This window comes from Streptomyces sp. Tue6028 (assembly GCF_002300165.1).
GTDB classification, from domain to species: Bacteria; Actinomycetota; Actinomycetes; order Streptomycetales; family Streptomycetaceae; genus Streptomyces; species Streptomyces siamensis.
On the sequence record NZ_MLCE01000022.1, the window covers coordinates 113,534 to 170,617 of the forward strand.

Consider the following 57,084-nt stretch of genomic DNA (forward strand, 5'->3'; position numbering starts at 1 on the left):
CTCGCGAACGGAGGCGTCCTCGGCGTCACGCGCGAGATCTCTGAGTACGGCTTCGGGTGCCAGCTCGCCTGTCGGTGCCGCCAGCGGCTCCGAGGCGACGAACGAAGCCGGAATGATGATTCCGTGCATGCGCTCGACGGGGAGATACAGCGTCAGTCCGTGCGACTGCCGTGCCTGCCGGACGGTCTGCTTCAACTCCCTGGCCAGCCGCAGACGCGCCGTGGGAATGTCGTCCTTCGGGAATCCGGTGGGGAGTTGGGCCACGGATTTCCCTACGATCCGCTGTATGGCCTCGCTCGTGCCGTTCCGCAGTGGAACGGTGTCCCATCCGGGCGGCGGGACGATGTTGAACCCGCTCGGGGCACAGGTGGATTCCACGGGGGGCTCAGGATGTGACACTGCGGTTCCGAATCTTCTCGGCGATCCAGGTGACGCCGACCAGCACGGTGAACAAAGGGGAGGCGACGATCCCCGGCCAGAAGGAGCTGATCAGGCTGGGAAGCAGTAGGGACCATCCCATGGCGAGATCCCGCGTCAGCAGCGGCGGCCTCTTGCTGGGCGTGGGATTCTTGATCAGGATCCACAGAAGATGGAGCAGGCAGCTCGTCAACAGGGCCCAGTAGACCGGGAACAGGACGTCGCGACCGGCATCGGGGATCAGGAGCGAGACCACGATCAGCGGGGCGATGGAGACCAGCGCGCCGATGATGGTCACCCGTACCCGGAAATTCGGGCCGGTGCCCAACTGCTCGCGGAGGGACTCAGCCATTCCTCCTCCTTTCTCTGTCGCGTCCGGCGTCGTTCCATGTGCGCACGCGAGTGTTCACCAGTGCGTGTCCGCGGCGGGCATCCAGCCGCTCTCCTTCCAGGTGTTGTAGCCGTCGTTGTACGGCTTGTCGCCGGGGAGGAGACCGTGCTCGTCCAGCCAGCCGACGGAGTCGCTCTTGCTCAACGACTTGTCCATGACGTCGACGCCCATGCCCGCGTACGCGGCGCCCATGGACGCCCCGTACCCCAGATGCCCGAGCGCGGAGCCACCGCCCGACACGGAACCGGGGAAGACACCCTTGTTCGCCCGGAACTGTCCGAACAGTCCTGCCGCCTCGTCGTCCCCCAGGTGCAGCCACTTGGAGACCGTGGACACGGGGGTCGGGCCCTTGGCCACCAGCCCTGTGTCCCGGGAGATCTTCTTGAGGGTGAAGGTGCGCAGGTCCGAGAAGAACTTGCGGGAGACGTCGTCCTGCGCGCCGGCCATGGCCCTGCTCAGATCGTTCAGCAGCCCTTTGTGGGACCGCAGTCCGGCTTTGAGCCCGGCGGTCCGGCTGGTCTGGGCGGCGGCGGTGGTCACCTTGTTCGCACCCTTGAGCAGGTTGATGCCGCCACGACCGATGCCCATCAGGAGCAGGCCCCCGACGTCGAAGGCCAGATCGGTCCAGGACGCGTCACCGGAGGCGACCAGCATCGATCTGGCCAGGACGGTCAGCAGGGCGATCCCGAGAACCAGCACGTTCAGGCCGGGAATCCAGATGGCGATGATGCCGGCGATGGTCGCGATCCAGCCGAGAGCGTCGAGGACCGTCTTGATCCAGTCCGCGTTGTCGTGGAACCACCCCTTGATGTTGTCCCACACCGAGTCCTCGATGACGTCATCGATCTCGTCCCTGATCTTGCGCGCGTGGTGGTCGGCACGGGTGTCGCGTTCGCCGGTGATGGTGTCCAGCTGGTTCCGGTACGTCTGAAGGGGGTCTTCGCCGGGTTCACCCGCGGACGGCTTCGGGTCGTCCTTGTCGCCGGAGCCTGAGCCGGAATCCCTGGCCCTGTCCGCCTCGATCTCGTCCTGCTTCTCCTTGGCCCGGCGCAGCACGCGGTCGGCGTCGGACTGGAAGTCCTCCAGCTCGTTCGCCCACGTGGTCAGATGGCCGTGGACACGCTCGTAGCGGCCGGCCACCTCCCGCATGTGTTTCTCCAACGTGGAGGAGTCCTCGCGCAGGCGCTCGACGTACTTTCCCCTGAGCTTGTCCTCCTTGCTGATGGCTTGGAGGTTCTTGGCCTGCTCCCGGAGCTTCTTGGCGACCGACACCATGTGCCGGACCTCGGCACGGATCTCTTCCGGGTCGCCGGGTACCGGGTCCGCGTCACGCAGCGGCTGCCAGTCGGCCGGGCGTCGTGCGGAGGTCGCTGTCGTCACTTCTTCGGCTTCTTCTCGTCGCGCTTGCTCAGTTCGTCGTCGAGATCCTCGAAGGCCTTCTTGGTGCCGGCCACGAGCTTGCCGACCGACTCGATGCTCTCGATGAGCTTGGTGCGGTAGTCGTCCCAGTTGTCGACGAAGTCGACCATGACGTCGGCCACCGCGTCCGAGCCCCAGTGCCCGTGCATGTCGTCACGACGGTTCTCGATGTCCTTGAACATCCTGTGGAGCCGGCCGAGTTTCCGCTCGGACTCCGCGAGGAAGTCGTAGTCGACCGTCAGGTCCGGCTCTGCCACCGAGGCCCCTTCCCTCGCAGGCCGTCGGCTTCGTCGCCGCCCGAAGCGGCCGGCTGTCGGGTCGTGGTCGCAACGAGCGCGGCAGCAACGTGCAAAGGGCGGTGCTCCACGACAGGCCCCTCGGATGACAAAGGAATGGTCAAGAGCCACGACGATATAGGTGTGCCCGATGGTTTCGCCAGGCCGAGCTCTCTCCGAAAAGTCCTTCAGGAGGCGCTGAATGCACGCGAATCAGGCAACCGTCCGGTTCCGATGTGTGTCCGTCGCCGACATGCCGGGCACGGCCGTGCCGCTGACGTCGAGAGCTCGGCAGCGGGACCGACTCTTCGCGGCCGCTATCGATGCGTCCCACGTTCGTCGCGGACCGCCCGCACAGAGGGCCGGCGAAGCGGGCCTTGCGCGCGACAGCAGGCTCCTCAGGGCGACGCGGACTCCTGGGTATCCCCTTCCCCCGCCGCGGACCGACTCCCCGCGTCCGGCCGCTTCTTGTCCGAGTACGGCCGGGGGCGGCGGTGACCGCTGACCGTGCCCCAGACGACGGCGACGAGCGCGGCGACGGTACCGAGGGCCAGGAGCGAGACTTCGTAGGTCGTCCAGTGGGAGTGCGCGAGGTACGGGGGGTGCAGTGAGACGCGGCCGTCGTGCAGGAGGTGGGCACCGGCCTGGGAACCCACGAGGCTCCCGATCATTCCGACGGCCAGGAAACCGTTGCGTGCCCGAAGCCACGCCCCGATCAGACCGCCCACGGCCAGGGCGACCGGCCCGGTGGGGAGCGTCACGGCACGGTCGTCGTACGGGACGAGCAAGGAGCCGAGCCATGCACCGGCGGCCATGGCGACGAGCGTGAACGCGAGGACGGCGACGCCCCGCCAGGTAGTGCCGAGGGGCGTCCGGGGCGGCCAGGCAGCGTGCGGACCGGACCGATCGACGGTGTTCTCGTCCATGGCGGCCTCAGTCCTCCGGCTCGACGAAGGAGACGGTCTGCAGGATCGCCGCGACCATGTCGCAGAACTCGCCCCAGTACTCCGTCGACGCCGTGCAGAGCGTGAAGACCGCCGTGTACGGGCCTGTCGGGAAGGGCACGTGGACCTGGATCTGCCCCGTGAGGAGCTTGGCCTCCTCGCCACTCGCGGTCACCGACGGATCCAGGGTGAGCTCACGCAGGGTGATGCAGGAAACCGCGGGGCCGCAGGGCAGATCGAGCCGACGCGCGTCGTTGAGCGGGTCCTTGGTGAGAACCGCCAGCGTGCCCTGCGCGGCGACCTCCGGGTCCGTCTGGTCGGTCTCCACCGCCGCCACGGTGAAAGCGCACTGGGCGACACCGCCTTCCTCGGTCGAGAAGAGACCCATGGCCGAGTACGAGACACCCTCGCCGGCCATGTACTCGGCGATCGCCGCGTAGTAGGGGGCTGCGGGGGCCCAGATCGACTCGTCGCCCCGCGCATAGAGCTCGCGGACGAACTCGTGTGCGAGAGCGGTGCGTTGCTCGACGGTGAGGGCTATCGGGAGGGTGAAGAGGCCCTCGGGGACGGAGAACCAGACAGGAGGGATGTCGGACCCGTCGGAGGTCAGGGATGGTATGGAGCTGGTCGAGGTGGTCATGCGGGCCGTTCCGGTCAGAGGTCGCCTGGCTTGGACTTCACGGGCTCGCCGTCGGACCCCACGATCTTCAGGTGGGGGTCCGCACCCGTGCTCGGGTCGGGAATCGGCTTCGAGACCGCTTCGATCGTGAGATGGCCGCTGGGGCGCCGTGTCACCACGGTGCGGAGCGCGGCGTGCTCCGCCGCGAAGGCGGTCACGGCCTCCCGCTGGCCGGGCGTCAGCGCCTCGAGCGGGACGACTTCGGACGCGTGGGCGAGATGACGTACGACCTCCCAGTGGCTGTCGGCCTCCGGTGGGGCGAGCCTGCACCAGGACTCGTCGGCGAAGACGATCTGCGCCTCCACCCCCATTCGCGTGAACGTCCTGCGTTCGACCCGCGCGATAGCGTCCCGGTCGGTCTCCCAGAGCACCTCGTCCCGCGCGGTGTCGTCGTCGGGAAAGCCGACAACGAGTACGCGGCGGTCGGTGACGAGGACGTGGGTGCGGTAGTCCTCCGGGCAGCGGCCCGGATCGAGCTGCCAGGGAAGCGTCCGTGCCAGCGTGCCGGGCGCCGCCCACAGGACGGGGAAGTCCTCGACCTCGTTCGCACGGTCCTGCGCGGAACCGGTCCCCCTGGGGCTGCTGCCGACGCTCCCCGCGGAAGCCAGCGCTTCCACCGCACCCATGACCGCCAGAGCGAGGGCACGGCCCGCGAAACCGCCGGCTGCCCGGGTCCGCCGCTCGGTCTTCGACCGGATGGTGAAGTCCGGGCCTTCGGGCCACCCCGTCAGCTCGTGCTGGATGTCGTTGCGCTCCGTGTCCCGGAACCACCGCATACCCGCGACGGCGACGGCCGTGCCGGTGGCGAAGCAGCCGGGGGTACGCGCCAGGAGGGTCTCACCGGGGGCGGGTTGCCAAGTAGCCATCCGAATGGTGCCTTCAGTGTGAGGTGGCTGCGTCGTGGAAGCGGTCGCCGGGATTGACGGCTTCCCCGATGTGCTGCGTGATGGTGGTGATCTTCGGGCCGATCTTGCCCGCGGCGTCGAGGGCGATACCCACGGGGGTCTCCGGGTTCAGGGCCAGCCTGTTGCCGCTGATGAGCTTCAGCCCCTTGGTCCCGATCCACTGGCCCTGGTGGTAGCCCGCTTCGGCGAGCCCCGCCAGACGGTTCATGGTTCCGGAGCCCGAGCTGATGAAACCGATCTCCTTGAACGAGCCGCCCAGCACGATCCGCTTGCCCAGCAGGGGGAGTCCGCCCTCCACCTTCTGCGCCAGTTCTCCGGTGGCGAAGAGGTTGCGGGCGCCGGCCGCCAGTTCCGTGCCCTGCATCCCCTTGCCGAACATCAGGGCCCGCTCCGCCGCAGTCGCCTTGGTGGCCACCTTGACCCCCTTCCCGAACAGGCCGATGCCCGGCAGCAGCCCGAGTGCGTCCGTACCTATCTCCATCCAGCTGACGTCCGCCCCGGCGGCCTTCGCTATGGAGTGGCTCAACAGGGCGAGACCGCTGGTGAGGAGAGCCGCGGCACCGAAGATGGCGCCGAGGGGCTCGAAGGGGATGGTGATGATGGCCAGCAGTCCCAGGATCGCGGTCAGGTCGCTGAGCAGGTCGCCGATGAAGGCGATCAGATCGGCGTGGTCCTTGATCCACTCACCGGTGGCGTCCCACGCGTCCGCGATCCCGTGCCCCAGCTTGTCCCAGAACCCGGGCTCGTCCGGTGCGATGTCGGCGGCCTTGTCGAGGTCCTTGCTGATGAGGGCCGCGGCCTTCTTGTAGCGGTCCTCGAGGTCGTGGACGTCGCTGATGACCTTGTCCACCGCGCCGGACGCCTTGCCGAGCTCGTCGCTGCCCTTGCCCTCGGCCTTCTTCTCGGCCTTGTCCTCGGCGTCGAGCTTCTCGCCGGCGGTCTTCTCCAGCCGGTCGGCCTCGTCCTGGAAGTCGGAGAGCTGCCCGGCCCAGCGGTGCAGGGCGCGCGACGCCTTGTCGAAGGAGTCGTGGCTCTTCTCGATCAGCGGCGTGACGTCTGTGGAGATGTGCTCGCTGAACGCGAGCGCGGTCTTGCCCCTCCAGGCGCCGCACTCGATCTGCTGCAACTCCCGCAGAGCCGTGCCGAGTTCGCCCGCGAGTCCGCCGAGCTTCTTGGCGAGCTCACGCGTCTGCTCGACGTCGCCCGGCGTCGGGTCCCAGCCTATGTGGGGGAAGGGAGGGCGTCCCATGCGTGCCTCAGTGCCCCTTCTTCTTCGGGGACTTGAGCGATTCGGCGAGGTCCAGGTCGAGCTTCTCGAAGGACTCGCCGATCTTGTCGATCATCTTGATGGCGCCCTGGGTGTGCTTGCCGAGTTGCTTGATGCCGTAGCCCCAGTCGTCGGCGAAGTCGTGCACGTCGTCCACGAGACCCGCGTCCCCGACGACCGAACCGTCGGTGCCGCGCAGCGTGCGGCGGGCGGTGTCCATGCGGTCCGTGACGGTGGAGAACGTCTTCCTCAGGTCCTCGAAGATCGTGCCCTCGAGCCGTAGATCACTCACGATGTCCGTCCCCGTTGCCTCTGTGAACAGATCGCCCCGACGGGAGTGCGAGCGGACGCCCCTCCGGTCATGGCGATCGTCCGGCCAATCCTAAGGACGGTTTCGGCCGGCGCGCCCAGGAGGGCGGCTCTCCGGGTGTTGTTTGGGATGCCTATGGGCCTGCGTTTGCCTGGCCTTGGCACGGCCGGGAAGTTTTCGCTCTTGCGTATCGCGAAGGGTGGATCGGGGGGATTGGGGTGGCTGGGAAGGGTTTGCGCGGACGGTCGCGTCCTCGCTGAAAGGGCATCGCCTCGCACGCATTCCGACGGCGCCACGCGACGGGCATCCACCCGTACGGACCGTCTGGAAGTGATGGAGTGGTCGGAGGGCTCTCACGAAGGCGGCCGGACGACGGGCACCTGCGCCCAGGGCTCGTGGCGGAGTGGAAGCCGGATGCCGGTGCGCCCAAGGAGATCCCGCTCGATGAGCTGCTCTCTTTCGCGGAACGGTCCTTGTCCGTCTGAGCGGAGTGCCGGGCTGCTGATTCCGTGACGGGGTCGAGGTGCCCGAATGACGCCGCGCGTCACCTCGTAGGCTGACCCGGCCGAACTGAAGGACGAGCAACGGGGGACGCGCCATGGCCCGCTACATGGAGACGCTCACCATCGAGCGCGGTGGCTTTCGCATCAAGGTGCCCGAGTCGTGGTGGGAGTTCGACGTGCGGCCCGAGTCCCGCGACGACTCCATACGGCGCATGGTCGGCGAACGGATCGAGCAGCACCCGGAGCTGGCCGCGTACCGCGACACGTACACCGCCTTCCTGCGGAAGTCCGCGGCCGACGCGTGGAAGTCGGGCGCGCTGTACTGCGGCTGCATGGCGGAGAGCTTCGGCGGCGACACTCCGATCACCGCGTCCGTGACGGTCTCGATCGTCGGCGGCCGGACCCAGTCCGGTGACCCCCTCTCGACGGACCCCGCGACGATCGCGGGCCAGCTCGCCGTGCGCGAGGCGAAGAAGGAGGGCGACGCCTGGCGGAAGGTGACCACCGTCGACATCCCCGGCGTGGGACCGGCGGCCCGCACCTACGGCATCGAGGACATCCCCGTACCGGACGACGCCCTCAACCGCACCGTCCGCGCCGTGCTCATGCAAACGTTCATCCCCGTGCCGGGCCAGGAGGGCAAGGTCGCCCTCGTCGCCGGGAGCAGTCAGGTACTCGACCTCGCGGACTCCTTCTTCGACATCTTCGACGCCGTCACCTCGACATTCCGCTTCGCGAACTAGACCGGGCGAACGCCCTTCCCGCCATCCGCGCATCCCTAGTAACTTCGATCGTTCGTACGGTTGTTGTGGTGTGGGCGTGACGGGGGTTGCGGTATGGCGGGGAATCGGCCGGGGGACTGGCATGTCCTGGATCTGGACAAGGACCCCACTCCCGGTGATCCGGACCGTGTGCGTCACCTGGCGAAGAGTTTGCTGGACTTCGCGGACGATGTCTCGGAGGCGTTGCGGTCGGTCAAGGGGATGGCGGACGAGGACGCTGTTCTGAAGTGGGCGGGGAAGTCGGCGAAGGCGTTCGGGGACGAGTTCTCGGGTGTGCCGAAGCAGCTGAAGAAGCTGAAGAAGTCCTACGAGATGGCCGGGGATGCGCTGGCGGCGTACTGGCCGGAGCTGGAGCGCGCGCAGGCGCTGGCGGACAAGGCGTTGGCGAAGGGCCGTGAGGCGCAGTCCGACCTGTCCTCGGCCAAGTCCCGGCTCTCCTCCGCCGATTCGTGGGTGTCGCGGGCGAACAAGGAAGCGGACAAGTACAAGGACGATCCGACGGGGAGTAAGGACAAGGAGAAGCCGGACGAGGCGAAGGTGCGTGCGGCGACGCGGGATGCGCAGCATGCGAAGTCGGCGCGGACGTCGGCGCAGTCGGATGTGACGAGTGCGAACGGTGCGTTGGACGCGGCGAAGAAGATGGCCGAGGACGCGCGGAAGATGCGCGAGGAGGCGGCCCGTACGGCGAAGACGAAGATCGGTGAGGCGTCGGACGCGGGGATCCACAACCGTAAGTGGTGGGAGGAGGTCGGGGACTGGTTCTCCGACAACTGGGACACCATCGTCGCGGTGTGCAAGGTGGTCGTGGCGGTGGTGGGGATCATCGCGATGATCATCGGTGGGCCGATCCTCGGCGCGATCGTGCTGATCGCCGCTCTCGTCGTCCTCGCCGACACCCTCAACAAATATCGCAAGGGCCAAGCGTCCTTGTGGGACGTGGCGTTCGCGGCGCTGGACTGCATACCCGGCGGCAAGGGGATCACCAGCCTGGGCAAGCTCGCCAAGGGTATGAAGGGCCTCGGCAAGATGGGCCTCAAGGGCATGGCCATGGGCGTCAAGGGGATGGGCAAGAACGCGCGGCTCATGGGCCGGCAGATGAAGAAGCTCTTCACCTGCGGTGACCCCATCGACATGGCCACCGGCCAGATGGTCACCTCGGCAACAGACGTCCAACTCGACGGCGTCCTCCCCCTTCTCATCGAGCGCCACCACCGCACCGGCACCCGCAGCGGCCGTCTCTTCGGCCGGAGCTGGACCTCCACACTCGATCAGCGGCTGCTGCTCGACGCCACCGGGGTGAGGTTCGCCACCGCCGACGGCATGATCCTCCACTATCCCGTCCCAGAGCCGGGCCTCGAACTGCTGCCCGTAGAGGGCCCGCACTGGCCCCTGAGCTGGGACGGCGCCACGGGAGGCGAGCTCACGGTGCACCAGCCCCACGCCGGTGTGACCCTTCGGTTCCGGCCGCTCCCCGGCAGGCCCGCGGGCGAACTTCCGCTGGTTGCCGTCAGCGACCGCAACGACAACACGATGACGATCGCCTACGACGCGACCGGCCTGCCCACCGAAGTCGCCCATCACGGCGGCTACCGCATAGGTGTGACCACGGAGAACCGTCAGGTTACGGCGCTGACCCTGCTCAGCGCTCCCGACCGGCCCACCCTCCTGCGCTACGGCTACGACCAGGACGGCAACCTCTCCGAGATCCACGACTCCTCCGGACGACCGCAGCGGCTCTTCTACGACGACAGGCGGCGCGTCACCGGCTGGGAGGACCGTACGGGCGCCTGGTACCGCTACACGTACGACGGTGAAGACCGTTGTGTCGCGGCCCACGGCATCGACGGCGTCCTCGACTACACCTTCGCGTACGACGACGAGGCGCACGTGACGACCGCCGTCAACTCGCTGGGGCACGCCACCACATACGGGTTCAACGACTTCTACCAATTGGTCGCCGAGACCGACCCGCTGGGGCACACCGTCCTGCAGGAATGGGACCGGCGAGACCAACTGCTGTCACGCACCGATGAGCTGGGCCGCACGATCCGCCTCGACTGGGGACCGACGGGTCACCTCGTCGGCGTGCGCCTGCCCGACGGCTCGACCTCGACCGTTCGTCACGACGACCTCGGCCGGCCGGTCGAGATGGTGACGTACGACGGAGCCGTCACACGTCAGGAATGGGACGATCGCGGAAACTGCTCCGCTCTGACGTCGGCGGACGGGGCCACCACACGGTTCACCCGCGATCGAACCGGTGCCGTGGCCTCGGTGACGGACGCGGTGGGCGCGGTGACGCGGTTCGTCAACAACGCCGCCGGCCAGCCGACGTCCGTGACGAACCCGCTCGGCGCCGTGACCCACGCGGCCTACGACGCCTTCGGGCGACGCAGCAGCGTCACGGACTCGCTGGGCGCCACGACGCGCTTCGTCTGGACCGTGGAGGGCCGTCCGGCGGACCGGACCGGACCGGACGGCGCGACCGAGTCCTGGACCTACGACGGCGAGGGCAACCTGCTCACCCACACGGATCCCATGGGACGGGTCACCCGGAACACCTACGGTCCGCTCGGGGTCCTCGCCTCACGCACCACGCCCGACGGAGCCCGCCACACGTTCACGCACGACACGGAACTCCGGCTCCTTCAGGTCACAGGACCGCGCGGACTCACCTGGGACTACACGAGCGACGCCGCCGGCCGCCTCGTCACCGAGTCCGACTTCGACGGCCGCACGGTCTCCTACGTCTACGACGCCGCAGGGCAACTCCTCAGCCGGACAAACCCGCTGGGCCAGTCGACGGCGTTCGCCTACGACGAGGTGGGCAACCAGTGCGAGAAGACCGTGGACGGCCGGTCGACGGTCTACACGCACGACTCCGCCGGCCGCGTCCTGAGCGCCGAGGGCCCCGACGTGACCCTGACGTACGCGTACGACACGGCGGGCCGGGTGATCGGTGAGGCCACCGACGGCCTGGCCCTCACGACGGAGTACGACGTCCTGGGCAGGCCCACGCGAAGGACCACACCGACCGGCGCCACCACCACGTACACCTACGACGCCGCCGGCAATCGCACCGCCCTCGTGGCCTCCGGGCATGCCCTCCGCTCCGCGTACGACGAGCTCGGCCGCGAGACCGCCCGGGGGCTGGGCGGTGGCGAGGTCGTCCTGACGCGCGGCTGGGACGCGTACCACCGCCCCACGTCCATGAGGGTGACGGCGTCCGGCAGCGCACGACCCCTGGCCGACCGCACGTACACCTACCAGGCCGACGGCACTCCGAGCTCCCTGTTCGACCAGGCCACCGGTCTCCGTGCGTTCGAGCAGGACGCGGCGGCCCGCGTCACGGCGATACGTGCCGCCGACTGGTCCGAGACGTACGCCTACGACGCCGCGGGCAACCAGACGCGGGCGGACTGGCCGGACGGCCGGCCCGCCCCCGAGGCCCGCGGCGTGCGCGAACATGCGGGCAACCGCGTCACCCGGGCCGGCTCCGTCCACTACGAGTACGACGCCGCCGGACGGGTGGTCCTGCGCCGCAGGACGCGCCTGTCCCGCAAGCCGGACATCTGGCGCTACACGTGGAACGGCGAGGACCGGCTCACGAGCGTCACCACCCCGGACGGAACGGTATGGCGCTACGTGTACGACTCCCTGGGACGGCGGGTCGCCAAACAGCGACTCGCACCCGGCGCCGACACACACCCGCAGGCCCCGGTCGTCGAGGAGATCCGCTTCACCTGGGACGGGCCGCACCTCGTGGAGCAGACGGCGCCCGTGCCGGGACGCCTGGAGGAAGTGGTCCTCACCTGGGACCGCGAGGGCTTGACCCCCGTCGCCCAGACAGAGCGCACGCTCCTGGCCGATGCCTCGCAGGAGGTCGTCGACGAGCGCTTCTACGCCATCGTGACCGACCTGGTGGGCACCCCGACCGAACTGGTCGACGAGACGGGCGGTGTCGGCTGGCGCTCCAGTGCCACGCTCTGGGGGCTGACCACAGGGGAGCCGGACGCCGCCACCAGCACGCCCCTGCGCTTCCCGGGGCAGTACTTCGACCCGGAATCAGGGCTCCACTACAACAACCTGCGACATTACGACCCGACCACCGCCGCCTACATCAGTCCGGATCCGCTCGGCCTGGACGCCGGGCCCAACCCGCGGGCGTATGTGCCGAACCCGCTCCGGTGGATCGACTACCTGGGACTGATCTGCCACTCCCGCGTCCTCGGCAAGAACCTGGCCGCGGACGGGCGCCCGGTCCTGGCCGGTCAGGCGGCGGCACACATCGTCCCCTCCACCCTGAACCGGGTGGTCGGCCGCACCGCGGACAGCCGCGCCATTCTGGCCCGGTACGGCGTGGACATCGACGAGGCGGCCAACGGCATACCCTTGGGGCACCCGCGGCCCCACAACTTCACCCACCGCAATCCGTTCCTGCTGAGGCTCAATGAGCACCTGAGGGACACGGAAGCAGCAGGACTGGCCGCGGGCCTCAGCAATGCCCAGATCGGTAACTCGATACGCGCGGAACTGCGCACCATCGGGCGTGAGGTCGAACACGAGCTGTCGCCCGGCCAGATGGTGAACAACCTGCCGGCACCGACAGCGCGTTGGACAAGGCTCACATTCTGATGGAAGGCGCCATGACGACCGAAGACCGCCGAACTCCTCTGTCCCTGTATCGCCTGTTGCCGAGCATGCGAGAGTTCCAGATGCTCCAGTTCGATGACGTCCGGGTGGAGCTGATGCGCTGGCAGTTGGGCGGTTCGACCGGGATGTATCCCACGGAGCTCACTGCGGAGTGGGTAGGCGACCCGCGCTGGAAGAAGAACGAGTTTCCGACCGGAACTCCCGGTTCCCCCGTCCTGAGCCGCCGTATCGCGGATCTGCTGCGGGACGACCTGGAGAAGGCGGGCCGGCTGTTGCCGGTGCGGATCGAGAAGGCGGCGGACGAGTACCTGCTGTACCTGGTGGAGCGGGTGGCGGACTGCCTGGACATGGAGAGGTCGTCGCCGCCGGATCAGCTGGGCCGGGTGCAGCGGTCGGTGTTCCGGCCGGAGGCGGTGCCGGTGGACGTGCCGGCGTTCCGCACGACGGGGTTTCCGACGGCTGTCTGCTGGAACGGCTGGGCGGTCGAGCGTCTGACCGCGCTGCTGGGTGACCAGTTGGAGGTGCGGCTGGTGTGGTCGGAGGATCCGGGGCTGGTTCCGCATCACAACCCGTGGGGGTTCTGACATGAGCGACGAAGCCGGGGCGGCGGCCCTCCGACAGCATGTCCTGAAGGAGGCCGTGCGCATCGTGGACGGCTTCCCCGAGGCGCTCAAGCCCGAGATCTACGTCGTCTCGTTCCGCATCTGGCGCGTGGGCCAGGACCCCCGCTGTCCGTATGTGGCCATCGGCTACAACACCGAGAGCGAGGTCCGCCGGGTCCTGGAGCAGGAGTGCTCGTACGAGGGGACGGCCCGGTGGGAGTACGCGTACTGGCTCCTGGAGGGTTTCGAGACGGTCGGCCACGTGCCCGAGGACCCGGTCGGCAGCGCCCTGCACCTGGCAGAAGCCAAGGCGGAGGGGCTCTGGTACGAGGACGACGGCACACTCTCCGAGGACGAGCGGGACGCCCGTGACGACGAACTCGTCGCGCACTTCGACGCAGTCTGCATCGACACGGCGCGACGCCTGCGGGCCGACGGGCACCTCGAACGGGCCCTCGGACGGCCGGTGCCGGTCGTGCTGTTCGACATGGACCGGCCCGGCTGGGAGACGGAAGCCACCGAGGCGGCCAATCCTCCTGAGGTGATCGCCGAGTTCGCGGAGCATCACGCGGCGCTGTGACGGCGCGGCGGGACGCAGAAAAGCCGAGCATCGGAGCGACGGCGCACCCGGCACCCCAGAAGGATGGACGGCCGTGATGGTCGGCGTGCGCCGCGGTATCGACAGGATATCGGACCGAATTATTCCTCACGGGTGCGTAAGAGGAGGGCTGTATGGATCCGGCCGTTGTCGTGTCGAGTTTTCCGGGTGTTGAGGAGTTTTCGGGAATCTCGGACGCCTGGCACTGGTCGCCCATTCCCGGGCTCGACTTCGCTGCGGTGCTCAGCGGGGATCGTCGGCATCTCTTCCAGGTGAACGCCCGTGACTCCTACGACGAGGGGCTGGTCCGCGCGCTCCTCGTGACGGCACGCGAGAACAGCTCCCGGCTCCAGTCCGGCGACACACTGTTGACCACGATTCCCGGCTTCCGGTATCCGGGGCGCGATTTTGACGTCCTCGCCGCTGCGCGTCCGGGGGTGCACCGTTATCACGAAGTGCAGCAACCGGAACTGCAGAAGGTAACCTGGGCAGTATTCCCCGGATACGCGTGTGAATTCGCTCGGCCCGACCGTTATTCGGTGGAGGATGCCCGGGAGAGATTCATCAGGTTCCTCACTCCGGCCGACCTCGATCGGACACCGGTTCCCTTCCTCAGGGTGCGGTACGACAACACGGTGACCAAGGGAAGGGCGGGCGGTCCGGACGGCGTTCTGGTCAAGCCGGAGACTTTGTACCGTGAACTCGAACTGCTCGACGCCGCCCCGGGAAGCTTTGTCGAGTTCGAGAATTTCCGCGGACAGGTATTCCGGGTGGATTGGGACGTGGACTGGATTCTCTCCGGAGGAGCAGAAGGAGACGGGGCGCGCCGCCTGTGTCTCGATGACCTGTTGGCGTTCGCGGCGAAGTCCCTGCATGTCTGAGGCGTGGCTGCGGGTCACGGATGAAGTCGGTGGGAGCCTCAGGGCGACGGCGAGGCCCCCCGCGACGCCCCGGAAGGTGGGGCTCAGAGCGACAGTTGCGCCCTACCCCGACGGCACCCCGGAGGTGGGACGAGCGCACCCCACCCCCCCCACCCCGTCCCCCATGCGACTGAAAGATCACTGCCACGCGACCCGGCCGTGAGCACCTCGTGCAGGCCTCGTGCGCAGTCCGTGACGAATCGTCGGCGCCGGGGCCTTCGTCGATTCGCGCCCGCACACCGGAGCACCAGGTCCGATTCCCTTCCCCAACAGGGAACCAGACGCCCTCCGTTGCGCGTGAACAACGACGAGTCCGCCGATGTCAGCGGTCCCTGACGCGCCTTGAGGGGCTTATGTGCGGCTGATACGGTGCCATGGCTTGACACTCGCTCCAGCGCTGGCTATCCGGCCAGGTCGGGCGGTACGTCCACCTCGGGCGGACCGGGGGCGAAGTGTCCCAATTGGCATGTGAATTGGCAGAAATCTTCTTGGGTGTACGGGGAGCGGTTGCGTGAAGATCCAAGAGCGTACGGGGGCGGGAAACAACCGTTCCGCCACGTCGGCGCAGCCGGCGATGGGTGAGCGTCTGCCCTCGGCGCCTCGCGAGCGCAAACCCGCGCTCGCCGCTCTCGCGGTCCTCCTCATCCTCGTCGGCGCCCTCGGCGCCACCATGCTGGTGCTGCGGGCCGGCGACCGTGTCGAGGTCGTCCGGGTGACGGCCGACATCCAGGCCGGCGAGTCCGTGGGCGACCACATCACCTCGGTGATGGTCGCGGACGACCCCTCCATCAACTACGTCCGCTGGAACCAGCGGACCGGCCTCAAGGCGCTCAAGGCGAAGTCCACCATCTACAACGGGACCGTCGTCATCGGCGACATGTTCGCGAGCAAGAGCAGCCTCCCCGCCGGCAAGGCCGTCGTCGGTCTCTCCCTCAAGGAGGGCCAGTACCCGGCCGACCTGAAGTCCGGCGACATCGTCGCCGCCTACTTCGTCGGTGACAGCTCCTCTTCCTCCTCGTCGTCCTCCTCCTCCTCGGAGAGGTCCGGCTCGTCGTCGAGCGGCGGAAGCAGCACGCCGATCGTCTCCGCGGCCCGCGTCACCAGCGTGCCGGACGACAGCGACAGCACCATCAGCAGCACCAACAAGCAGGTCACGGTGACCGTCGACGAGAGTGACGCGGCGGCACTGACCCGCGCCGCCGCCGCCAACGCGGTCTCCCTCGTCCTGGTCTCCGGCAACTGAGGGCGAGTGGAGTAGAAGCCATGGCGCTCATCGCCCTCGCCGCCGACAAGGGATCCCCCGGCGTCACGACCGCCGCCGTCGCCCTCGCCGCGGTCTGGCCCCGCCGGGTCCTGCTCGCCGAGACGGACCCCGCAGGCGGCGACCTCGTCTACCGCAGCGCGGCGGCCCACGGCGGTCCGCTGAACCCCAACACCGGCATGCTGTCCATCGCGGCGACCGCACGGCGCGGTCTCGTGCCCGACCAACTCTGGGACCACGTCCAGCCGTTGAGTGGCGGCCTGGAGGTACTGGTCGGGCTCGGCATCGCCGAACAGGCCGCCGGTCTCGCCGGACTGTGGCCCACCCTCGGCCGGGCGTTCGCGCAGCTCGCCGATTCCCCGCACGCGCCCGCCGACGTCATCGCCGACTGCGGCCGGATCAGCGGCGAGACCCCCGTCGTCGAGATGTTCTCGCAGGCCGCCCTGGTCCTGCTGGTCTCCCGTACGGAGCCGGAGTCCATCGCCCGCGTACGCGACCGGGCCGCCGCCCTCGCCGCCAAGCTGCACGGCGGCCCCCGCGGCGCCGCGACCCTCGCCACGCCGCTCATCGGCGTCGTCCTCGTCACCGACCCCGGCGACTCCGCGAAGCTCGTCCACCAGGTCAACGACATGCTGGTGGCGGCGCAGACCGGTGCGCGCGTCGTGGGCACCCTCGCCGACGACCCCGCGGGCGCCGACCAGTTGGCGGGACGCAAGCGCGGACGGCTCGACAAGTCGCTGCTCATCCGCTCGGCCCGCAAGGTCACCGCGGACCTGTACCAGCAGTACGGCGCCGCCTGGTCCGTACCGGCCACCGGGGCGCAGGGGCCGCACGGGCAGCCCGCCGCCGGAGCAGGGCGATGACCGCCGTCGACCACCAGCTGGTCAAGCGGTTCCGGCAGGACGCCGGTGACCGCATCGCCGAACAGCGCCGCGAGGACCAGGTCCGCGGCGTCACGCCGATGTCCAGCGAGGACGAACGGCACTACGCGCGGGCGGTCATAGCCCAGATACTCGAGGACTACGCCCGTACCGAGATCAACCTCGGACGCACCCCCCTCGACGCCGAGACCGAGGAGCAGTACGCGGCCGCCGTGCACGCCGCGCTGTTCGGCGTGGGCCGCCTCCAGCCGCTCCTCGACAACCCGGAAGTCGAGAACATCGACATCAACGGGTACGACCAGGTCTTCATCGGCTACGCGGACGGCCGCGAGGTCAAGGGCGATCCCGTCGCCGAGAACGACGAGGAACTGATCGAGCTCATCCAGGTGCTGGGCGCCTACTCCGGTCTCTCCTCCCGGCCCTTCGACTCCGCCAACCCGCAGCTCGACCTGCGGCTGCCGGACGGGTCGCGGCTCTCCGCCGTCATGGACGTGACGCGCCGGCCCGCACTGTCCATCCGCCGTGCGCGGATGGGCAAGGTCTTCGTCTCCGACCTGGTCGGGAACGGCACCATCACGCCCGAGGTCGCCCACTTCCTCGCCTGCGCCGTTCGCGCCCGCAAGAACATCATGATCGCCGGCGCCACCAACGCAGGAAAGACCACCCTGCTGCGCGCCCTCGCCAACGAGATCCCGCCGCACGAGCGCCTCATCACCGTCGAACGGGCCCTGGAACTCGGCCTCGACACCTTCACCGACCTGCACCCGAACGTGGTGGCCTTCGAGGAACGGCTGCCCAACTCCGAGGGGCAGGGGTCGATCACCATGGCCGAGCTGGTGCGCCGATCGCTCCGTATGAACCCCTCCCGGGTCATCGTCGGCGAGGTCCTCGGCGACGAGATCGTGACCATGCTGAACGCCATGTCGCAGGGCAACGACGGCTCGCTGTCCACGATCCACGCGAACAGCTCCAGCGAGGTCTTCAACCGCATCTCCACCTACGCGCTCCAGGCGACCGAGCGGCTGCCCATCGAGGCCAGCCAGATGCTCGTCGCGGGCGCGGTGAACTTCGTCGTCTTCATCCAGCGGCGCAACAACTACCAGACGGGCGGCCGGCTCCAGCGCATGGTCACCTCCGTGCGCGAGGTCAACGGCGTCGACGGCCGGGTGCTGTCGAGCGAGGTGTTCGCCGAGGCCCCCGACGGACGGGTCGTGCCGCACGCGCCCATCGCCTGCCTCGACGACCTGGTCCAGCACGGCTACCGGCTGCCCGGCGGCGGGAATTGGGGCTGATCATCGCATGACGGACATGACTTCCCTCGCCGCGCTCGGCTCGCTCGGCTCCATGGGCGGGCTGTTCTCCACCACCGTCCTGTTCGCGCTCGCCTCCGGTGTCGCCGTGGGCGGCGGCATCGCGCTGTTCGCCGTCGCGGTCCGCGGACTGCCGGCCAAGCCCGAGCACGAGAAGCAGAAGGCGAGCGAACGGGCCGGTGAACTCGTCCGGTTCGCCGGCCGACGCGGATCCACCGCCGCCATCGTGGGACTCGTCGTCCTGCTGCTGACCCGGTGGGCCGTCGCCGGAATCGCCGCCGGAATCCTCGTCTTCTTCTGGGACAAGCTCTTCGGCGGCGCCTCCGAGGAGCGCGCCGCGATGCGCCGGGTGGAGGCCCTGGCGTCCTGGACCGAGTCGCTGCGCGACACCATCGCCGGAGCGGTCGGCCTGGAACAGGCCATCCCCGCCTCGGCACGCGCCTCGGCCCCCGTCCTGCGGCCCCACCTGGACTCCTTGGTGGACCGGCTGCGTTCCCGTACGCCGCTGCCCGAGGCACTGCAGCAACTGGCCGACGAGATCGACGACGCGTCCGCGGACATCATCGTGGCCGCACTCATCCTCAACGCCCGGCTGCGCGGGCCAGGTCTGCGCCAAGTGCTCGGCGCGCTCGCCAAGTCGGCTCGCGAGGAGGTCGACATGCGCCAGCGCGTGATGGCCCAGCGCGCCTCGACCCGCCGCTCGGTGCAGATCGTCGTCGCGGTGTCGATCGCCTTCGTCCTCGGCCTGTCGATCTTCAACCGCGACTTCGTCAAGCCGTACGGCACGGCGGTCGGACAGCTCGTCCTCGCCTGTGTCTGCGGCCTGTTCGCGCTCGGCTTCTGGTGGCTGCGCAAGCTCTCCACCATCGAGACGCCCGAGCGGTTCCTGGTGCGCGACGAGTCGTCGGTGCAGTTCGTGCGCCCCCGTACGCCGGCTTCCACCGACGAGGCGGTACGTCGATGAACCTGACCATGCCGATCCTGATCGGCGCCGTCCTGGGCCTGGGCGCCTACGCACTCGTACGCGCCCTCATGCCGTCGAAGCGCAGCGCGGTCGCGCAGGTCGCGCGCATCGACGCGATGCGGGCGCGGGGCGCCGCCTACGAATCCGCGCACCGCGGCGGACAGGACGCCGGGAAACTCGGCAGTCTGCGGGCCCAAGTCGGAACCCGGGTCGCCGAGTTCTACCTCCAGCAGGGCTGGGAGCAACGCTCGCTGCGCGCCGACCTCGCCGTCCTGGACCGGAGTTGGGAGAAGTTCCTCGCGACGAAGGTGCTGCTCGCCGCGGCCGGCGTGTTCTTCGGACCGTTCCTCTTCGCCGTCGTCTGGACGCTCGGCTTCGGCAGCAGCCCGATCATCCCGGTCTGGCTGGCCCTGCTGTTCGCCCTCGTCTTCTTCTTCCTCCCCGACGTGGAGGTGCGGCGGGACGCGGCGGACAAGCGGCGCGACCTGCGGCGCGTGATCGGCGCGTACCTGGACCTCGTGTCGATGAGCCTGGCCGGCGGCCGGGGCCTGCCCGAGGCGCTGATGGCCGCCGCCGAGGTCTCCGACGGGTGGGCCACCCAGCGCATCCGCAACGCGCTCGCCGACGCCCGCATCACCGGCATCAGCCAGTGGCAGGCCCTCGGCTCGCTGGGCGAGGAACTCGGTGTCGAGGAACTGAAGGACCTGTCGGCCTCCCTGGCACTGGTCGCGGACGACGGCGCGAAGGTCCGCGAGTCGCTCGCCTCCCGCGCCGAGACCATGCGGCACCGCGAGCTCTCCGAGATCGAGGGCAGCGCGGGCGAGAAGTCGCAGTCGATGCTCGTCGCCCAGCTGCTGCTGTGCGCCGGCTTCCTGGTCTTCCTGATCTTTCCCGCCGCCATGCGCGTCTTCCAGGTCTGACGCCGACCGACAACTTCATCCACGTCATTTCGAGAGGACAACTCATCATGAACGGACGGAACTTCAGCACCGGGATCCCGGGGGTGGACTTCCTGATCACCTTCCTCCAGGGCCGGGTGCAGCGCGCCCGCTCCGGCGAACTCGACCGGGGTGCGTCCGCGGTGGAGTGGGTCATCATCTCCGCCGTCGTCGTCGCGATCGTCGGCGTGGTCGCCGCCATCATCAACGCCGCCCTCAGCGACGGCGCCAACAAGGTGGGCGACTGCATCAAGGGCGCGGACGCCGGCAAGACCTGCTGAGCCGTTCCGTTACTTCTCACACGGGGACACGGGTGCGCGCACGTCCAGGGGTACGTCGCTGGGTACGCCGCCGGGTGGAGGCCGCCTCCGCCCGCGGCGATTCCGGCATGACCGCGATCGAGTTCGTGCTGCTCACGCCGGTGCTCTTCTTCATGATCTTCGCGACGGTGCAGTTCGCGCTGTACTTCTTCGCCGACCACGTGGCCCAGGCGGCGGCCCAGGCGGGTGCCCGCAAGGCCCGCGCCACGGCCGACGAACAGCCCGGAGCGTGGCGGGGCGAGGCACGTGACGTCGTGGACAGCTACATCCGCCAGCTCGGCCCGCAGCTGGTCCTGTCCCCGGACGTGAAGCTTCTCCAGCCCGAGCAGAACAAGGTCGGGGTGGAGATCACCGCCAAGGTGCCCACCGTGTTCCCGGGCCTGGACCTCACGGTGCATGCCCAGTCGGTGGGCCCGGTGGAGAGATTCGTGAAGGAGGGCGAGAACTGATGGCGGGGCTCGTCTCCTTCGTACGGGACCGGGTGACGGAGTGCCGCGAGGGCGACCGGGGCCGGGGACCCCGGGGGGCCTGGGGTCACCAGGGGGACCGGGGACTGTCCACCGTGGAGGTGGTCATCCTCGCTCCCGTGATGATCCTCTTCATCCTCGTCCTGGTGGCCTTCGGGCAGCTCGTGGACGGCCGGGGCGCGCTCGACGGGGCCGCGCGGGACGCGGCACGCGCCGGATCCCTCCAGCGGGAGGAGACGACCGCCATGTCCGAGGCGCAGAAGGCGGCCGACGCCGACCTCGCGGACGTGTGCTCCGGCCCGGTGACCGTCACCAAGACCAGCACCGGATTCGCGGACGCCGAGCTCTTCACGGTCGAGGTCAGCTGCCAGGTGCGGGGCCTTGCCATGCTCGGCCTGGACGTCCCGACGACCCTGACCAGCTCGTTCACCTCGCCGCTCGACCCCTTCAAGAGGAAGGCGTGATGGGGCACATGAGGCTGCGCGCAGACGTGGGACAGGCTGGTCCTGGTGCCCGGGCGGGGCGGAGCGAACCGGGCGACCGGGAGGTGCCCTCGGGGCTGCGTACCCGCGCCCGGGAGTGGGCCGGGGCGCGCCGGGCCCGCCTGGACGACCGTGGTTCCGGTGCCGGCGCGGTCATCATCTTCGCGATCGTCTTCCTCTCCCTGTCGGCCTTCGTCATCGACGGCGGCATGTCGATCTCCAAGCGCGAGCGGGCCGCGGACATAGCGGAACAGGCCGCCCGCTACGCAGCCCAGGACGTAGACAAGGAAGCCCTCTACCAGAACCAGGGCAAGGGCGGCGCCCCCATCCGCTACCAGAACTGCGGGGCCCGCGTGAAGGCGTTCGCCCGCGAAATGGGCATGTCCGGCGCGGACATCGCGGCCACGCACTGCGTGGCCGCGGACGAGAACCAGGTCGAGGTCGAGGTCCAGCTCACCTACTCCCCGGTCTTCACCGGCATGTTCTACGGCGGCGACGTCGTCGTGCACGGCAGCGCGGTGGCGGAGAACGAGGTCGGCTGAGCCGGCATCGCGGCGGCGGACGAGCGGAGGTGGCCTGGCGGTGTTCGGGCGGAAGAAGGACGAGCCGGTCGTCGAACCCGTGCCGTGGGAAGGGACCGGCGGCGTCGGCGGCTTCGTCGTCGGCGACGTGCTGCGCCCGGCGGCCTTCCGGCGCAAGGCGCTGACGGGGGAGCGGGCGGTACGGGAACCGACGATGCGGGACGGCGTACGGTACTTCGCCCCGGCGGCGGTCGTCACACGCCTCGGTGAGGCCGACGACAGGACCCCGTCGTACGAGCTGCACGCGGCCGTCGAGCCCGGTGGGGCACCACTGTGCGTCCTCACGCCCGTGAGCCGCGGCACCGCCTACCGCGTGACCGACGCCGACGGAGCGGAACTGGGACACGTGCACCGCACCTCCGCCGCCAAGCGGGCCGTCCAGCACGGCTGGTGGCTGCGGCAGCCCGGACACCCGGAGATCGTGGCCCGCTACCACTGGGCCAGGGGCAGTGCGAAGGACATCGCCGCGCGGGGCAGGGAGAAGGCCGTCCGCGGGGCCGGCGCCCTCGTGTCCGGCGTCGTCGACTCCGTCGCCGGCCTGGGGGCCGAGGGCGGCGACCAGCGGGGTACGCACGTGTGGAAGCCGGTGACGTGGCGTACGGGGGACGAGGAGGAGGACCTGGTCCTCACCTCCGGCCACCTGGACGGCGTGCGGGTGTACCACCCGCACGCCCCTTGGCTGGACCGACGCCTGGCGTTCGCCCTGGCGGTACTGCGAGAGGCGTGACGCCGGCCGGCGCGGTGCGATGCGCCCGGCCCTGCGCTACTTCCCGCCGTCGCCCTTGCCGCCCTTCTTCTCCGTCTTCACCCCGTCGGAGACGTCCTTGGCCAGCTTGTCGTCGAGCTTCTTGAACTCGCGGACGACGGCGTCGGACATGTCGGCGAGGGCGTCGAGGGCCTGGGAGATGTCCTCACGGCCGTCCTCCCAGCCGGACTCGAAGTCGTCGAGCGCGTCGTAGACCGTGTGGTCGCCGAGGTCGTCCTTGTAGGACTCGAAGAGCTTCTTGGTGTGGTTCAGCCGGGTCTTGATGTCGCGCAGCCGCCCGCCGTAGTCCTCCAGCTCGCTGAGCGGGAGCGCGAGGTCGCTCTTGCCCGTGCCCATGTGCGGTTCCCCCTTGATTCGTCAGACGAAGCGGAACGTGCCGGTCACGGCGTCGAAGACGTCGTGGAACGCCTCCGCCAGGTCCAGCACCGGGCTGGCCCCGGAGACGAGCACCACCTGGCCGGCGGTTCCCGGGACGGGAATGTACGTCTGGGTCAGCACCATACGAAGGGTACGGGTGTCTCCCTGCGCGACGGGAACGTCCTCGACGCCGAACGTCCGGGCAGCCGGGCCGACTTCGGGGATGTCGACCGTGGTGACCGTGCGCCAGACGTCGCCGTCGCGGCGCGGCGTGATGGCCCGGAGGCTCTCTGTGATGGCCCGCGGATCCGTGGACAGGGCCACGCCCTGCTTGTTCTTGGCGCCGAGCACGGACATGGTGACGGTCGCCGACAGCGGCACGCCCTCGAAGTTCTCCGCCATGCAACCCATGTACACGGCACCGGAGTCGTGCGCGTCCTTGGCCATCCTGCGCAGCATGGCGGTCAGCTCGGCGCGGTAGTCCCCGAGTTCGGGAACTTCGCGGATCCGCTCGTCGACGAGCGCGCGGATGGTGCTGTCCCGGCCCTCAGGGCGGATGTCGAACTCCCACCAGGACTCGGGGACGGACAGGGAAATTCCTCTGAAGTCCTCCTGGGCCACCTCCTGGACGCCCTCCTGTTCGCCCGGGCCGGCTGGGTCGTGGATCGGGTCGGGCGTGGTGGGCACGGTGCTAGATTCCTCTTTCCTGCCTCATGAGTTGTCCTGCCGTCAGCCGTCAGCCGTCAGCCGTCAGCCGTCAGCCGTCTGGCTTCGGCGGTCAGTCGGGAATCGGGAGCCCCGCGGCCTCGGTGAGCCGCATTGCTTCGTCCTCCGAAATCTCGGGCGGTACGAAGTCGAGCGACTCCGCGTGCCGGATGAACTCGGCGGGCGGGGCCACGCGATGGTACTGGACGTAGTCGGACCAGGCCAGATTCCAGACCCAGGTCCCGTCCGTCATGACACCGACACGAACCCGCATTCCCTCGGAATCGGAAAAGGGGTCGGGAAGAGTACCGGGGGAGAAGAGCAGCGGTTCTGCGCTCTCCAGATATCCGGCAAGCTTGACAGCGAGTTTCTCTGTGAGCGAACCAATGGCGCACTCGATATAGGTTTCTTCCTCTCCGATACGGTAGGGCGCGGGCACCGTCGTCATGGGCGCAGGTCGACCGCCTTTCAGAGTGTGCCGAGCTGGGCGATGCCGGTGAAGTCGCGGCTGTCGAGGCGCGGGCCGACAATCAGTACGGAATGTCAAGAGCTTCGCAGAGCTCCATGATTCGTTCTTCCGAGACCTCGGGCAGCAGGAAGTCGAGCCTCTCGACATGATGCATGAAGTCGTCCCCGGGGGAGATTCGGCTTTCGCGGACCAGGTCGGCCCACGCGAGATCCCACACCCATTCACCGTCCGTCATGACTCCGACGCGCACACGGTGTTCAGGGTTGTCGGACAGAGGCGACTGTCTTGTGCCCGGGGCGAGCACAAGGTCTTCTGCGGTCTCAAGGTATTCAGCCAGACGCTCGCTGACTTCGATGGTAAGACGATCGGGCTCTGCCGGGACCGTGCGGGCTGGTTCATTCAGCTTGAAAGGCGCTGGGATCTGCTTCATGTCAGAGACGTGGATTTCTACTTCGTGAAGCTGCGCGTGGCTCAGGCCGAACCATGGGCCGCTGTTCTTCACCACCATCCACCGGTCGGTCACGGTGCTTTGGAATATCTGGCATTCGTCGCATCTCTCCCGGACGTTTCTTTCGCCGGCTCCTGCCTATGTCACATCGATTCCGAGGTCCCGTTCCAGGATTTCCATCAGCCGCGTCTCCGGCACTTCCGGCATCTGGTGGTGGGCGAGCCTGACGTGGGCGACGAACTCCGCGGGCAGGGACACGTGATACGTGCCGAGGTAGTAGGGGAGATCCTCACGCCACAGCCAGGTGCCGTCCGTGTAGAGAGATCCGATGCCGCACAGGCCGGGAGCTCCGGGGTCCAGGACGTCGGGGCCCGCGCTCATTTCGCTCCAGATCCGCGCCCCGTTTCTGAGGTAGGAGACGACCTCCGCCTCGTCCGGCTCTCCCGTCGGGTTCACGGCATCACGCATGAGTCCGTCAAGAGGCAGTCCCCAGCCGGGGTCGAGTTCGGAGAAGAAGCCTACGGGGCGGATCATCTGAGCTCCTCGGTTGCGCCGCCCTCGCGGTGGCCTCGGCGATGGCGCAGTGAGCCGTCGGATCAATCCGCCTTCCCGGTGCGGGCTTTGCTGTCGCCGGGCTGTGTCTCGATCGCCGTGCGGCACGACTCCGTGCCGATGTGGGCGACGTCGGCGCGCGCGGGCCTACCGGTTGATCGACTGGATTTCCTGGACATTCATGTCCTGGGTCGTCTCGAAGGTGCCGTCCGGGAGGTCGCCCTTGGCGCCGCCGGTGCCTTCCCAGGAGATCTGCCAGGTGATGGAGGCCTTCAGCTGGTACGGCGCACCGCTCGTGGCGCGCAGGTACTCGATGCCGCACGGCGGCGTCCTGTCGGAGTCGCCCTTCTCGTACGGGGTGCCGATCGAGCCGTCGTCGTTGATCTTGCACTCGCCGGAGGCCGGGAAGGTGTCGGCGTCCTCCGTGCCGGGCTCCAGGTGCAGCGCGACCGGCTTGGCCGTGGTCTCCGCCCACAGGTTGGTGTTCGGGAGCTCGGCACGGACGGTGACGTCCTGGAAGGTGCCCTTGTCGAGCCAGATCCACGTGGGCAGATTGACCGTGGACTTGCCCTCGGGCTTGAGCTCGATCTTGGTGTCCGGGATCTTGACCTGGTTGTAGGCGTACTCGGCGAGCGTCTTCGGGGTCGGGGCGTTCGGGACCTGCGGGACCGTGTTGCCGTCCTGCCAGAACATGATCCGGCCGCAGTCCCACGACTTGGGGTCCGTGTCGTCCGGTGCGACGCTGCGCCAGAAGTACCCCTTCTTGCCTATGTTGTAGTCCTTGTAGCCGGGCGCGGCGGACCAGGTGTCGTCGAAGTTCTTCTCAGGCTTCTCGTCCCGGTAGTGGTCCGTCCACAGCCCCTTGCCGATCCACGTCTCGTGGACGCCGACATCGCCACTGCCGTTCGTCTCCGAGAACTTCTTCAGTTGCTCGGGCGTCATGACGGGCTCGTACCAGCACGCCGGGGGCTCCCAGCTGGGGTCGACCGACGTGATGTTGCCCCGCTTGCCCGTGGTGGGGCCCTTCACCTGGCGGACCTTGATCTGGGACTGGGTGGCTGAGGCGTTGATGTTCCCGTTGCCGTCGGAGTTGCCCGAAGGGCCCGTCGGCGGCGTGGTGTTGTCGGCGGGACCGTCCGCGTACGCCGTGCCCCCGCTCCAAAGCACCAATGCCGCCACCGCCACCGGGGTCCAGTGGGAAGAACGTCCGCGCATCCTCATGCCTGGCACTCCTTCGCCTTCCCCTTGACCTCGATCACCTGTGCCTTCCAGGCAGGCGAGGAGCCGGTCGGCGGGAACATCATCATGGTGAACTTCTGATAGCTGCTCAGGCTCTCCTTGGTGCGCAGGACCTTTCCGGTCTTGATCTCCTTGCCGAAGAACTCCGCCTGGTTTCTGCAGAAGCTGACGAGGACGCGCTTCCCCTTCCCCACGGCGTTGGTCTCGGCGTCGTAGTACTTGTCCGTGCCGGTCACGGTCCAGCCGCCCTTGACCCACGCCTGGATCTGGGACTTGGCGTACTGGGAGGCGCTGCCGTCCGAGTAGAACTGGTACGCGGGATCCTCGGGGTCCCGCTTGTCGATGCCGTGGTCGAGGGCGCGGATGTAGTTCTGTGCGTCCGAGAGCGCCGCCGCGTGCTTGGCGTCGGACGGGGTGTCGAAGTCGAAGACCAGGTCCAGGTCCTTGGGCACGCTCACGTCGGGCCGGCCGGCCTGGGTGCCCCCCGACGCCGAAGCCGACGGTGACGTCGAGCCGGTGTCCGCGCCCTTGATGTCGTCCGAGGACTTGTCGTCGCCTCCGCCGCAGGCGGTGAGCAGGAGGGCCGTGGTCGCGGTGAGCGCGGCGGCGGCTGTGGTCAGGGCGCGACGGGACACGGGCTTTCTCCCCCTGTGTTCGGCATGTGTGCAGCAGAGAACGAAGCTATCAGGGGCACGTAGAGGGCATCGGGGCGGCAACGGGGGATTGTGTGGGGACCGTGAGAACTGTGACATGACGGTTGCGAATGATGATGAGCTGAGGCGGGACACGGATTCCGGGGCAACAGGCAAGTCGGACTTAGGGGGTGAGGGCCGGTAAAGCGGGCCGTGGCTCAAGTCCCGTCCCCTGTCTGACCTTCGACGACCTCCGTACGATCTCGATAGGCTCAGCACACCCCCCGGACCACCTCAGCAGCTCCAAGCTCTCGCCTCCCTCACCACACGACCCCAGGACACCCGCCATGGCCCGACGCACCACTTCAAGCTCGACGGGAAGCACGCCGGGTCCGAGGAATCGGACGCCACAGCCGCTGCCCCGGCGTCGACGGACGTTCGGGGACTTCGCGAAGGCGACCGCCGCGTTCGTCGCGCTGCTGGTGCTGCTCGTCGGCGTTCCGGGCGCGCTCGTGGTCAGCGTGGGGTGGCCGCTGCCGCACGGGGCGCCCTCGCTGGACTGGCTCCAGCAGGAGATCACGGTCGGCACGTTCATCAACGTGCTGACGGTGATCGTGTGGTTCGCCTGGGCCCAGTTCACCGCCTGCGTGCTCGTCGAGGTGAAGGCCGCGCTGTCGGGCGTGGGCCTGCCGAACCGCGTCCCCGGCGCCGGTCCGAGCCAACTGCTCGCCCGCCAGCTCGTCGCCGCGCTGCTGCTCGTCGGCGCCACCGCGGCCAGCTTCGCGCCGGGCCTCTCGCAGCTCGGCCAGAGCCTGGAGGGCAACCAGCGCGGCACGGTCGCCGCCGCGCAGCAGACCCCGGGCGGGCTGTTCGCACAGCAGCAGGAGCAGGCCGCGTCCAGCGCGGCCGCCGCGCTCGCCGAGCAGGCCGCCGACGCGGCGTCGCACGCCGACGCCGGGAGCGGTCACGACGCCCACGAGGGCGACACCAAGTACTACCGGATCCATCCGCCCGAGGGGCGCCACCACGACTCGCTGTGGGAGATCGCCGAGCGACACCTCGGCGACGGGCGCCGCTACAAGGAGATCTACCAGCTCAACAAGGACCGTACGCAGCCCGACGGTTCCAAGCTCTCCGAGGCGAGCCTGATCCGCCCCGGCTGGATCCTGGAGATGCCCGGCGACGCCCACGGCGGCGATCTCGTCGAACTGCCCGACGAGGCGCCGAAGGTCTCCGAGCAGGTCCAGCAGCAGATCCACGACTACGCGAAGACCGGCGACCACCAGCAGGGCGGCGGGCAGCAGGGCGGCGGCGCCGGCGACCGGGACACCGCCCACATCCACCTGCCCCATCAGCGGCCGGGCGGCGACCAGGGAGTCGGCCGTGCCGGGGACCAGCGGCACGAGCAGGGCGCCTCGCACGCCTCGGACTCCTCGGCCGCCGAGGAGAGCGGGTTCTCCTTCGGGCTGCCCGAGACGCTCGTCGGCGCCCCCCTCCTCGCCGCGGGCCTGCTCGGCGCGCTCGGCCGCCGGCGTCGCCAGGCCCTGTGGCAGTCGGCGCTCGGCGCGGTCGGCGGACGGCGCGGCATGGAACCGCCGGTCCCCACCGGTTCGGCCGCGGACGCCCAGGACGCGCTGCTGGTGGGCGCAGACCCCGAGGGCGTACGCCTGCTCGACCTGTCGCTGCGCGGGCTCGCCGCGGCGCTCGCCGCCGAGTCCCGCCCGCTGCCGACGGTCTACGCGGCCTGGCTCAGCGGCAACGGCGACCTGCACCTCCAGCTCGCCCAGCCGGCCGGGAAGCCGCCCGCGCCCTGGCAGCTCGGGCAGGACCAGACGTTCTGGATGCTGGCGCGCGCCGACGCGGAGCGGTACGAGGACGTCGACACCGCCGCTCCCTACCCCGGCCTCGTCAGCCTCGGGACGATGGACGACTCCCGGCTGCTCCTCAACCTGGAGTCCGTCCCCGGCATCGTGTCGCTGAGCGGCAGCGCGAGCGACCGTGCGGGCGTCTTCGCCTCCGTCGCCGCCGAGTTGGCGACCAATGGCTGGTCCGACCGCATGACGATCACGCTCGTCGGCTTCGGCGAGGACCTCACGCCGCTGGCGCCCAACCGGCTGCGCCACCTCGACGACGTCGAGGCGCTCGTGGAGACCATGGAGGCGGAGACGCGGCAGCGGCGCGGCGCGCTGGGCGCCGCCGGCCACGACTCCGTGCTCACCGGCCGTACCGGGCCCGCCCAGCACACCCGCTGGGCCCCGCACCTGGTGCTGCTCGCCGCCGAGCCGTCCGCCGAGGACGCCGTCAAGCTCGCCGAACTCGCCGCCGACGCGAGCCGGCTCGGCATCGGCTACCTCGTCGGCACGGAGAGCGGTGATCTGCCGGGCGCCGCCTGGGAGATGGAGATCACCGGCGAGGGCAAACTGCTCGCACCGCTGCTCGGCCTCGAACTCGACGCGCAGTCGCTGCCGGTGGCGCAGCAGCGGGCGGTCGTGGAGCTGTTCGTCGAGGCGGACCCCGAGCGGGAGAGCACCAACTCCGCGGCGCCGCCGTTCCTCGTCGACATCAGCGAGCAGGGACGTCCGGCGGTGTACGCGCGGCTCGTGGGCCCGTACGAGATCATCGGTCTGGACACACCCGACGGCGAGCGCAGCCCGTTGATGCATGAGGCGCTCGCCCTGCTGCTCCTGCACCGCGAGGGCGTGCACCCCCGGGTGCTGTCGTCCGCGCTGTGGCCGCGCGGGGTCACCGACGACGTGCGGGACGCGCTCGTCGAGCGGCTGCGCGACTGGCTCGGCACCGACCCGGACGGCACCGCCCGCCTCGGCACCGACGCCACCGGGCGGCTCACGCTCGCCAAGTCGGTCGTCTCCGACCTGGACGTACTGCGGTCGCTGTACCACGAGGCGACGCAGGGCAAGGGCGTCAACAGTCGTGCGGTGCGCGGGCGGTTGCTCACGGACGCGCTCGTCCTGGTGCGCGGTCCGCTGCTCGCCGACCGGCCGGCGGGCCGGTACGGCTGGCTCACGCACGAGATCATCGACGCGCAACTCCCGCTGCTCGTCGCGGACATCGGGCTCGCGCTGTCCGCCTTCCACCTGGAGAAGGATCGCGCGGAGAAGGCCATCGAGGCCCTGAACGCCGCCCTGAACTCCGCCCCCGCCGACGAGCGCCTGTGGAACGAGCTGCTGCGCGCGACGCACACGACCGGTGACGGCGACCGTATGAAGCGGCTCGCCGCGGACCTGGTCGCCCGCAGCGGTGCGCGCGGGCTGCCGCCGCGCACCGAAGCGCTGCTGGACGAACTGCTGCCGACGTGGCGGAGCGGTGTCGCCGCCGTCGGATGAGCCGGGTGGGGCGCGGGGCCGTGGGCCCGTCGGGGACCGGCCGTGCCCACCTGGGGCCCGCCGGGGCCTGCTGCGCCCACTTGGGGCCCGCCGGGGGCGGCCTGCTGCGCCCGCCGAGGGTCCGCCTGGGCGACCAGGCGCCCGCCCCGTGCGACGACGCCCCCGCCTCCGTGGCGGGAGGCGCCGAGACGGTCAGCTCCCTGCGGGTGCACGCGCCGAGGTGATCCGCCTCCTGCGGGAGGACGCGCCGAGACGATCCCCCTGCGGGAGGACGCCCGGTCCGGTCCGGCCCGCGGGCGACGACCGGACCCAAGGTGATCCGGGCCGACGGCCGAGCCCTGGTCCGCGCGCCGGTGCGGTCCGCGCCGGTGGGTCCGGTCGGCTGATCCGGCCCGCGGACGACGACCGGACCCAAGGTGATCCGGGCCGACGGCCGAGCCCCGGTCCGCGCGCCGGTGCGGCCCGCGTCGGGTGGGTCCGGTCGGCTGATCCGGCCCGCGGGCGACGACCGGACCCAAGGTGATCCGGGCCGACGGCCGAGCCCCGGTCCGCGCGCCGGTGCGGTCCGCGCCGGGTGGGTCCGGTCGGCTGATCCGGCCCGCGGGCGACGGCCGTGCCGGGCCGCCCCACCGGCGAAGGGCGGTCCCGCCGACCGGCCCGTGGGACGACGCCCGTGCTGATCCGCCCCGCGGACGATGGCCCACCCGGCGTGCCCTGCGCGACGATGACCCGCGGCAGTAAACGAACTCTTGGGGTGAATGCGTGGACCTCGAACTCTGGGTGGCCGTCGGCGCCGCTCTCTGGGGCGCGGCGGCCGGGCTGCTGGTGCCCCGGCCCGCGTACCGCTTGTCCGTGCGGCCGGACGAGCCGTGGCGCGACCGCTGCCCCGAGGGGCACGCCCTCACCGGCCCGGCGCGCGGCTGGCTCGGGCTCGCCCGCTGCCCGGAGTGCGGCGGCGACCGGAGGCGTGCGCCCGGCATCCCGCGTACGGCGTCGGAGGTGTCCGGCGACGCGGGCCGGGTGGCCCTGGGCGACACCCCGTCCGCGTACGGCCCCGGCGTGTCTCTCATCTCCCTCACCACCGCCGTCGTCTGCGCCGGGCTCGCCCTCGCCACCGGTACCCGGCCGGAGCTCGCCGTCTGGCTGCTGCTCGCGCCCCTCGGCGTGCTCCTCGCCGTGGTGGACTTCCGGGTGCAGCGGCTGCCGGACGTGCTGACCCTGCCGCTCGCCGGTGCCGCGCTCGTACTGCTCGGAGCGGCCGCGCTCGTGCCCGAGCACGCCGGGGACTGGTCGACGGCGTTGTACGGGGCGCTCGCGCTCGGCGGCGCGTACTTCCTCCTCTTCCTCATCAACCCGAACGGCATGGGGTTCGGTGACGTGAAACTCGCGCTGGGCCTCGGGGCCGTACTCGGCTGGTACGGGTGGAGCGTGGTGCTGCTGGCCACCTTCGCCGGGTTCCTGTTCGGCGGGCTGTACGGGATGGGCCTGGTCGTGGTGCGGCGCGCCGGACGCAAGACGTCGATCCCCTTCGGGCCCTTCCTCGTCGCGGGCGCCTACGTGGGGCTGCTGATCGGCGCGTACGCGGCCTGAACGGGGCCGTGGCCACGGGGTACGCGGGCTGGCGTCGAGCCCTCGAGGTGGCTGGCGTACGCTGGATCGGTCCGCCCACACCCCTCCGAAAGGGACGCCCCGGTGACCGAGAAGGCCGACCTCCAGTCCGTCCTCGACCGTGCCGCCGCAGGCGGGCGGATCACCCCCGAGGAGGCGCTCGACCTCTACCGGGACGCCCCGCTGCACGCCCTGGGTGCCGCCGCCGACGCCGTACGCCGCCGCCGATACGCCGGTACGGAGCACATCGCGACGTACATCATCGAGCGCAACATCAACTACACGAACGTGTGCGTCACGGCGTGCAAGTTCTGCGCCTTCTACGCGGCCCCCAAGGACACCGCCAAGGGCTGGACGCGCGACCTCGACGACATCCTGCGGCGCTGCGCCGAGACCGTCGAGCTCGGCGGCACGCAGATCATGTTCCAGGGCGGCCACCACCCGGACTACGGCGTCGAGTACTACGAGAAGCACTTCTCCGCGATCAAGGCCGCGTACCCGCAGCTCGTCATCCACTCGCTCGGCGCCTCCGAGGTCGAGCACATGGCCCGCATCTCCAAGGTGAGCGTCGAGGAGGCGATCCAGCGCATCCACTCCGCCGGACTCGACTCCTTCGCCGGCGCCGGCGCCGAGCTGCTGCCGGCGCGGCCCCGCAAGGCGATCGCCCCGCTGAAGGAGAGCGGCGAGCGCTGGCTGGAGATCATGGAGACGGCGCACCGGCTCGGTGTGGAGTCGACGTCCACGATGCTCATGGGCACGGGCGAGACCAACGCCGAGCGCATCGAGCACCTGCGGATGATCCGTGACGTGCAGGACCGGACGGGCGGCTTCCGCGCCTTCATCCCGTACACGTACCAGCCCGAGAACAACCACCTCAAGGGCCGTACGCAGGCCACGCTCTTCGAGTACCTGCGGATGATCGCGATCGCCCGTCTCTTCCTCGACAACGTGGCGCACATCCAGGGCTCCTGGCTGACCACCGGCAAGGAGGCCGGCCAGCTCTCCCTGCACTACGGCGCGGACGACCTCGGCTCGATCATGCTGGAGGAGAACGTGGTGTCCTCCGCGGGCGCCAAGCACCGCTCCAACCGCATGGAGATCATCGACCTGATCCGCAAGGCCGACCGCGTGCCCGCCCAGCGGGCGACGACGTACGAGCACATCGTGGTCCACGACGACCCGGCGAACGACCCCGTCGACGAGCGCGTCATGTCCCACATCTCGTCGACCGCGATCGAGGGCGGTACGGCACACCCCGAGCTGAAGCTGCTCGCCTCCAACTAGCCGCGCCGTGCTGACGATCCACACCGCCGACGAGCTCCGGCGCAGCTGGGGCGACACGGCGCCGCTCAAGGACGGCGCCGTGGCTGTCGAGGGGGACCGTGTCGCGGGCGTGGGTCCGCTGGACGAGTTGCTGGAGCGGTTCCCCGGGGCGCGCGTACGCCGCTGGCCCGGCTCCCTCGGGCCCGCCCGCGTCCACGAAGGGGTCCTGCCCGCGGCACCCAGCCCCCGCGAACGCGTCCACGCCGTACTGAAGTCGGGCGCCACCGCTGTGCTGGAGGCGTACGCGGACGACGCCGGCCTGCGCGCCGCCGCCGCGCGCAACGACGTCGCCGTGCTCGCGCACCCCCGGACGCCGGTGATCACCGACACCGGGCGGGCCGACCTCGCGGTCTTCGACACGGACGGGACGTGCCTCGCGACCGTGTGCGCGGGACGCCTGGTGCACCGGCGCCGCTAGACCGGCCGCCGGGCCGCGCACGGCCTGGGTTCCCACCCGCCGACACTCCGGCTCCCCTGCCAACACCCCGTGCCTGCCCGCGAGAACCCTGGGCCTGCCCGCCAACGCCCCGGGTCCGCTGGCGCGTTGCCCCGTCCCCGCGCGCACGCACCCTCGCGCACGTGCACGCACCCTCGCGCACATTCACGCACCCTCACGTACGGCGGCCGGCTCAGCCTGCGAGGGCTTGCGCGAACGCCCCCGAACTCTGCTTCACCCCACTGCAGTCGGTGGCCGCGTCATCGGAATCGGCGTCGCCGTCCACGCACTGCCGGTCGCGGAACGCCGACCACATGGAGACCCACGCCACCCCCTTCTCCTCGGCGAACGCGCGGACCTGGGCGGCGTCGGAGAGCGTGAACGTCTCGTTGTCGACGTCGTTGACACCGATCATCGAGGTGAGCGCGAGGCCCTGCCAGGCGCCCGCGCTCGACAGCCCGAAGACGACCTCCAGCTGGTCGTGGGCCGCCTCGGCGGACGTGATCGCGTAGTCGCCCATGTCGCCCGCGTACGAACTGCCGTAGTTCATCGTCATGATGTCGACCGTCGCGACCTTCACGGAGTGGTCGTTGGCGGACTCCAGGAGAGCGAGGCCGTCGTCGTCGAGTCCGGACGGCATCACAGGCAGGGTGAAGGAGACCTCCAGATCGGTGCGCTCCTTCTGGAGCAGCGCGATCGCCTCCGAGCGCAGCGCCACCGAGTCGGAGTCGGCCAGCTCGTCGCCCTCGATGTCGAAGTCCGCCTGCGACGAGCCGGCGGCGTCGAGCGCGGCACCGTAGGCCGCGGCGAGTGCGCTCGCGCTGTCGCAGGTGGAGGCGAGTTCCTTTCCGGAGGCCCCGCCGAAGGACACGCGTACGCTCGCACCCGACTTCTTCAGCGCCGAGATCCGCGACGCCACGGCCGAGTCGCCGAGGGCGTACGTCCCGTTCCACTTCGGCGTGCAGGCGCTGCCGTCGGAGATCACGAAGGCCAGGTTGTACGTCGACGGCGACCCGCTGGAGTCCGTGGCGGAGGCGGTGGTGGCGCTCACGTACGGAGCGTACGAGGTGGCCGACGACGGGCTGTCGCTGTCGCTGGGCGCGGGTGCCGCATGCGTCCCGCCCGACCGCGGGGAGGCCACGTCCGACGCCCCGCCACCGCCCGAGGAGCACCCCGCACAGGCCAGCGCCGCCAGGCAGAAGAGCCCGCCGGCGGGCTTCAGGAAACTCCTCATTGCGTAAGCACCCGCTCTCGTGATTTCTGTCTCAGGACGGAAACAGAACGCTGAATCCGTAGGGGAAATGTGGCACACGCGGTCGGGAATCCCGAATGAAGATCGTGCGGGGCGACACCATGAGGAGAAGCGGGCAAAGGGGGTGAAAGGGTGGCGCAAAGCAGGGTGTATCACCCAACGGCGTGGTGGTCGGAAGGGGCGGTCGTCCGGGAAATCTCATAGAGAAAGGACAGATTGAGGCGTCTCTCATGGGCGCCTCACATGAGAGACCGAGTTTTTCGCACATAAAGGCGCCTTAATCTCCGGGGAATGCAATCCGAGTCCGCCGTCGAAAGCCGCGCAACTGCCCGCGGCCGTCGCCGCAAACGCGGCCACGGGGCCGCCGAGGGTCCCGTCTTCGTTGACAACTCCGGGCGCAGAGCGCGCCTGCTGCGCCGCTTCGGCACGCTCGTCGGTGTCGTCTGCCTCGGGTACGCCTGTGTGCTCGGCATGGCCTTCATGGGCTGGGGCACCTCGCTGACGCCGTCCGCGCTGTTCCCCTTCGACGGCGGCCGGGCCGGATCCGCCCCCGGAGGCGGCGGCATGCGGCCGCAGGGCGGCACGGCCCCCACCGGCGCCCCCACCGGGACCCCGCCGTCGGGCCTGCCCACCGGCGCCGCCCCTTCCTCCGCTCTCTCCGTGTCCGCCTCCACCGGCGCCAACTGACCGGGACGCAGCCACTCTCATGACTACGACGACGCCCTCGCGTGGCCGCCGCCGCGCCCCCTCCAGGATGGAGCGGGCCGCCGGCAGGGCCGCGGCGCTGCAGAAGCCGCGCGTCATCCTCGCCCTCCTGCTCCTGCTGGCCCTCGTCAGCGTGATGCTCCTCGACGGCTACCTGCGCTCCGAGATCGGCAACGACTCGCGCGTGCGCGACGGCGCGGCCTACGACGAGGTCCCCGAGAAGATCCTCGACGGCGGGCCCATCCTGACCTTCGACAACGGCACGGCGAAGACCCGGTCGGTGCCGGCGAAGACCATCGTGCTCACCTTCGACGACGGGCCGACGGCCACCTGGACGCCCCAGGTCCTCGAGGTCCTGGAGGACAACGACGTCGAGGGCACCTTCTTCATGGTCGGCTCGATGGTCTCGCGCTATCCGGGCATCGTGAAGAAGCTGGTCGAGCAGGGCAACGAGGTCGGCATCCACACCTTCACCCACGTCGACCTCTCCTACCAGGGCGCGGCCCGGCTCAAGCGCGAGCTGAACCAGACCCAGCTCGCCCTCGCGGGCGCCGCGGGCGTCACCAGCACGCTGTTCCGCGCGCCGTACTCGTCGGAGATCGACGCCGTCGACAACTACAGCTGGCCCGTCTACAAGGAGATCGGCGGTCTCGGCTACACCAGCGTCTTCGTCGACACCGACAGCGACGACTGGAAGAAGCCGGGCGTCTCGAAGATCGTCCGGTGGGCGACGCCGAAGAGGAACAAGGGCGCCATCGTCCTCATGCACGACGCGGGCGGCGACCGCTCGCAGACGGTCGAGGCGCTCGACACGTACATCAAGAAGATGAAGGCGAAGGGCTACACCTTCACCACGGTCAGCGGCGCGCAGGCCCGGCTGGACCGCACCGGCGCCGACGGCACGGGGCAGGCCGCCGCCGGGGGAGCGGCCCCGGCGGACGGCCGAGGGGGGCGCCCCGGCTCGGCCGGCGCCGCCACGGTCGGCACCGAGCAGGCCGCCCACCGCACCGCCACCGGCGCGACGCTCTACGAGGGCAGGGCCCTCATCTGGGCCGTCGCCGTGGCCGAGTGGGTCGTACCGGCCCTGTCCTGGTTCCTCGTCGTCGTCGGAGTCGCCGTCATGGGCCGCTTCGCGATGATGCTGGTCCTCGCCCGCCGCCACCACCGGCAGCGCAACCGCAGGCGCGGCCGGGGCGGGAGGTTCAGCTGGGGGCCGCCGGTCACCGAACCCGTGTCCGTGATCGTGCCCGCCTACAACGAGAAGGAGTGCATCGCCAACACCCTCAAGTCGCTGGCGAGGAGCACTCATCCGATCGAGATCATCGTCGTCGACGACGGGTCGACGGACAACACGTCCGAGATCGCGGAGTCGCTCGGCATGCCCAACGTCCGGGTCATTCGGCAGGAGAACGCGGGCAAGCCCGCCGCGCTCAACAACGGCGTACGCAATGCCGGATACGACATCGTCGTGATGATGGACGGCGACACCGTCTTCGAACCGGACGCCGTGCACCAGCTCGTGCAGCCCTTCGCCGACCCGGAGATCGGCGCGGTCGCGGGCAACGCCAAGGTCGGCAACCGCACCACCGTGATCGGTGCCTGGCAGCACATCGAGTACGTGATGGGCTTCAACCTCGACCGCCGCATGTACGACCTGCTGCGCTGCATGCCCACCATCCCGGGCGCCATCGGGGCCTTCCGCAGGGACGCGGTGCTGGAGGTCGGCGGCATGAGCGAGGACACGCTCGCCGAGGACACCGACATCACCATCGCCATGCACCGGGCGGGCCGGCGCGTCGTCTATCAGGAGCACGCCAGGGCCTGGACGGAGGCGCCGGGTTCGCTCAAGCAGCTGTGGTCGCAGCGCTACCGATGGTCGTACGGCACCATGCAGGCGCTGTGGAAGCACCGCAAGTCCCTGACGGACAGGGGCCCTTCGGGCCGCTTCGGCAGGGTGGGCATGCCCCTCGTCGTGCTCTTCCAGATCGTCACGCCGGTCTTCGCGCCGCTCATCGACGTGTTCACCGTCTACTCGATGGTCTTCGTGGACTTCCGTGCGGCCCTGCTCGCCTGGCTGGCCGTCCTCGGCGTCCAACTCGTCTGCGCCGCCTACGCCTTCCGGCTCGACCGGGAGAAGTACCGCTACCTCGCGATGCTGCCGCTCCAGCAACTCGCGTACCGGCAGATGATGTACCTGGTCCTGATCCATTCCTGCGTCACGGCCCTCACCGGCGGACGTCTGCGCTGGCAGAAACTCAAGCGCACGGGCGAGGTCGGCACCCCGGCGGGGGTGAGCTAGATGAGCTGGGACCAGAACCGGCAAGAGCAGTACCACCAAGAGCACGACCAGCCAGGGCAGTTCGGGCAGTACGACCAGTACCCGCAGCAGGGCTACGGCTACGGCTACGTGCAGCAGCCCGATCCCTACGGTCATGGCGAGCCCTCCGATCCGTACGGCCGGGCCCGGCAGCCGCAGGCGTACGGCGCGGTGTCTCCCGAGTACGCCGCCGCGGGCGGTGTTCCCGCGGCGCCGCACGGCTGGGACCCGACCGAACTGCCGTCCCCCGCGCAACCGGACCCCGGCGGCGACGCGGCGGAGCAACCGCTCCCCGCGCCGGAGGAGTCCGCGCCGCGGACGGGAGCAGGAGCACAAGGCCGCGACCGCTACTTCGACGCCCTCCGAGCCGTCGCCCTGGTCCGTGTCGTGACCTACCACACGTTCGGCTGGGCCTGGGCCGGCCTGGTCTTCCCCTCGATGGGCGTGATGTTCGCGCTCGCCGGCACGTTGATGGCGAAGTCCCTGGAACGGCCCGCCCTCAAGGTGATCAGAAGCCGGATGCGGCGGCTGCTGCCGCCCTTCTGGTTCTGGGGGTTCTTCGTCGTGGTCGCCATGCTGATCCACGACTGGATGCCGGGCTGGCAGATCGTGTTCTGGATCGTGCCGGTCGGCGACCCGCCGGGCAACCAATGGGGCGCGCAGGCCTGGGAGATCCTCTGGTACCTGCGGACGTACCTCTGGTTCGTGCTGCTCTCCCCGCTGCTCCTGCGGATCTTCCGCAGGGCCCCGACCCCCGTCCTGCTGCTGTCCCTCGTCCCGATCGTGGTCTTCCAGTACGTCTGGCAGCCGCCGTACGACCGCTTCGGCAGCGCCCTCACGGACCTGGCGACGTACGGGTTCTGCTGGCTCCTCGGATTCGCGCACCGCGAGGGTGTGCTCCAGCGGCTGAGGCCGGGACCGGTCGTCCTGGCGTCGCTGGCCGCGCTCGCCTGCGGCGGCTGGTACGCGTTCGTCCAGCGGTCGGCGGCCGGCACCTACGACCTGGACGAGATCCCGCTCGCGCAGGCCTTCTGGTCGGCCGGCTTCGTGACGCTCCTGATGTACTTCAAGGCGTACTGCGATGTCGACTTCGCGTGGCTCACCCGCTTCCGGCGCCTCGACCGGATCGTGACGATCTTCAACGGCCGGGCCGTGACGATCTACCTCTGGCACGAGATCGCCCTGGTGCTCGCGGTCCCGCTGATCGATCAGTTCTGGAAGGTGCCGGCCTTCGAGAAGTGGCTCCCGCTGGAGAGCCAGTGGTTCATGTTCGGCATCGGCTGGCTGCTGATCTGGATCGCCGTCCCGCTCTTCGGCTGGGTCGAGGACGTGGCGGCCAGGAAGAAGCCGAGACTCCTTCCCTGAGCGGGACCCGGCGGAGGTCTCCAGGGGGGACGCGAGGCCGGCGTACGGGCCGGGTGCCGGAGAGCCGCCCGGCCCGTACTGCCACAATGGGCCCGTGACCCGCGCATCCCTGGACAAGCAGCCGCACGAAGTCGCCTCGATGTTCGACGACGTGGCGGAACGGTACGACCTGACGAACGACCTGCTGTCGCTGGGCCAGGACCGGGTCTGGCGCAGAGAGGTCGCCAAGGCGGTCGACGCGCGGCCCGCGCAGAAGATCCTCGACCTCGCGGCCGGTACGGCGACCTCCTCCCTGCCCTTCGCGCGCACCGGCGCCTACGTCGTGCCCTGCGACTTCTCCCTCGGGATGCTGCGGGTCGGCAAGAGGAACCACCCGTGGCTTCCGCTCACCGCGGGCGACGCGACGAAGCTGCCCTTCAAGGACGACACCTTCGACGCGGTCACCATCTCCTTCGGGCTGCGCAACGTGCAGGACACCGACACCGCGCTGAGCGAGCTGTACCGGGTGACGAAGCCCGGCGGGCGGGTCGTGATCTGCGAGTTCTCCCACCCCACCTGGGCGCCGTTCCGCACGGTGTACACCGAGTACCTGATGCGCGCGCTGCCGCCGGTCGCCCGCGCCGTCTCCTCCAACCCGGACGCGTACGTCTATCTCGCCGAGTCCATCCGTGCCTGGCCGACCCAGCCCGAGCTGGCCGAGCGGCTGCGCAAGGCGGGCTGGTCGAAGGTGGCCTGGCGGAACCTGACGGGCGGGGTCGTGGCCCTGCACCGGGGCTTCAAGGCCTGACCGCGGCGCGGCCGGCCCCGGAGCGGTCGGCGTGCGGGCCGCGGCGGCGTACCGGCGCGGTCGCTCAGTGCGGCACCACGAAAGGATCACCGGGCTCGTCGAGTTCGCGGCGCATCCCGCCCGACGGCGGGCGTGGCAGGCGCGGCTCGCGCACTCCCGCGCCGCCCTCGGCGTCACCGAGGTCGAACCACACGGTGACCAGGGCACCGCGCGGGACCTCCACGCCGGGTGGCGGGTACTGCCGTACGACATAGTCGACGACCGTGCGCAGGAAGTCGGGCCGGTCCGGTGCGACGAGCAGCACCCCTTGCGCCTCGGCCGTCTCACGCGCGTCCACGGCCATCAGACCGACGAGCCGCGGCACGCGCACTTCGGGTGTCTTGGGTGTTATCTGCACAAGCTTCACCCCCAGCGGTACCGGAAGGGTAAGCCTCCGCCGGTGCCATCCGGAAGTCGTCGGAGGCGCCGCCGGTCCCGCGCGGGCCGGTGCCGGGGGCGCCACCGGGCCGCGCGAGCAGGTACCGGGTCGCTCAGGCCAGCGTCAGGCGGTAGCGGTGGCCCTCCTGGCCCGTCACCGGAGTCGTGAACCGCTCGGCGAGCTCCATGCCGAGCCGCTTCGTGACGGCGATGGAGCGTTCGTTGCGCGCGTTGACCATGGCCACGACATCACGGACTCCGGTCGCGCGGACCCGCTCCAGGGTGGTGCGGGCCGCCGCCGTGACGTACCCCTTGCCCCAGTGCGCCCGTCCCAGCCGCCAGCCGATCTCGATCTCGCCGGTCGGCCCCCACCCGTGCGGCCACGGCTGCGCCCCCGTGAAGCCCAGCACCTCGCCCTCCGGGCCGACCATCGTCCACAGGCAGAAGCCGTGCTCCGCGTCGTGCCGCCGCTGCCGCGCGGTGAGCTCCTCGTACACGGACAGTTCGGCCGCCCTGCCTCCGTGGAACTCCATGACCTCCGGGTCGGCGAAGATCCGGTGCCAGGCGAAGGCGTCCTCGTCGGTGGGGACACGGAGCCGTACGTCGGGGAGAGGTCGGTTCACGGGGCAACCCTTCAGCCGGGTGATCAGTACCGCTGCATAGACTGCCCATGTCCAGTGCCCGTCGGCACGTTGATTTCGAGTCTTGGGGAGACCCCGCCGTGACCGAGCCCCAGCCCCTCTCCGAAAACACCGCCGACGTCATCGTCGTCGGGGCCGGGCCAGCCGGTTCCACCACCGCGTACTACCTCGCGAAGGCGGGACTCGACGTCCTGCTCCTGGAGAAGACCGCGTTCCCGCGGGAGAAGGTGTGCGGTGACGGCCTGACCCCGCGCGCCACCAAGCAGCTCGTCTCGATGGGCATCGACATCTCGGAGGAAGCGGGCTGGCTCCGCAACAAGGGCCTGCGGATCATCGGCGGCGGTGTGCGTCTCCAGCTGGACTGGCCGGATCTCGCCTCCTTCCCCGACTACGGACTCGTGCGCAAGCGGGACGACTTCGACGAGCAGCTGGCGCGGCAGGCGCAGAAGGCGGGCGCGCGGCTGTACGAGCGCTGCAACGTCGGCGCCCCGATCGTCGACGACCGCACCGGCCGCATCACCGGCGTCCACGCCAAGCTCGGTGAGGAGAAGCGCGAGGTCACCTTCCACGCCCCGCTCGTCGTCGCCGCCGACGGCAACTCCACCCGCCTCTCCCTGGCGATGGGGCTGCACCGCCGTGAGGACCGTCCGATGGGCGTCGCGGTCCGCACGTACTTCACCTCGCCGCGTCACGAGGACGACTACCTGGAGTCCTGGCTGGAGCTGTGGGACCGGCGCGGCGCCGAGGACCGTCTCCTGCCCGGCTACGGCTGGATCTTCGGCATGGGCGACGGCACGTCGAACGTCGGCCTCGGCGTCCTCAACACCTCCGACTCCTTCAAGGAACTGGACTGGCGCGAGGTCCTCAAGGCCTGGTGCGCGTCCATGCCGGAGGACTGGGGCTACACCCCGGAGAACATGACGGGCCCGATCCGCGGCGCCGCCCTCCCGATGGCCTTCAACCGCCAGCCGCACTACACCAAGGGCCTGTTGCTGGTCGGCGACGCCGGCGGTCTGGTGAACCCCTTCAACGGCGAGGGCATCGCCTACGCCATGGAGTCCGGCCAGATCGCTGCCGATGTCATCGTCCAGGCGCACTCGCGCGCCACACCGGCCCAGCGCGAACTCGCCCTCCAGCGCTACCCGCGCGTCCTCAAGGACACCTACGGCGGCTACTACACGCTCGGCCGCGCGTTCGTGAAGCTCATCGGCAACCCGAAGGTCATGAAGATCGCCACGCAGCGCGGACTGACCCACCCGATGCTGATGAAGTTCACGCTGAAGATGCTCGCCAACCTGACGGACCCGACCGGCGGCGACGCGATGGACCGGATCATCAACGGCCTGAGCAAGGTCGCGCCGAAGGCCTAGCACCGGTGCCGCCCCCTCCGTCCGTGGGGGCGGCACCGGTGACGCCTCGACCCGGGGCCGCCTGTGTGAGGGGGCGGCACCGAGCTGCTCGCCGGGCCGCCCGCCCGCAGCTGTGGGAAGGCGGCCGGCAAGGCCCCTCTCAGGAACCGAGCGCCTCCCGATTGGCGGCCCGGCGCGCGAAGACCTCCTCGCGTCGTTCCGCCACCTGCCGCAGGGCCTCCTTGCGCTCCCGTCCGGAGAGCCGGTCCAGATACACCTGCCCGCCGAGGTGGTCGGTCTCGTGGGCGAGGCAGCGGGCGAAGTACCCGGTGCCCTCGACGCGGACCGGACGGCCGTCCCGGTCCTGCCCGCGCACGACGGCCCGGTCCGGACGCGGTACGTCCATCACGGCGCCCGGCACCGACAGGCAGCCCTCGCCCTCGTCGAGCAGCCGCCGCCCGGCCGGGCCGAGCGGCTCCAGAACCGGATTGACGAGGTGCCCGACGTGCCGGACCCCCTCGTCGTCCAGGCAGTCGTAGACGAACAGGCGCAGCGCGACCCCGACCTGGTTCGCCGCGAGACCGGCGCCTTCCGCGACGTACATCGTCAGGAACATGTCGTCGATGAGCGCGGCGAGGTCGGGCCCGAACTCGGTCACGTCCCGGCACGGCTTGTGCAGCACCTCCTCGCCGACCTCGGTGATCCGCCGTACCGCACCCCGCCGGGCCTCCGGCGCGAGCCGCGGATACGTGTCGACGGGGCTGCCCTGGACGAACACACGTGGCATGACTGTCTCTCCCGGTGATTGTGAGGATGCTGTGGGTGGCGGGCCGACGGGGTTCCGGCTTCCGGAGCCCCTCCCTACCCTCCGTTGCTCATGACAACAGAACACGCGCAGCAGTCCCAGGAGCACATCGGACAGACCCGCAGACGCTTCCTGGCCGCGGCCGGAGGAGCGGTCGGAGCCACGGCCGCCGCCGTCTCCTTAGCGACGGCCGGGAGCGCCGCGGCCGCCCCGGCCGCGGGCAGGCGGGTCGCCGTCCTCGGCGGCGGGGTCTCGGGCCTCAGCGCCGCCCACGAACTCGCCGAGCGCGGCTACGCCGTGACCGTCTACGAGTACTACGACCGACTCGGCGGCAAGGCCCGCTCGATGGACGTCCCCGGGACCGGTGCCGGCGGACGCAGACCGCTCCCCGGCGAGCACGGCTTCCGCTTCTTTCCCGGTTTCTACCGGAACCTCCCGGACACGATGCGCCGCATCCCCTTCCCCGGCAACGCGGGCGGAGTCCACGACAACCTCCGTGGCGGCACCGAGGCGCTGTTCGCGCGGGACGCGGGCCGGCCCGACCTCCACTTCCCGCTGCGCCGGGCCACCACTCCGCCCGCCCCCGGCGACATCACGCCGTCCTGGCTCCGCGACCAGATCCTGTCGGTCCTCGACCTCGGCACGCGCCTGCCGGCCCACGAGGCCGCCTACTTCGCCGACCGGCTGCTCGTCCACCTCACCAGCTGCGACGCCCGCCGTGAGGAGCAGTGGGAGAAGGTGTCCTGGTGGGACTTCATCCGCGCCGGCGAGATGAGCACGGAGTACCAGACCCTGCTGGGCATCGGGCAGACCCGCAACCTCGTCGCCACCCGCGCCGAGATCGCCTCCACCCGCACGGTCGGCCGCGTCATCATCGAGGCACTCCTGCTGTGGGGGCTGCTGGGCCGCGGCATGGACGGCGACGCCGACGTCGACCGTGTCCTGAACGCGCCGACGAGCGAGGCGTGGATCGACCCCTGGGAGACGCATCTGCGCTCCCTCGGTGTCGAGTTCGTCCTCGGCACCCAGGTCCGGGAGGTGCTGTACGCGCAGGGTCGGGTGACGGGGGTCCGTGTGTCGGACCGCGACGGGGGCCGGGAACGGACCGTCACCGCCGACCACTACCTCTCCGCGATGCCCGTGGAGCACGCCCGCGCGACCTGGGGCCCCGCCCTGCGCGCGGCGGACCGGCAGCTCGGCCGGTGCGACGCGCTGAGGACGGACTGGATGACCGGCGTGATGTTCTACCTGCGCACGCCCACCCCGGTCGTGCACGGCCACATCAACTGCCTCGACTCACCGTGGTCGGTGACGGGCATCGGCCAGGCCCAGTTCTGGGACGTACGGGACTTTTCACGCGACTACGGCGACGGCGAGGCCCACGACTGCCTGTCCGTGATCGTCTCCGAGTGGGACAAACCCGGGATCCTGTACGGCAGGACAGCCCGTGAGTGCACCAAGGACGAGATCGTCGCCGAACTGTGGGCGCAGCTGAAGGACGGGCTGAACGACTCCGGGAAGACGACGCTCAGGGACGAGGACCGGATCGGCTGGTTCATGGACCCGGCCGTGACAGGTCTGGGCGGGCCCGACCCGCAGAACCGCGAGCAGCTCCTCATCCACCCCACGGGCACGCTCTACAACCGGCCCACCGCCGGCACGGCGGTCCCGAACTTCTTCCTCGCCGGCGACTACGTCCGCACGGACGTCGACCTGGCGACGATGGAGGGCGCGAACGAATCGGCGCGGCGGGCCGTCAACGCACTGCTGGAAGCGGACGATTCGGACACCGAGCGGTGTCGCGTCTGGGAGCTGTACCGCCCCCCGGAGATGGAGCCGCTGAAGCGGGTGGACGAACTCCGCCACAAGCTCGGCCTGCCGAACACCTTCGACCTCGGATAGGCAACCCCGGACAGGGGCGCGGAGTCGGAGGGAGGCGGGAAGGCGGCAGGACGGAGACGGGGGCGGGCAGCACGAAAGGGCCGCCGCCTCTGAGGCGGCGGCCCTCCCGGCGAGGGCTCAGAGGACGCGGACCGCGCCCGTGGCCGGATAGCCCGAAAGGTCCTGAATCACCACACCCTTGGAGGGGTTGGCGGCGTCCAGGTACTGGCCGTTCCCGATGTACACACCCACGTGGTACGCCGAACCGGCGGAACCCCAGTACAGGATGTCGCCGACCTGCAGGTTGGACAGCGAGACCGGCGTGCCGGACGTCGACTGGTCCTGCGAGACGCGCGGCAGGTCGACACCGACCTGCTTGAACGCGGCCTGCACGAGGCCCGAGCAGTCCCACGCGTTCGGGCCCGTGCCGCCCATGACGTAGGCGTCGCCGACCTGTGCCTTGAGGAAGGCGACGACGGTCGCGACGCTTCCGCTGGCCGGGGCGGAGACGTTCGTGGACGTGGAGGCGGAGGCGGAGAGGGTGGTCCGCTCCGAGGAGCGCGAGGCGGCCTCGGTGGCGGCAGCCCTGCGCGCGGCTTCGGCGGCGGCCTTCTTCTTGGCCTCGGCCTTGTGCTTGGCCTCGGCGAGGTCCGCCTTGGCCTGCTTTGCGGCCTTTGCGGCGGCCGCGTCACGCTCCGCCTGCAGCTCGTAGTTGGCCGCGGCCTGCTGGGTGGCGTCCGCGGACTGCGCGACCTGGGTGGCCAGGTCGGCCGTCAGGGTGGGCAGTTCGAGGGTCTGCGTCACGGGCTCGGCGGCGTTCGCCGAACCGGACGCACCGGCCACGGCCAGGGTGCTGAGAACGCCACCGGCAACACCGGCGCGCATCGCGAGCGCCGACGCGTTGCGACGGGGTTTCCGGTGGCTTCGTATGTGAGCGGTGTGGGACATGGGTACAAGCGGTACCAGGGGCTCCTCCATACCTTCAAGAAACGTGTGGTGCGCCACAGTTGTTCAATCGGCCGCCGAAATCGTCGCGCGTCACTCTTTATTGACGCCGTAACGGGCATTGCGGACAGCCCTCGCCAAGCCCGTGATCATGGGCTTTCTGTATTACGTCCGAATTGCCCGCCACCTACCACCGGTTGAAGCCGATGGCCAAGCCCGGCTTATCTGACCCCCAGGCAGATGTGGCGCAGGTCACGGAACGGTCACCGGGGCGACGGCGTCCCGCGCGTGAGCTCCACCCGTCCCCCGCTCGTGAACGCGTGCACGCGTCCACATCGGCCGCGGAGCTCCCTCCGAAGTGTGAACGCGGTCCTCTATCAAGGGTCTGCGTCCAACTCGAATTTGCATGCAGAGGAAGTCTCTTGATATGGAGACGCCGCCTCGGACCTGCGGTGACGAGCGGAAATGTCACCTCTGGTGATCGACCGGACGCTTCGCGTATGAAGATCACTGCTCATACGACTTCATGATCGTTCGTCAGGTGGTGGAGATCACAAAGCTTGTGTAATACCCCGTGTCGCAGATCACAGACCGGCGGGCATAAGATGCGAGGCAGTTGGGCTTGTGACCTGCTTCACATGTTCGCGATCTTCGCCGGGACGGGTGGAGCTCGTGGGACCTGTGGGGCGGGAGTGCTCGCCCGCCGAACCGCCACCAGTCAGTGCCGACTGAGAGGAGCGAGGAGCGTGAACGCGTATGCGCCGATCCTCGTACTGGGAGCCCTCGGGGCAGGCTTTGCGATCTTCTCCGTGGTCATGGCCACGCTGATCGGTCCGAAGCGGTACAACCGCGCCAAGCTCGAAGCCTACGAGTGCGGCATCGAGCCGACCCCCACGCCGGCCGGCGGCGGGCGCTTCCCCATCAAGTACTACCTGACGGCGATGCTCTTCATCGTCTTCGACATCGAGATCGTCTTCCTCTACCCCTGGGCCGTCACCTTCGACGCCCTGGGTGTTTTCGGGCTCGTGGAGATGCTGCTCTTCGTGCTCACCGTCTTCGTCGCGTACGCGTACGTATGGCGGCGCGGCGGCCTGGAATGGGACTGAGGGGCCTTAAGACATGGGACTCGAAGAAAAGCTGCCGAGCGGATTCCTGCTGACCACCGTCGAGCAGGCCGCGGGATGGGTGCGCAAGGCGTCCGTCTTCCCCGCGACGTTCGGACTCGCCTGTTGCGCCATCGAGATGATGACCACCGGCGCCGGGCGCTACGACCTGGCGCGCTTCGGCATGGAGGTCTTCCGCGGGTCGCCGCGACAGGCGGACCTGATGATCGTCGCCGGCCGGGTCAGCCAGAAGATGGCGCCGGTGCTGCGGCAGGTCTACGACCAGATGCCCAACCCCAAGTGGGTGATCTCCATGGGGGTTTGTGCCTCATCAGGTGGAATGTTCAACAATTACGCGATTGTGCAGGGAGTCGACCACATCGTCCCGGTCGACATCTATTTGCCGGGCTGTCCGCCACGGCCCGAGATGCTGATGGACGCGATCCTCAAGCTCCACCAGAAGATCCAGACCTCCAAGCTCGGCGTGAACGCCGAGGAGGCGGCCCGCGAGGCGGAGGAAGCGGCGCTCAAGGCGCTTCCCACCATCGAGATGAAGGGCCTGCTGCGGTGAGCGACGCGAACGGCAACGGAGTCAACCCCGAGAAGGACCTCGGAGCCTCGAACCTCCCCGGCCAGCGTGGCGAGGGCGGCGAGGAGATCCGCGTCCAGCGGGGCATGTTCGGCGCCGACAACGGCGGCGACACCACGGGCTACGGCGGCCTGGTCCGCTCCGTCCGGCTCCCGGGCCCGGCCACCCGCCCCTACGGCGGCTGGTTCGACGAGGTCGCCGACGAGCTGGAGGGCGCCCTGGAGGAACAGGGACTCGTCCCCGACAACGCCGTCGAGAAGACGGTCGTCGACCGAGGCGAGATCACCTTCCACATCGAGCGCGAGCACCTGGTCCGCGTCGCCCAGACCCTGCGCGACGACCCGGCCCTCCGCTTCGAGCTGTGCACCGGTGTCTCCGGGGTCCACTACCCGCACGACAAGGGCCGCGAGCTGCACGCCGTCTACCACCTGCGCTCGATCACCCACAACCGGCTGATCCGGCTGGAGGTCAGCGCCCCCGACGCCGACCCGCACGTCCCCTCGCTCGTCTCCGTCTATCCGACCAACGACTGGCACGAGCGCGAGACGTACGACTTCTTCGGGCTGATCTTCGACGGCCACCCGGCACTGACGCGGATCATGATGCCGGACGACTGGCAGGGCTTTCCGCAGCGCAAGGACTACCCCCTCGGCGGCATCCCCGTCGAGTACAAGGGCGCCCAGATCCCGGCTCCGGACCAGCGGAGGTCGTACTCATGAGCACGCAGACCCCTTCTTCTGCATCAGCCGCGTCGGCCCGCGAGACGACCGAGGGCACCGTCTACACGGTCACCGGCGGTGACTGGGACGAGATCGCCCAGACCGCGGCCACCTCCGACGACGAGCGCATCATCGTCAACATGGGTCCGCAGCACCCGTCCACGCACGGCGTGCTCCGGCTCATCCTGGAGATCGACGGCGAGACGGTCACCGAGGCCCGCTGCGGCATCGGCTACCTCCACACCGGCATCGAGAAGAACCTCGAGTTCCGCACGTGGACGCAGGGCACCACGTTCGTGACGCGCATGGACTACCTGACGCCGTTCTTCAACGAGACGGCGTACTGCCTCGCGGTCGAGAAGCTCCTCGGCATCGAGGACCAGGTCCCCGACCGCGCCTCGATCATCCGCGTCCTCATGATGGAGCTGAACCGGCTCTCGTCCCACCTGGTGTGCATCGCCACCGGCGGCATGGAGCTCGGCGCCACCACGATCATGATCTACGGATTCCGTGATCGTGAACTCATTCTCGACATCTACGAGCTGATCACCGGCCTGCGGATGAACCACGCGTACATCCGCCCCGGCGGCCTCGCCCAGGACCTGCCCCCGGGCGCCGTGGACCAGATCCGCGAGTTCGTGAAGAAGATGAAGAAGAACCTTCCCGAGTACGACAAGCTCGCCACCGGGAACCCCATCTTCAAGGCCCGCATGCAGGACGTCGGCTACCTCGACCTGGCCGGCTGCATGGCCCTCGGCGCCACCGGCCCGATCCTCCGCTCCGCCGGCCTGCCGCACGACCTGCGCAAGTCCCAGCCGTACTGCGGCTACGAGACGTACGACTTCGAGGTGCCGACCGCCGACACCTGCGACTCCTACGGACGCTTCCTGATCCGCGTGGAGGAGATGCGGCAGTCGCTGCGCATCGTCGAGCAGTGCCTGGACCGGCTCCAGCCGGGCCCGGTCATGGTCGCCGACAAGAAGATCGCCTGGCCGGCCCAGCTCGCGCTCGGCCCCGACGGTCTCGGCAACTCCCTCGACCACATCAAGAACATCATGGGTACCTCCATGGAGGCCCTGATCCACCACTTCAAGCTGGTGACCGAAGGCTTCCGCGTCCCGCCGGGCCAGGCGTACGTGGCGGTCGAATCGCCCAAGGGCGAGCTCGGGGTGCACGTCGCGTCCGACGGAGGCACCCGCCCCTACCGGGTCCACTTCCGGGACCCGTCCTTCACCAATCTCCAGGCCATGGCGGCGATGTGCGAGGGCGGCCAGGTCGCCGACGTCATCGTCGCCGTGGCGTCCATCGACCCCGTGATGGGAGGCGTCGACCGGTGACCACCACCCCCTCCGAGGGCGTCAGCCTGGGCATGCCCCACCTGCCCGCGCCCGACTACCCGGACGACGTCCGGGCCAGGCTCGAAGCCGACGCGCGGGAGGTCGTCGCCCGCTATCCGGACTCCCGCTCGGCGCTCCTGCCGTTGCTGCACCTCGTGCAGTCGGAGGAGGGCCACGTCACGCGGACGGGAATGCGGTTCTGCGCGGAGGTGCTCGGCCTGACCACGGCCGAGGTCACCGCGGTCGCGACCTTCTACTCGATGTACCGGCGCAAGCCCTCCGGCGACTACCAGGTGGGCGTCTGCACCAACACCCTGTGCGCGGTCATGGGCGGCGACGCGATCTTCGAGGCACTCCAGGACCACCTGGGCGTCGGCAACGGCGAGACCACCGAGGACGGCAAGGTCACCCTGGAGCACATCGAGTGCAACGCGGCCTGCGACTTCGCGCCGGTCGTGATGGTCAACTGGGAGTTCTTCGACAACCAGACCGTGGACTCCGCGAAGCGCCTCGTCGACGACCTGGTCGCGGGAGCACAGGTCGAGCCCACCCGCGGTGCCCCGCTGTGCACCTTCAAGGACACCGCCCGGATCCTCGCGGGCTTCCCCGACGAGCGCGCCGGAGCCGTCGAGGCGAGCGGCAGCGCCGGTCACGCGTCGTTGATCGGGCTCCGGCTGGCCAAGGGGGAGGCCGCCCCCGCGCGCGTGGTGCACCCGCGCGGCGGCGGGGCGCCTCAGGACCAGCCGCACCCCGAGCACCTGAGCTCGCACGACGCGCCGCAGGACACATCGGCCTCCGACCCGGCCCACCCGGCGGGTCCCGTCGCCGAGGAGGGGGAGTGATGACCTTGTCCACCCAATACGGGAGCACGTCGCAGCCGGAGGCCGGGGGAGAGTCCAGCCCCGAGAAGCTGCTGGCGCCCGTGCTCTCGGCCTTCTGGGACGAGGAGAAGTCCTGGACGCTGGACGTCTACCGCAGGCACGACGGATACGAGGGTCTGCGCAAGGCGCTCGCGATGTCGCCCGACGACCTCATCGCCTATGTCAAGGAATCCGGACTGCGCGGTCGCGGCGGCGCGGGATTCCCGACCGGAATGAAGTGGCAGTTCATTCCGCAGGGCGACGGCAAGCCGCACTATCTGGTCGTCAACGCCGACGAGTCGGAGCCGGGAACCTGCAAGGACATCCCGCTCCTCTTCGCGAACCCGCACAGCCTCATCGAAGGCATGGTGATCGCGTGCTACGCCATCCGGTCTTCGCATGCCTTCATCTATCTGCGCGGTGAAGTGGTCCCCGTCCTGCGGCGGTTGCACGAGGCCGTGCGTGAGGCCTACGAGGCGGGCTACCTCGGCGAGAACATCCTGGGCAGCGGGCTCGACCTCCAGCTCACCGTGCACGCGGGCGCGGGCGCGTACATCTGCGGCGAGGAGACCGCGCTGCTCGACTCGCTCGAAGGCCGCCGTGGCCAACCGCGGCTCCGTCCCCCCTTCCCTGCCGTCGCGGGCCTCTACGCGTGCCCCACTGTGGTGAACAACGTCGAATCCATCGCATCCGTTCCCGCAATCCTGCACAAAGGCAAGGAATGGTTCAGGTCGATGGGCAGCGAGAAGTCCCCGGGCTTCACGCTCTACTCGCTCAGCGGCCACGTCGCGAACCCCGGCCAGTACGAGGCCCCGCTCGGCATCACGCTGCGCCAACTCCTCGACATGAGCGGCGGAATGCGGCCCGGCCACCGGCTGAAGTTCTGGACGCCGGGCGGCTCCTCCACGCCGATGTTCACCGACGAGCACCTCGACGTCCCCCTCGACTACGAAGGGGTCGGCGCCGCGGGTTCCATGCTCGGCACCAAGGCCCTCCAGTGCTTCGACGAGACGACCTGCGTGGTGCGGGCCGTCACGCGATGGACCGAGTTCTACGCCCACGAGTCCTGCGGCAAGTGCACGCCGTGCCGTGAGGGGACGTACTGGCTCGTGCAGTTGCTGCGCGACATCGAGGCCGGCAAGGGCCTCATGTCCGACCTCGACAAGCTGAACGACATCGCCGACAACATCAACGGCAAGTCGTTCTGCGCCCTCGGCGACGGCGCCGCCTCGCCGATCTTCTCCTCGCTCAAGTACTTCCGTGAGGAGTACGAGCAGCACATCACGGGCCGCGGCTGCCCCTTTGACCCGGCCAAGTCCACCGCTTGGGCCGACCGCACGGAGGTGAACGCATGACAGTGACCACCAGCGCTCCCTCCGGAGGCGGGGAGGCGGCGGTCCCGCGGGAGGATCTCGTCTCGCTGACGATCGACGGCGCCGAGATCAGCGTGCCGAAGGGCACCCTGGTCATCCGGGCCGCCGAAGAGCTCGGCATCGAGATCCCCCGGTTCTGCGACCATCCGCTGCTCGACCCGGCGGGCGCCTGCCGCCAGTGCATCGTCGAGGTCGAGGGCCAGCGCAAGCCCATGGCGTCCTGCACGATCACGTGTACGGACGGGATGGTCGTCAAGACTCATCTCACCTCCCCGGTGGCGGAGAAGGCCCAGCAGGGTGTGATGGAGCTGCTGCTCATCAACCACCCGCTGGACTGCCCGGTGTGCGACAAGGGCGGCGAGTGCCCGCTGCAGAACCAGGCCATGTCGCACGGCAACGCCGAGTCCCGCTTCGAGGGCAGGAAGCGGACGTACGAGAAGCCGGTGGCGATCTCCACGCAGGTGCTGCTCGACCGGGAGCGGTGCGTGCTGTGCGCCCGCTGCACCCGCTTCTCCAACCAGATCGCCGGCGACCCGATGATCGAGCTGATCGAGCGCGGCGCGCTCCAGCAGGTCGGCACCGGTGAGGGCGACCCCTTCGAGTCGTACTTCTCCGGCAACACCATCCAGATCTGCCCGGTCGGCGCGCTGACCTCGTCGGCGTACCGATTCCGCTCGCGCCCCTTCGACCTCATCTCCTCGCACTCCGTGTGCGAGCACTGCTCCGGAGGCTGCGCCACGCGCACCGACCACCGGCGCGGCAAGGTCATGCGGCGCCTCGCGGCCCCGGACCCCGAGGTCAACGAGGAATGGATCTGCGACAAGGGACGGTTCGGGTTCCGGTACGCGCAGCAGCGCGACCGCCTGGAGACGCCCCTCGTGCGCGGTGCGTCGGGTGAGCTGGAGCCCGCCTCCTGGCCGGAGGCCCTGGAGGCGGCGGCGCAGGGGCTGCTCGCGGCCCGGGGCCGGACCGGTGTCCTCACCGGCGGCCGGCTCACCGTCGAGGACGCCTACGCCTACAGCAAGTTCGCGCGCGTGGCCCTCGACACGAACGACATCGACTTCCGCGCGCGCGTGCACAGCGCCGAGGAGGCCGACTTCCTGGCGGCCCGCGTCGCCGGACGGGGCCGGGATCTGGACGGCTCGGGCGTCACGTACACCTCCCTGGAGAAGGCGCCCGCCGTCCTGCTGGTCGGCTTCGAGTCGGAGGAGGAGGCACCCGGCGTCTTCCTTCGGCTGCGCAAGGCCTGGCGGGGGCACCGCCAGAAGACCTTCTCGCTCGCCACGCACGCGACGCGCGGACTGGAGAAGGCGGGCGGCGTCCTGCTGGCCGCCGCGCCCGGCACCGAGACCGAATGGCTGGACGCCCTCGCGAGCGGAGTCGGCCTGGAGGGCGACGGAGCACAGGCCGCGCAGGCGCTGCGCACCGAGGGCGCCGTGATCGTCGTCGGTGAGCGCCTCGCCTCCGTGGTCGGCGGGCTCACCGCGGCCGTACGCGCCGCGTCCGCGACGGGCGCCCAGCTGGTGTGGATTCCGCGCCGGGCAGGCGAGCGCGGCGCGATCGAGGCGGGCGCGCTGCCGTCGCTGCTTCCGGGCGGACGCCCGGCCACCGACCCCCGCGCGCGGGAGGAGGTCGCCGCCGCCTGGGGCGTCTCCGAGCTTCCGCACCGCTACGGCCGTGACACCGGCCAGATCGTCGAGGCCGCCGCGGGCGGCGAGCTGCGGGCCCTGTTGGTGGCGGGCGTGGAGGTCGCCGACCTCCCCGACCCGGCACGCGCGCGTGCCGCCCTGTCCGAAGTCGGCTTCGTGGTGTCGCTGGAGCAGCGCCCCAGCGAGGTCACCGAGCGCGCCGACGTCGTGCTTCCCGTCGCCGCCGTCGCCGAGAAGGCGGGCACCTTCCTCAACTGGGAGGGCCGCGCCCGCCTCTTCGAGGCCGCACTCAAGCCCGACCAGATGACCCGACGCCTTGCGCCCACCGACGCGCGCATCCTGCAGATGCTGGCCGACGCCATGGACGTGCACCTGGGCCTGCCGGACCTGCGCACCGTGCGCGGCGAGCTGGACCGGCTCGGCGCCTGGGACGGGCCGCGGGCCACCGAGCCCCTGGAGACGGCCGTGCAGCTGCCGCGTCCGGCCGCCGGCGAGGCCGTCCTCGCCGGACACCGTCTGCTGCTCGACCAGGGCCGCCTCCAGGAGGGCGACGCGGCGCTCGCCGGGACCCGGCACGCCGCACGCGCGCGCGTGTCGGCCGCCACGGCCGCCGAGGCGGGCGTCGCGAACGGCGACCTCCTCGCCGTGACCGGCCCCTCCGGAGTGGTCGAACTCCCCCTCCAGATCACCGAGATGCCCGACCGCGTGGTCTGGCTCCCGCTGAACTCCGCCGGAACGGGCGTCGCCTCCGACACCGGGGCGCAGCCCGGCGCACTCGTCCGTATCGGTCCGGCGAGCTCCGCCGCCGAGGCTCCCAAGGAGGTGGAGGCATGAGCCCGTACCTCGCCGCTGAAGACCTCTCCATGTTCGGCCGCGACCCGTGGTGGCTGGTCGTCATCAAGGCGGTCTTCTGCTTCGCCTTCCTCATGGTGACCGTGCTCTTCTCCATCGTGTGGGAACGCAAGGTCGTCGCGTGGATGCAGCTGCGCATCGGCCCGAACCGGCACGGCCCCTGGGGCATGCTCCAGTCGCTCGCCGACGGCATCAAGCTGATGCTCAAGGAAGACGTCATCGTCAAACGCGCGGACAAGGTGGTCTACGTCCTCGCGCCGATCGTCGCGGCCATCCCGGCCTTCATGGCGATCGCGGTGATCCCCTTCGGCCCCGCGGGCAACGAGATCTCGATCTTCGGCCACCGCACCACGATGCAGCTGACCGACCTGCCGATCGCGATGCTCTACGTCCTCGCGGTCGCCTCCGTCGGCATCTACGGCATCGTGCTGGCGGGCTGGAGCTCCGGATCGACCTACCCCCTGCTGGGCGGTCTGCGGTCCTGCGCGCAGATGATCTCCTACGAGATCGCCATGGGCGCCGCCTTCGCCTCGGTGTTCCTCTACTCCGGGTCGATGTCCACCTCGACGATCGTCGAGCAGCAGCAGGACCGCTGGTACATCATCCTGCTGCCGGTCTCGTTCCTGATCTACATCGTGACGATGGTCGGCGAGACGAACCGCGCGCCGTTCGACATGCCGGAGTCCGAGGGCGACCTGGTCGGCGGCTTCAACACCGAGTACTCGTCGATCAAGTTCGCGATGTTCATGCTCGCCGAGTACGTGAACATGGTGACGGTCTCGGCGGTGTCGGTGACCCTCTTCCTGGGCGGCTGGCGGGCCCCGTGGCCGATCAGCACCTTCTGGGAGGGCGCCAACCACGGCTGGTGGCCGATGGCGTGGTTCGTCATCAAGGTGCAGCTGCTGCTCTTCTTCTTCATCTGGCTGCGCGGCACGCTCCCGCGCGTCCGCTACGACCAGCTGATGAAGCTCGGCTGGAAGGTGCTCATCCCGGTCTCCGTGGTCTGGCTGATGCTCGTCGCGACCGTACGGACGCTCAGGAACGAGAACTACGACTTCGCGGACATCGCCCTGTACGTGGGCGGCGGCGTCCTCGTCCTGCTGCTGCTCTCCTTCGTCGCGGACATCTTCCGCGACAAGCAGGGGGCCCGGGAGGTGCCCGCCGAACCCGCCGCCTTCGACCCGATGGCCGGTGGATTCCCCGTGCCGCCGCTGCCGGGGCAGGAGTTGCCACCGGTGCCGAGGCGCCGCTCGCGTCGCGAGCGGGAGCTCATTGTCAGTGGCGGGTCCGATACTGCGAGTGACGGATCAATGGGTGGATCTCGTGACGGAAAGGAGGGGTCCGATGGCTGAGGAGCCGAAGGAGACCAAGCAGGGTTTCCAGAACCCCGTCGCCGGCTTCGGCGTGACCTTCAAGGCCATGTTCAAGAAGCGGCTGACGGAGCAGTACCCGGAGCAGCAGAAGACCACCGCTCCGCGGTTCCACGGCCGGCACCAGCTCAATCGCCACCCGGACGGCCTGGAGAAGTGCGTCGGCTGTGAGCTCTGCGCCTGGGCCTGTCCCGCGGATGCGATCTACGTGGAGGGTGCGGACAACACCGACGAGGAGCGCTACTCGCCGGGCGAGCGGTACGGCCGCGTCTACCAGATCAACTACGCCCGCTGCATCCTGTGCGGACTGTGCATCGAGGCGTGCCCCACGCGCGCGCTCACGATGACGAACGAGTTCGAGCTGGCCGACTCCAGCCGGGCCAACCTCATCTACACCAAGGAGCAGCTGCTCGCCGGGCTCGACGAGGGCATGGTCGACACACCGCACGCGATCTTCCCGGGCACCGACGAGCAGGACTACTACCGGGGTCTGGTGACCGAGGCCGCGCCCGGCACGCAGCGCCAAGTGGCCCTCTCCCAGGGCGAGGTGCCCGCCTCGGCGAACACGTCGGGTGCGCCCGCCGGTGAGGAGGCGGAGGGATGAGCGCGCAGCTGGCCGCATACTCCACCTCCACCGGGGAGGCCTTCCAGTTCTGGGTCCTGGGCACCGTCGCCGTGATCGGCGCCCTGGGCACCGTCTTCATGAAGAAGGCCGTGCACAGCGCGCTCTGCCTCGCCGGGACCATGATCATCCTCGCGGTGTTCTACCTGGCCAACGGCGCGTACTTCCTGGGCATCGTCCAGATCGTCGTCTACACGGGCGCGATCATGATGCTGTTCCTGTTCGTGGTCATGCTCGTCGGTGTCACCGCGGCGGACTCGCTGAAGGAGACCATCAAGGGGCAGCGCTGGCTGGCCCTGGTGTGCGGTCTCGGCTTCGGCGTCCTGCTCCTCGGCGGCATCGGCAACGCCTCCATCAAGGACTTCAACGGCCTGGCCAAGGCGAACGCGAACGGCAAT

Annotated in this window: 56 protein-coding genes (2 of these 56 only partly in view); 35 read left to right on the forward strand and 21 right to left on the reverse strand. The window is 69.9% G+C overall.

Features of this window, described 5'->3' with window-relative positions; all coding sequences use genetic code 11:
• The 9 genes from BKI49_RS21380 to BKI49_RS21420 all read right to left on the reverse strand — a co-directional run.
• A protein-coding gene (locus tag BKI49_RS21380; protein WP_257004897.1) for a hypothetical protein crosses the window boundary here: on the reverse strand, nt 1–264 show its 5' portion. 240 nt of this gene lie to the left of the window's left edge; 264 of the gene's 504 nt are visible here — the first part of the coding sequence; the start codon lies at nt 262–264; the stop codon falls past the left edge of the window.
• 121 nt (nt 265–385) lie between these two features.
• Nucleotides 386–769, reverse strand: coding sequence for a hypothetical protein (locus tag BKI49_RS21385; protein ID WP_095935895.1), 384 nt, complete (start codon nt 767–769; stop codon nt 386–388).
• Nucleotides 770–823: 54 nt separating this feature from the next.
• Nucleotides 824–2,188, reverse strand: a complete 1,365-nt coding sequence (locus BKI49_RS21390) for a hypothetical protein (RefSeq protein WP_257004898.1) — start codon at nt 2,186–2,188, stop codon at nt 824–826.
• Nucleotides 2,185–2,484 carry a hypothetical protein gene (locus BKI49_RS21395; protein WP_095935896.1) on the reverse strand — a complete coding sequence of 100 codons (300 nt, stop codon included), beginning with the start codon at nt 2,482–2,484 and terminating at the stop codon, nt 2,185–2,187. Before BKI49_RS21395 ends, BKI49_RS21390 begins: the two co-directional genes overlap by 4 nt.
• Before the next feature lie 416 nt (nt 2,485–2,900).
• On the reverse strand, nt 2,901–3,428 hold the full coding sequence (locus tag BKI49_RS21400) for a hypothetical protein (protein WP_095935897.1): 528 nt from the start codon (nt 3,426–3,428) through the stop codon (nt 2,901–2,903).
• A gap of 7 nt (nt 3,429–3,435) precedes the next feature.
• Nucleotides 3,436–4,086: a hypothetical protein gene (locus BKI49_RS21405; protein WP_095935898.1), complete on the reverse strand. Its 651-nt coding sequence runs from the start codon at nt 4,084–4,086 to the stop codon at nt 3,436–3,438.
• Nucleotides 4,087–4,100: 14 nt separating this feature from the next.
• Nucleotides 4,101–4,991, reverse strand: coding sequence for a hypothetical protein (locus tag BKI49_RS21410; RefSeq protein ID WP_095935899.1), 891 nt, complete (start codon nt 4,989–4,991; stop codon nt 4,101–4,103).
• A 13-nt stretch (nt 4,992–5,004) separates the two neighbouring features.
• The gene (locus BKI49_RS21415) at nt 5,005–6,279 is read right to left on the reverse strand and encodes a hypothetical protein (protein ID WP_095935900.1); all 1,275 of its coding nucleotides are present in this window, start codon (nt 6,277–6,279) and stop codon (nt 5,005–5,007) included.
• Nucleotides 6,280–6,286: 7 nt separating this feature from the next.
• A complete protein-coding gene (locus BKI49_RS21420) occupies nt 6,287–6,589 on the reverse strand; it encodes a hypothetical protein (protein WP_095935901.1) in 303 nt (100 codons plus the stop codon).
• A 616-nt stretch (nt 6,590–7,205) separates the two neighbouring features.
• Between BKI49_RS21420 and BKI49_RS21425 the strand changes: the two genes are divergently transcribed.
• The 15 genes from BKI49_RS21425 (at nt 7,206) to BKI49_RS21495 (ending at nt 22,596) form a co-directional block, all read left to right on the forward strand.
• Complete coding sequence (locus BKI49_RS21425) at nt 7,206–7,853, forward strand: hypothetical protein (RefSeq protein WP_095935902.1); 648 nt, start codon at nt 7,206–7,208, stop codon at nt 7,851–7,853.
• 93 nt (nt 7,854–7,946) lie between these two features.
• On the forward strand, nt 7,947–12,527 hold the full coding sequence (locus tag BKI49_RS21430; RefSeq protein ID WP_095935903.1) for an RHS repeat-associated core domain-containing protein: 4,581 nt from the start codon (nt 7,947–7,949) through the stop codon (nt 12,525–12,527).
• An 11-nt stretch (nt 12,528–12,538) separates the two neighbouring features.
• Nucleotides 12,539–13,129: a hypothetical protein gene (locus BKI49_RS21435; RefSeq protein WP_095935904.1), complete on the forward strand. Its 591-nt coding sequence runs from the start codon at nt 12,539–12,541 to the stop codon at nt 13,127–13,129.
• Between the two features lies 1 nt (nt 13,130).
• On the forward strand, nt 13,131–13,727 hold the full coding sequence (locus tag BKI49_RS21440) for a hypothetical protein (RefSeq protein ID WP_095935905.1): 597 nt from the start codon (nt 13,131–13,133) through the stop codon (nt 13,725–13,727).
• Between the two features lie 152 nt (nt 13,728–13,879).
• Nucleotides 13,880–14,626: a hypothetical protein gene (locus tag BKI49_RS21445; RefSeq protein WP_095935906.1), complete on the forward strand. Its 747-nt coding sequence runs from the start codon at nt 13,880–13,882 to the stop codon at nt 14,624–14,626.
• Nucleotides 14,627–15,176: 550 nt separating this feature from the next.
• Complete coding sequence (locus tag BKI49_RS21450; RefSeq protein ID WP_095935907.1) at nt 15,177–15,908, forward strand: hypothetical protein; 732 nt, start codon at nt 15,177–15,179, stop codon at nt 15,906–15,908.
• 20 nt (nt 15,909–15,928) lie between these two features.
• Entirely contained in the window at nt 15,929–16,789 is an 861-nt protein-coding gene (locus tag BKI49_RS21455; RefSeq protein WP_095935908.1) for a hypothetical protein, read from the forward strand.
• Complete coding sequence (locus tag BKI49_RS21460) at nt 16,786–18,099, forward strand: TadA family conjugal transfer-associated ATPase (RefSeq protein WP_095935909.1); 1,314 nt, start codon at nt 16,786–16,788, stop codon at nt 18,097–18,099. Before BKI49_RS21455 ends, BKI49_RS21460 begins: the two co-directional genes overlap by 4 nt.
• Nucleotides 18,100–18,106: 7 nt before the next feature.
• Nucleotides 18,107–19,081, forward strand: a complete 975-nt coding sequence (locus tag BKI49_RS21465; protein WP_095935910.1) for a type II secretion system F family protein — start codon at nt 18,107–18,109, stop codon at nt 19,079–19,081.
• Nucleotides 19,078–20,001, forward strand: a complete 924-nt coding sequence (locus BKI49_RS21470; RefSeq protein ID WP_179332522.1) for a type II secretion system F family protein — start codon at nt 19,078–19,080, stop codon at nt 19,999–20,001. Before BKI49_RS21465 ends, BKI49_RS21470 begins: the two co-directional genes overlap by 4 nt.
• Before the next feature lie 47 nt (nt 20,002–20,048).
• Complete coding sequence (locus BKI49_RS21475) at nt 20,049–20,300, forward strand: hypothetical protein (RefSeq protein WP_028805786.1); 252 nt, start codon at nt 20,049–20,051, stop codon at nt 20,298–20,300.
• A 107-nt stretch (nt 20,301–20,407) separates the two neighbouring features.
• A complete protein-coding gene (locus BKI49_RS21480; protein WP_257004899.1) occupies nt 20,408–20,788 on the forward strand; it encodes a TadE family protein in 381 nt (126 codons plus the stop codon).
• Nucleotides 20,788–21,270 (forward strand): TadE/TadG family type IV pilus assembly protein, encoded by a 483-nt coding sequence (locus BKI49_RS21485; protein WP_095935912.1) that lies wholly within the window; start codon nt 20,788–20,790, stop codon nt 21,268–21,270. Before BKI49_RS21480 ends, BKI49_RS21485 begins: the two co-directional genes overlap by 1 nt.
• An 8-nt stretch (nt 21,271–21,278) precedes the next feature.
• Nucleotides 21,279–21,830 carry a TadE/TadG family type IV pilus assembly protein gene (locus tag BKI49_RS21490; protein WP_179332523.1) on the forward strand — a complete coding sequence of 184 codons (552 nt, stop codon included), beginning with the start codon at nt 21,279–21,281 and terminating at the stop codon, nt 21,828–21,830.
• A gap of 40 nt (nt 21,831–21,870) precedes the next feature.
• Nucleotides 21,871–22,596: a hypothetical protein gene (locus tag BKI49_RS21495; protein WP_095935913.1), complete on the forward strand. Its 726-nt coding sequence runs from the start codon at nt 21,871–21,873 to the stop codon at nt 22,594–22,596.
• Nucleotides 22,597–22,632: 36 nt separating this feature from the next.
• Here BKI49_RS21495 and BKI49_RS21500 read toward each other — a convergent pair whose 3' ends face one another.
• From BKI49_RS21500 to BKI49_RS21530, 7 genes are all read right to left on the reverse strand, one after another.
• On the reverse strand, nt 22,633–22,971 hold the full coding sequence (locus BKI49_RS21500) for a hypothetical protein (RefSeq protein ID WP_028805782.1): 339 nt from the start codon (nt 22,969–22,971) through the stop codon (nt 22,633–22,635).
• Between the two features lie 21 nt (nt 22,972–22,992).
• Entirely contained in the window at nt 22,993–23,451 is a 459-nt protein-coding gene (locus tag BKI49_RS21505; protein ID WP_257004906.1) for a hypothetical protein, read from the reverse strand.
• 319 nt (nt 23,452–23,770) lie between these two features.
• Entirely contained in the window at nt 23,771–24,145 is a 375-nt protein-coding gene (locus tag BKI49_RS21510) for a hypothetical protein (RefSeq protein WP_095935914.1), read from the reverse strand.
• 82 nt (nt 24,146–24,227) lie between these two features.
• Nucleotides 24,228–24,689: a hypothetical protein gene (locus tag BKI49_RS21515; protein WP_095935915.1), complete on the reverse strand. Its 462-nt coding sequence runs from the start codon at nt 24,687–24,689 to the stop codon at nt 24,228–24,230.
• A 63-nt stretch (nt 24,690–24,752) separates the two neighbouring features.
• Nucleotides 24,753–25,148, reverse strand: a complete 396-nt coding sequence (locus BKI49_RS35930) for a hypothetical protein (protein WP_257004900.1) — start codon at nt 25,146–25,148, stop codon at nt 24,753–24,755.
• Between the two features lie 165 nt (nt 25,149–25,313).
• The gene (locus BKI49_RS21525; protein WP_095935916.1) at nt 25,314–26,381 is read right to left on the reverse strand and encodes a hypothetical protein; all 1,068 of its coding nucleotides are present in this window, start codon (nt 26,379–26,381) and stop codon (nt 25,314–25,316) included.
• A gap of 2 nt (nt 26,382–26,383) precedes the next feature.
• Nucleotides 26,384–27,040: a hypothetical protein gene (locus BKI49_RS21530; protein ID WP_095935917.1), complete on the reverse strand. Its 657-nt coding sequence runs from the start codon at nt 27,038–27,040 to the stop codon at nt 26,384–26,386.
• Between the two features lie 344 nt (nt 27,041–27,384).
• Between BKI49_RS21530 and BKI49_RS21535 the strand changes: the two genes are divergently transcribed.
• The 4 genes from BKI49_RS21535 (at nt 27,385) to BKI49_RS21555 (ending at nt 33,730) form a co-directional block, all read left to right on the forward strand.
• The gene (locus BKI49_RS21535) at nt 27,385–30,381 is read left to right on the forward strand and encodes a BTAD domain-containing putative transcriptional regulator (RefSeq protein WP_095935918.1); all 2,997 of its coding nucleotides are present in this window, start codon (nt 27,385–27,387) and stop codon (nt 30,379–30,381) included.
• Nucleotides 30,382–31,143: 762 nt separating this feature from the next.
• Nucleotides 31,144–31,971 (forward strand): prepilin peptidase, encoded by an 828-nt coding sequence (locus BKI49_RS21545; RefSeq protein WP_095935920.1) that lies wholly within the window; start codon nt 31,144–31,146, stop codon nt 31,969–31,971.
• A gap of 102 nt (nt 31,972–32,073) precedes the next feature.
• A complete protein-coding gene (mqnC, locus tag BKI49_RS21550) occupies nt 32,074–33,273 on the forward strand; it encodes a cyclic dehypoxanthinyl futalosine synthase (protein WP_095935921.1) in 1,200 nt (399 codons plus the stop codon).
• A gap of 7 nt (nt 33,274–33,280) precedes the next feature.
• On the forward strand, nt 33,281–33,730 hold the full coding sequence (locus tag BKI49_RS21555) for an imidazolonepropionase-like domain-containing protein (protein ID WP_095935922.1): 450 nt from the start codon (nt 33,281–33,283) through the stop codon (nt 33,728–33,730).
• A 211-nt stretch (nt 33,731–33,941) separates the two neighbouring features.
• Here BKI49_RS21555 and BKI49_RS21560 read toward each other — a convergent pair whose 3' ends face one another.
• Complete coding sequence (locus BKI49_RS21560) at nt 33,942–34,982, reverse strand: chitinase (RefSeq protein WP_095935923.1); 1,041 nt, start codon at nt 34,980–34,982, stop codon at nt 33,942–33,944.
• A gap of 309 nt (nt 34,983–35,291) precedes the next feature.
• Between BKI49_RS21560 and BKI49_RS21565 the strand changes: the two genes are divergently transcribed.
• From BKI49_RS21565 to BKI49_RS21580, 4 genes are all read left to right on the forward strand, one after another.
• Nucleotides 35,292–35,687: a hypothetical protein gene (locus BKI49_RS21565; protein ID WP_095935924.1), complete on the forward strand. Its 396-nt coding sequence runs from the start codon at nt 35,292–35,294 to the stop codon at nt 35,685–35,687.
• A gap of 19 nt (nt 35,688–35,706) precedes the next feature.
• Nucleotides 35,707–38,004 carry a bifunctional polysaccharide deacetylase/glycosyltransferase family 2 protein gene (locus BKI49_RS21570; protein WP_095935925.1) on the forward strand — a complete coding sequence of 766 codons (2,298 nt, stop codon included), beginning with the start codon at nt 35,707–35,709 and terminating at the stop codon, nt 38,002–38,004.
• A complete protein-coding gene (locus BKI49_RS21575; protein WP_095935926.1) occupies nt 38,005–39,387 on the forward strand; it encodes an acyltransferase family protein in 1,383 nt (460 codons plus the stop codon).
• 94 nt (nt 39,388–39,481) lie between these two features.
• Nucleotides 39,482–40,174, forward strand: a complete 693-nt coding sequence (locus tag BKI49_RS21580) for a demethylmenaquinone methyltransferase (protein WP_095935927.1) — start codon at nt 39,482–39,484, stop codon at nt 40,172–40,174.
• A gap of 64 nt (nt 40,175–40,238) precedes the next feature.
• Here the strand turns inward: BKI49_RS21580 and BKI49_RS21585 are convergent, their stop codons facing one another.
• Complete coding sequence (locus tag BKI49_RS21585) at nt 40,239–40,571, reverse strand: PASTA domain-containing protein (protein ID WP_095935928.1); 333 nt, start codon at nt 40,569–40,571, stop codon at nt 40,239–40,241.
• 133 nt (nt 40,572–40,704) lie between these two features.
• Nucleotides 40,705–41,214, reverse strand: a complete 510-nt coding sequence (locus BKI49_RS21590; protein WP_095935929.1) for a GNAT family N-acetyltransferase — start codon at nt 41,212–41,214, stop codon at nt 40,705–40,707.
• Nucleotides 41,215–41,312: 98 nt separating this feature from the next.
• On the opposite strand from BKI49_RS21590, the gene BKI49_RS21595 reads away from it, so the two are divergent.
• Entirely contained in the window at nt 41,313–42,602 is a 1,290-nt protein-coding gene (locus BKI49_RS21595; RefSeq protein WP_095935930.1) for a geranylgeranyl reductase family protein, read from the forward strand.
• 139 nt (nt 42,603–42,741) lie between these two features.
• On the opposite strand, the gene def is transcribed toward BKI49_RS21595, so the two are convergent.
• Nucleotides 42,742–43,368: a peptide deformylase gene (def, locus tag BKI49_RS21600; protein ID WP_095935931.1), complete on the reverse strand. Its 627-nt coding sequence runs from the start codon at nt 43,366–43,368 to the stop codon at nt 42,742–42,744.
• Nucleotides 43,369–43,458: 90 nt separating this feature from the next.
• On the opposite strand from def, the gene BKI49_RS21605 reads away from it, so the two are divergent.
• Nucleotides 43,459–45,288 carry a hydroxysqualene dehydroxylase gene (locus BKI49_RS21605; protein ID WP_095935932.1) on the forward strand — a complete coding sequence of 610 codons (1,830 nt, stop codon included), beginning with the start codon at nt 43,459–43,461 and terminating at the stop codon, nt 45,286–45,288.
• Nucleotides 45,289–45,405: 117 nt separating this feature from the next.
• Here the strand turns inward: BKI49_RS21605 and BKI49_RS21610 are convergent, their stop codons facing one another.
• Nucleotides 45,406–46,245, reverse strand: a complete 840-nt coding sequence (locus BKI49_RS21610) for a C40 family peptidase (protein WP_095935933.1) — start codon at nt 46,243–46,245, stop codon at nt 45,406–45,408.
• A gap of 713 nt (nt 46,246–46,958) precedes the next feature.
• Here BKI49_RS21610 and BKI49_RS21615 point away from each other — a divergent pair.
• The 10 genes in view from BKI49_RS21615 to BKI49_RS21660 are tightly spaced (at most 13 nt apart) and all read left to right on the forward strand, a layout consistent with a single transcriptional unit that may run on beyond the window.
• On the forward strand, nt 46,959–47,318 hold the full coding sequence (locus BKI49_RS21615) for an NADH-quinone oxidoreductase subunit A (RefSeq protein WP_007383963.1): 360 nt from the start codon (nt 46,959–46,961) through the stop codon (nt 47,316–47,318).
• A gap of 13 nt (nt 47,319–47,331) precedes the next feature.
• Complete coding sequence (locus tag BKI49_RS21620; RefSeq protein ID WP_003998928.1) at nt 47,332–47,886, forward strand: NuoB/complex I 20 kDa subunit family protein; 555 nt, start codon at nt 47,332–47,334, stop codon at nt 47,884–47,886.
• Complete coding sequence (locus BKI49_RS21625) at nt 47,883–48,623, forward strand: NADH-quinone oxidoreductase subunit C (RefSeq protein ID WP_095935934.1); 741 nt, start codon at nt 47,883–47,885, stop codon at nt 48,621–48,623. The genes BKI49_RS21620 and BKI49_RS21625 overlap by 4 nt, the downstream gene beginning before the upstream one ends.
• Entirely contained in the window at nt 48,620–49,960 is a 1,341-nt protein-coding gene (locus BKI49_RS21630; RefSeq protein WP_095935935.1) for an NADH-quinone oxidoreductase subunit D, read from the forward strand. Before BKI49_RS21625 ends, BKI49_RS21630 begins: the two co-directional genes overlap by 4 nt.
• Nucleotides 49,957–50,802: an NADH-quinone oxidoreductase subunit NuoE gene (gene nuoE / locus BKI49_RS21635; protein ID WP_095935936.1), complete on the forward strand. Its 846-nt coding sequence runs from the start codon at nt 49,957–49,959 to the stop codon at nt 50,800–50,802. Before BKI49_RS21630 ends, nuoE begins: the two co-directional genes overlap by 4 nt.
• Entirely contained in the window at nt 50,802–52,175 is a 1,374-nt protein-coding gene (nuoF, locus tag BKI49_RS21640) for an NADH-quinone oxidoreductase subunit NuoF (protein ID WP_095935937.1), read from the forward strand. Before nuoE ends, nuoF begins: the two co-directional genes overlap by 1 nt.
• Complete coding sequence (locus BKI49_RS21645; RefSeq protein ID WP_095935938.1) at nt 52,172–54,676, forward strand: NADH-quinone oxidoreductase subunit G; 2,505 nt, start codon at nt 52,172–52,174, stop codon at nt 54,674–54,676. Before nuoF ends, BKI49_RS21645 begins: the two co-directional genes overlap by 4 nt.
• The gene (nuoH, locus tag BKI49_RS21650) at nt 54,673–56,046 is read left to right on the forward strand and encodes an NADH-quinone oxidoreductase subunit NuoH (RefSeq protein ID WP_095935939.1); all 1,374 of its coding nucleotides are present in this window, start codon (nt 54,673–54,675) and stop codon (nt 56,044–56,046) included. Before BKI49_RS21645 ends, nuoH begins: the two co-directional genes overlap by 4 nt.
• Entirely contained in the window at nt 56,039–56,668 is a 630-nt protein-coding gene (nuoI, locus tag BKI49_RS21655) for an NADH-quinone oxidoreductase subunit NuoI (protein WP_095935940.1), read from the forward strand. The genes nuoH and nuoI overlap by 8 nt, the downstream gene beginning before the upstream one ends.
• Nucleotides 56,665–57,084, forward strand: partial view of an NADH-quinone oxidoreductase subunit J gene (locus BKI49_RS21660; protein WP_095935941.1) — the 5' portion only. 399 nt of this gene lie beyond the right edge of the window; 420 of the gene's 819 nt are visible here — the first part of the coding sequence; it begins with the start codon at nt 56,665–56,667; its stop codon lies off the right edge, out of view. The genes nuoI and BKI49_RS21660 overlap by 4 nt, the downstream gene beginning before the upstream one ends.

Bases quoted from the DNA above. Each gene is read 5' to 3' on its own strand.
- def (WP_095935931.1), bottom strand. From the start codon at position 43,368: ATGCCACGTGTGTTCGTCCAGGGCAGCCCCGTCGACACGTATCCGCGG.
- BKI49_RS21505 (WP_257004906.1), bottom strand. From the start codon at position 23,451: ATGCTGCGCAGGATGGCCAAGGACGCGCACGACTCCGGTGCCGTGTAC.
- BKI49_RS21565 (WP_095935924.1), top strand. From the start codon at position 35,292: ATGCAATCCGAGTCCGCCGTCGAAAGCCGCGCAACTGCCCGCGGCCGT.
- BKI49_RS21440 (WP_095935905.1), top strand. From the start codon at position 13,131: ATGAGCGACGAAGCCGGGGCGGCGGCCCTCCGACAGCATGTCCTGAAG.
- BKI49_RS21570 (WP_095935925.1), top strand. From the start codon at position 35,707: ATGACTACGACGACGCCCTCGCGTGGCCGCCGCCGCGCCCCCTCCAGG.
- BKI49_RS21480 (WP_257004899.1), top strand. From the start codon at position 20,408: ATGACCGCGATCGAGTTCGTGCTGCTCACGCCGGTGCTCTTCTTCATG.
- BKI49_RS21630 (WP_095935935.1), top strand. From the start codon at position 48,620: ATGAGCACGCAGACCCCTTCTTCTGCATCAGCCGCGTCGGCCCGCGAG.
- BKI49_RS21415 (WP_095935900.1), bottom strand. From the start codon at position 6,279: ATGGGACGCCCTCCCTTCCCCCACATAGGCTGGGACCCGACGCCGGGC.
- BKI49_RS21385 (WP_095935895.1), bottom strand. From the start codon at position 769: ATGGCTGAGTCCCTCCGCGAGCAGTTGGGCACCGGCCCGAATTTCCGG.
- BKI49_RS21410 (WP_095935899.1), bottom strand. From the start codon at position 4,991: ATGGCTACTTGGCAACCCGCCCCCGGTGAGACCCTCCTGGCGCGTACC.
- BKI49_RS21425 (WP_095935902.1), top strand. From the start codon at position 7,206: ATGGCCCGCTACATGGAGACGCTCACCATCGAGCGCGGTGGCTTTCGC.
- BKI49_RS21575 (WP_095935926.1), top strand. From the start codon at position 38,005: ATGAGCTGGGACCAGAACCGGCAAGAGCAGTACCACCAAGAGCACGAC.
- nuoH (WP_095935939.1), top strand. From the start codon at position 54,673: ATGAGCCCGTACCTCGCCGCTGAAGACCTCTCCATGTTCGGCCGCGAC.
- BKI49_RS21455 (WP_095935908.1), top strand. From the start codon at position 15,929: ATGGCGCTCATCGCCCTCGCCGCCGACAAGGGATCCCCCGGCGTCACG.
- BKI49_RS21460 (WP_095935909.1), top strand. From the start codon at position 16,786: ATGACCGCCGTCGACCACCAGCTGGTCAAGCGGTTCCGGCAGGACGCC.
- BKI49_RS21620 (WP_003998928.1), top strand. From the start codon at position 47,332: ATGGGACTCGAAGAAAAGCTGCCGAGCGGATTCCTGCTGACCACCGTC.
- BKI49_RS21535 (WP_095935918.1), top strand. From the start codon at position 27,385: ATGGCCCGACGCACCACTTCAAGCTCGACGGGAAGCACGCCGGGTCCG.
- BKI49_RS21475 (WP_028805786.1), top strand. From the start codon at position 20,049: ATGAACGGACGGAACTTCAGCACCGGGATCCCGGGGGTGGACTTCCTG.
- BKI49_RS21445 (WP_095935906.1), top strand. From the start codon at position 13,880: ATGGATCCGGCCGTTGTCGTGTCGAGTTTTCCGGGTGTTGAGGAGTTT.
- BKI49_RS21490 (WP_179332523.1), top strand. From the start codon at position 21,279: ATGAGGCTGCGCGCAGACGTGGGACAGGCTGGTCCTGGTGCCCGGGCG.
- BKI49_RS21510 (WP_095935914.1), bottom strand. From the start codon at position 24,145: ATGACGACGGTGCCCGCGCCCTACCGTATCGGAGAGGAAGAAACCTAT.
- BKI49_RS21405 (WP_095935898.1), bottom strand. From the start codon at position 4,086: ATGACCACCTCGACCAGCTCCATACCATCCCTGACCTCCGACGGGTCC.
- BKI49_RS21500 (WP_028805782.1), bottom strand. From the start codon at position 22,971: ATGGGCACGGGCAAGAGCGACCTCGCGCTCCCGCTCAGCGAGCTGGAG.
- BKI49_RS21470 (WP_179332522.1), top strand. From the start codon at position 19,078: ATGAACCTGACCATGCCGATCCTGATCGGCGCCGTCCTGGGCCTGGGC.
- BKI49_RS21605 (WP_095935932.1), top strand. From the start codon at position 43,459: ATGACAACAGAACACGCGCAGCAGTCCCAGGAGCACATCGGACAGACC.
- BKI49_RS21430 (WP_095935903.1), top strand. From the start codon at position 7,947: ATGGCGGGGAATCGGCCGGGGGACTGGCATGTCCTGGATCTGGACAAG.
- nuoI (WP_095935940.1), top strand. From the start codon at position 56,039: ATGGCTGAGGAGCCGAAGGAGACCAAGCAGGGTTTCCAGAACCCCGTC.
- BKI49_RS21400 (WP_095935897.1), bottom strand. From the start codon at position 3,428: ATGGACGAGAACACCGTCGATCGGTCCGGTCCGCACGCTGCCTGGCCG.
- BKI49_RS21465 (WP_095935910.1), top strand. From the start codon at position 18,107: ATGACGGACATGACTTCCCTCGCCGCGCTCGGCTCGCTCGGCTCCATG.
- BKI49_RS35930 (WP_257004900.1), bottom strand. From the start codon at position 25,148: ATGATCCGCCCCGTAGGCTTCTTCTCCGAACTCGACCCCGGCTGGGGA.
- BKI49_RS21525 (WP_095935916.1), bottom strand. From the start codon at position 26,381: ATGCGCGGACGTTCTTCCCACTGGACCCCGGTGGCGGTGGCGGCATTG.
- BKI49_RS21485 (WP_095935912.1), top strand. From the start codon at position 20,788: ATGGCGGGGCTCGTCTCCTTCGTACGGGACCGGGTGACGGAGTGCCGC.
- BKI49_RS21645 (WP_095935938.1), top strand. From the start codon at position 52,172: ATGACAGTGACCACCAGCGCTCCCTCCGGAGGCGGGGAGGCGGCGGTC.
- BKI49_RS21610 (WP_095935933.1), bottom strand. From the start codon at position 46,245: ATGGAGGAGCCCCTGGTACCGCTTGTACCCATGTCCCACACCGCTCAC.
- nuoF (WP_095935937.1), top strand. From the start codon at position 50,802: ATGACCTTGTCCACCCAATACGGGAGCACGTCGCAGCCGGAGGCCGGG.
- BKI49_RS21560 (WP_095935923.1), bottom strand. From the start codon at position 34,982: ATGAGGAGTTTCCTGAAGCCCGCCGGCGGGCTCTTCTGCCTGGCGGCG.
- BKI49_RS21435 (WP_095935904.1), top strand. From the start codon at position 12,539: ATGACGACCGAAGACCGCCGAACTCCTCTGTCCCTGTATCGCCTGTTG.